This is a genomic window from Pontibacter russatus (genome assembly GCF_009931655.1).
Lineage (GTDB): Bacteria > Bacteroidota > Bacteroidia > Cytophagales > Hymenobacteraceae > Pontibacter > Pontibacter russatus.
The window spans coordinates 691,481-749,151 of the sequence record NZ_CP047984.1; the positions used below are offsets into that span (position 1 = coordinate 691,481).

Here is a 57,671-nt window from a genome sequence, read left to right on the forward strand (position 1 = left end):
GTGGCCAGGTGTTCTGCTGCCAGGCTCAGTGTTGACTTGTCTGCGTGCAGCAGGCTGGTATACACCACCCACTTTACGCCAGCCTGCTTCGCTGCTTCAATTACGTTTTTGTGCTGAGCAGCCCGCTTGCCGACTTCACTGCCGGAAATAAGCAACAGGGTGTCCACACCCTGTAAAGCGCGACCAAGTGTTTCAGGCTTTTCATAGTCAGCCTCGCGGGCTTCGACACCTAAGCCCGCAGCTTTTTGCGGTGTGCGAACTAAGGCAACAATGGTATCGGCAGATACTTTTTCTTTGAGCTTGCTTACTACCAAGCGTCCTAACTGTCCGGTTGCTCCTGTGATGGCTATCTTCATTTTATTTACTATAAGTTGATATATGATATACGCAGGATTTATTCCTGAAGCATTGTTCAAGATAAAATTGCGCTGGCTCAGACGAGGTATCTGCAAACGTGCCCATCGTGCACCAAAGCGCAGCGGCAATCAAAGCAGCCTTTATGCGTACTGGTATTGCAGTTGCCCACCTGATTCATACATGCTGTTCCAGAAGGGTGATATCCACTTTAAAAGCGAAATGTCATATGGCTTACGTGCCATGAGAAAAGTACCGGCATCTTCCTGCTTCACTTGTAAATTTTATTCGTTTGAGTATCCTCATAAACCCTAGTGGAAAAAACGAAAAGGCTTACTCAAATTTCCAGCAGCCTGTCTTGGTATAATATCGACCAGCCCATATAGCGTGCTTTGCGTAGGCTCGTTATTTATAGCGCTCATATATATAAGGCTTCGCACCCGGGCGGGTCGAACAAAAGCTAAGCATATGGCTGGGTCAATTTCATTCAGGCATTTCGGCAAGGTTGCCCTTCGCGCCCAGCTTCTTTAGGAACAGGAACCCCAATAAGCCGGAAAGCAGGGAGGCGATGAGAATGGCGAATTTGGCCTGGGTCTGAAAAGCAGGCTCGCTGAAGGAGAGCAGGGCGATGAAGATAGACATGGTAAACCCAATTCCCGCCAACAGGCCCAGCCCCAGGAACTGAACCCACCTGGTGCCTGTGGGCAGCGTGCTTATGCCTATCTTCACTGAGAGCCAGGAAAAGAAGAGGATGCCGATAGGTTTGCCCGCCATCAGGCCGAAGATGATGCCCAGGCCCAGGCTGCTCGTCAGCCCTTCCAGCATTTCAGACTCAAACCTGATGTTGGTGTTGGCCAGGGCAAAGATGGGCATGATCAGGAAGTTTACCGGCCTGGTCAGGGCGTGCTCCAGTTTCTCCAGCGGAGATTCCGTCTCATCAGGGGTGGTAGGCAACGTCAGGGCCGTGAGCACGCCGGCGATGGTGGCATGTATGCCTGAATGGTGGATGAAGTACCACATCACCACTCCCGGCAACAGGTATAGCCATATGTTCTTGACGCCAAAACGGTTAAAGCAAATCAGCAAGGCAAATACTACTCCGGCATACAACAGATAATTCAGGTGCATTTCCGTGGAGTAGAACAGGGCGATGACAAGGATGGCCCCCAAGTCATCGACAATGGCCAGTGCGGTCAGGAACACCTTTAAGGAGAGCGGCACCCTTTTGCCCAGCAGCGAAATAACGGCGATGGCAAAGGCAATGTCGGTCGCCATGGGGATACCCCAGCCACCCGCAGTTTCTGTGCCCTGGTTAAAGAGCATATAGACAACAGCGGGAACGAGCATTCCGCCGATGGCGGCGAACACCGGCAGCGCGGCCTGCTTCAAAGAGGACAACTCCCCTTCTACCAGTTCTCTCTTTATTTCCAGCCCCACCAGCAGGAAGAACACCGCCATCAGACCGTCGTTGATCCACAGTAAAATGGGGTATTCCAGTTGCAGCAATGCAGACGAGTAGCCTATTTCAAGTGCCAGAAAACGCTCGAACGCGGGTCCCAAAGGGGAGTTTGCCAGTAGCAAAGAGACCACCACACAGGCGATCAGGATCAGGCCACCCGCTGATCCGGTTTTGAGGAAATCTTTAAATGGGGCGAGGTTAAATTTTTGCATCATTCCCAAATATACAAAATTGATCCATATCCCGCCGCAAGACTACCCGTTCCAGAATGACTGGCGCAAGGCCCCGCCATTACTGAGAAGGAGCCTTATAGGATATATAGTTTCTCGGTGAGTAGTTAGCGCACGCAGGAAATCGGGCTTACCCGCTAATATGATGATGGGAAGCGATGCAATTATTTTACAGGAGGAGACCGGGTTCGGATAAATGCAAATAAAAAAAGCTACCTCTTACAGTAGCTCCGGTTCGCATTTCCCATCCCCGATTATTCCGCCTTGTTTCTTTTCTTATAGGCCCGTTTCGGTTTGCTCACTTCACCGGCTCCGGCATTCAGGGAAATATCCGGCGCATGGTTCAGTACGTCGTTCATTTTTTCGAAAGTGCCTAAAACAGACTTTATCTCGTCGATGTTGTTTAGTTGCTTCACAACAGTCATCTGCAGTCTGTCGATTTCTGTTCTTAAATATTGCTTTAATTCCGCCATAGTTTCAAAATATGTTAAATATATAAACAGTTTGGCGCAAATGTAAAGGTTTTTGCGGAAAGTAACAGGTTGAGGGTCTGTAATTTTTTTCCCCAGAGAGCCTGCCTATTTTTAATATAGCGGGGCTTCTTGAGATGGCAAGCGCTCGGAAAGCAGCTATCCATATATGGAAGCACACACCGCCCCCGCCGGACGATGGTCAGAAAGCCGGGCCATATATAGCTGCCTATCTCTTACTTTAAGTTAAACAACCGGAGTTCACCGTCGATGCGCTGGTTCCAGCTGGACTGGGCGGCTTCGTCCGTGCCGTGGCGGGTCTCGCTATCGTACTGCTCCTGCAGGCGGTTCATCTCCCGGAATGACTCGATGTATTCATACTGCATGATGCTGTTGTAATCCGCCAGCGTCAGGCGCTCCGGTGTCAGCTTCCGCTTGTACCGCTCCGCCACCAGCTTCACGATGTCGAAGTGCCGCTGCTCGTGGTTGAGGCTATAGGCGTTGCGGGCGGGGGCTTTCACCCACGAGGAGCCTTTCAGCACATATACCTTCATCACCAGGTTAAGGTGGATGACGCCGTCTTTTACCTCCGGCTGCCCCTCATAGGCGAAGCTCGGGAAAACGGAGGCGGCGAAACTGCTCGGCTTGGAGGGGCTCCCCTGGAAATCAGCCCAGGCGAGGGGGCGGTCGGGTGTGTAGAAAACGGTGTCGTCCCCTGCGTCCAGGGTGTGGTCCCGGAATGTCACCTTCAGCGCCTTCGCCAGTTTCTCGTTGCTTTCCGCCTCCCGGTCCATCCAGGTGTTCAGGTACAGCAGGGCGTCCGACAGCGAGCGCCGCAGCGCCGGCTCCACCACCTCGTGCTGGCTTGCGGGCCTGTCGTAGCGGGCGCCGCCCTTGTACTCCACCAGCGGGATTGTCTGGCCGTCGCGCTCGTACTCGAACGCCATCGCCACGGCCACATGCCCGTCCACGCGCCCTGCCCTGGCACCCGCCGTCTCGGTTACGCGGCACTCTTTCAGGCGAACCACCACCGGGCGCAGCTCCTTGTTGTGGGGCAGGCTCTGCTGCACAAACTGGCGGATGGCCACCAGGCCGCCGCCCTGCAGGTCTACGGGCTGTGCCTTGCCAAGCGGTGCGCCAGGCGCGGCCGGCAAAGGGATAAGCGAAGCCACTGTCCCGCGTTCCTGCCGCTCATCCACTACGCTGGCTATATAAAATTCTTTCGGGGTGAAAGGGAGCGGCTCGGCACGCAGCACAATGGGGGCCACCGTATCAGCAAGCGGCTTGCCCGCCGACCACAGCATGGCCAGCAGCAACGCGGCAACAGCACACAGGCTCAGCTGCCGGAGTAATTTGCGCAGACTCGTGGCGCTGGCCTCAGGCCTGGACGACGTGCGGGATATATAGCTTCTCATCTGGTACAAGGAAACGATAGGATTGATGTACAATGCTGCCATAACGCCTGCCACCCAAGGTTGGGCAACAGGACAGGGCATTGCTTTTTAGAGAAACAGGAGGCCGCCGCTTTGAGTTCGATGTGCTGAGGCGGAGTTTGGTAAAAGCGGCGCTTGCCCATATGGATTTTTATGATGAAACTCCGGATACCTACCCGTTACGCATGTACCTCAACTTTATTTCACGCCATACCATAATATTTTTAAAGCATAACTATGTTAAAATCAACATCTTATATATACTTAAAATAAAATTTATTATGCATCACTTCATAAATTAAAACCTATTTTATATAAGAATAGTATCGAATTTTACATATGTTACCTCTGGTTTTTTTCCATGTTTTTATGTATATATTATAAATCATTCCATAAATATAAGTGTATGGTTCCGGACAATAAGGCACAAAGGCAGGGCAGTATATGAAGCAGGACGAACTTTCGCCGGAGTTTTACCATTCGCTCGTGCGGCACAGCGCGGCGCTGCTTTCCATTGTGGACCGTGCCGGGATATATCAATACGTCAGCCAATCCGTGCAGCGCCTGACCGGCTACGGCCCCGAGGAACTGCTGGGCAAAACCGCACTGGAGTATATCCACAACGAGGACCTGCAGGACATGAAGGACGCTTTCGCATTGCTGCAAACACAGCGCGAGGTGGCGGTGCCCTCCTTCCGGCTCAGGACCAAAGCGGGAAGCTGGCGCTGGATGGAGGCTTTGATCACCGACGCGACTGACGATGAATTTGTGAACGGCTATGTCATAGACGCCCGCGACATCACGGCGAAAAAGGAGGCGCTCTCCTCTCTAGAGGCGAGCCACAATTTCTACACGTCCCTTTTCCAGGCGCATCCCGATGCCGTGTTTACTTTAACGCCCGGCGGCGTTTTCGACAAGGTAAACTCCAGCGTCTGCCGCATCCTCTCCTACGGCAAGTCTGAGATAGTGGGGCAGCACTTCTCCAGGTTTATCGCGCCCTCTTTCTCCTTCGAGGCCAACAAGGCCCTTAACAAAGCCCGGAACTGCGAAGCCGCTGCGCTGGAGGGCAAGGTGGTGAGCAAGCACGGCAAGACTAAAACACTTGATTTCACCATTATACCGGTATGCACAGACCAGGCGCTGGTGGCCATTCTGGGGATCGCCAGGGATGTCACAGCCGAGAGAAAAGCTTTGAAAGAGCTGGAGAAGCTGTCGCTGATAGCGAGCAAGGCCGTGAGCTGCGTGGTGATTACGGACGCCGCCGGGCGCGTGGAGTGGGTGAACAGCGAGTTCACCAAAGTGACGGGCTACAGCATGGTGGAGGCCATCGGTAAAAAGCCGGGTGAGCTGCTGCAGGGGCCGGAGACTGACCCGAACCATATTCTGGCGATGAAGCGCCTCTTCGAGGAAAACGAGCCCATTTCGCTCGAGATCCAGAATTACCGCAAGAGCGGCGAGAAGTTCTGGTTTTACATGGACATCTCCCCCATCTTCAACGACGAGGGCCGGGTGTCGCAGTACTTCGCCATCCAGTACGACGTGACGGAGCGCAAAGAGGCGGAGAAGAAGATGCGGCGGCTGTCGGAGGACCTGACACGGCACAACCGCGAGCTGCACCAGTTCAACTACATCGTGTCGCACAACTTGCGGGCGCCGGTGGCCAACATCGTGGGGCTGGTGTCGCTGCTGGAGCACATGGACGTCAAAAACGAAAGCTTCCTGAAGGTGCTGCAAAAGCTTCGGGAAACATCCCGGAACCTCGGCACGGTCATAAAGGACCTCGACGAGATCCTGTCGCTGCGCGACAGCAGCACGGGCGGGTTCGATGAGGAGGTCTGCATCAGTTCTATCTGCGGGGAGGTGGTGCGCAGCCTGCAGGACCGCATAGAGGAAGCGGCGGCCACCGTGCAGGCGGATGTTCCGGAGGAGGCGTGCCTGCGGGCCAACAGGGCGTACGTATACAGCATTTTCCACAACCTGTTCTCCAACTCCCTGAAGTACCGCGACCCTACAAGGCCGCTCCACATCAGCATCACGTACGCTGCCGAGGGCGGGCAGCACCTTATCCAGTTCCGCGACAACGGCAAAGGCATTGATCTGGCGAAGTTCGGGAACGACCTATTTAAGCTTTACGGCAAGATAGACAAGCGGGCAGAGGGTCGCGGCATCGGGCTATATATGGTGAAAGCACAGGTAGAGACCCTGGGCGGCACCATCGGCATAGACAGCACTCCCGGCGTCGGCACCACGTTTTACCTGCGCTTCGTCAGAGAAGAGGCCTGAGCAGCACCCCCGGACGCGGGCGGCCCTATATGGCCGATTGTAGCTATTTTAAGCGCAGCATCTCTCACACGTTGCGGAAAGCAGGCGTTCAAATCTTCCTGTGCCAGCAAGTAGAGCAGACAGAATCGGACAAAATTGTATAATGGCTGAATTTATATGTGCCCGATATTTGGTATATGAAATATAATTGTTACATTTAATCACTGCCCCATACCTGACCCACCCTTATCAGAAAATTCAACCGGCTATATATGGCTGTTCATAATCAACAGCTTAGGACATCCCCTTCTCAGGGCGCCTATATAGCGGCTTCAGGCGGTAGCTTTAAATAATAATATAAGTAAATATTTATTTTCTATATAAATAGTTTACCTAATTTAATTCGTCCCGTATAAGGAACATTAATAAGCAATATTTTCCAATTACACATCTTAGCAAAGGGAGGCCGCATGGGTACAGTCAGGCATATTCTACAGAAAAAAGGCAGCAGCGCCTTCTCTATAGATCCAAACGCCACCGTTTATCGCGCACTCGAACTGATGGTGGAAAGAGACGTCGGCTCTCTCCTGGTGATAGACAACGGGAGGTTCGTGGGCATCTTCACGGAAAGGGACTATGCACGCAAAGTGATGCTGAAAGGGAAGTCATCCAAAGACACCTTTATCCATGACATCATGAGCGAGCACCCGATTTCCGTAACACCGGATGCAACGGTGGAAGAATGCATGTCGCTCATGACCCAACGCTACATCCGTTACCTGCCTGTACTTGAAGAAAACGAACTTGTCGGACTTATCTCTATCGGGGACATTGTGAAGTACATCATCGAGGACCAGAAGTTTATCATCGAAAACCTCGAGCACTACATCACCGGCCACTGACAGGGCACACGCAGGAGTGCAGGTATAAGCACATATACCTGTTATCCCTATTTATCAACCAGCTATTCGCGGGGAGGCGAAAAGGCATATGTACGCGTCAGAGGAAAACACAACATTACTGTGGCCCATGGTGGTATATGGCGCCATTGTGCTCAGCCTGGTGGGCATCATTCTCGGCCTCTCCTATATACTGGGCCAGCGCCACCACCAGCGTGCCACCGGTGAGCCCTACGAAGGCGGCATCCTGAGCACAGGCTCTGCCCGCATCCGCTTCTCCTCGCAGTTTTACCTCGTGGCCATGCTGTTCGTGATTTTTGACGTGGAGACGGTTTTTATTCTGTCCTGGGCCATCGCCTTCCGGGAGCTGGGCTGGTACGGCTATGCGGGCGTGGCGGTGTTCATGCTGATGCTGGTGGTGGTGCTGGTATATGAGTGGCGCAACGGCGCCCTGGACTTCGGCCCCGACGGCAACAAGATACTGGCGGCCTACAAGCGCCTGACACAAAAGCCGCCTGCTTAATTTCAGCCGCAAGGCTTTTCCATACCTGAGCACGATTAACGGACTAAGACTTACGATTAACGCCTATGAAGTGGTGGCTGAGTAAACCCGATGACCCCGCACGCGCAACCAGCGGCACCAGTTCTTACGAGGAGACGGTGCAGCAAAGCATTGTGCTGAGCACCATGCAGGACCTGCTGGCCTGGGGCCGGAAGAACTCGATGTGGCCCTTCCACTTCGGCCTCTCCTGCTGCTTTGTGGAGATGGCCACCAGCATGACGCCCAAGTACGACCTGGCCCGCTTCGGGGCGGAGGTCATACGCGGCACCCCGCGCGAGGCCGATGTGATGATCATCGCCGGCACAGTTTTCATCAAGATGGCACCCATCATCAAACGGCTGCACGAGCAGATGATGGAGCCGCGCTGGGTGATCTCGATGGGCAGTTGCGCCAACTCCGGCGGCATGTTCGACATCTACAGCGTGGTGCAGGGGGTGGATAAATTTCTGCCGGTGGATGTGTATGTGCCTGGCTGCCCGCCCCGTCCCGACGCCTTCATGGAAGGCCTGCTGCTGCTGTCAGAGTCGGTGGGCAAAGAGAAAAGGCCGCTGAGCTGGACAATCGGGGAGCAGGGCGTCATCAGGCCTGCCAAAATAGACGTGCGGGAAAGAAGGCAGGAGGCACGGGCGAACATGACAGCATTCAGAACGCCGGATGAGGTGTAGGAAGTTAGAGAGTTAGAAAGTTTGGGAGTTAGAGAAGTTTATGGCCTCTGATGCTTTAGATGAAGGAATCCGCAGCAGCCATAAAACCTCGCAGCGTGCGCACCTGCCCCGAAGCATTTCGGGGGCTCTGCGAGTGTTTGAGACACAAGCCTGCAGCAACTTATATATATACAAGTAGCATAAGCAAAAAATACAACAGATGAGGTAGCATTTTCGGGCACACACTAATTCCATATATGGAAAACGGAAGCGGTACACTGGAGCAACTGCAGGCACGGTTCGGGGCAGACACCTTTACCCCACAAACAACCAGGGATGAAATCCTCACCCTTTGGATGCCCCATGACAAGATAAGGGAGGTGCTGGCATTCCTGAAAAAGGAAATCCCGCAGCCTTACCTCCTGCTCTACGACCTGACCGCCACCGACGAGCGCACCCGCAAACGGGACAACGGCCATATCCCCTACGCCTTCACCATCATCTACCACCTCTTTTCTTTCGACCGCAACAGCTTTATCCGGCTGAAGGTGGGCTACCGCGACGAGTTTCCGGTGGTGCCCAGCATCAGCAGCCTGTGGGCCAACGCCAACTGGTACGAGCGCGAGGTATATGACATGTTCGGCATCCGCTTCGAAGGGCACCCGCACCTGTACCGCATCCTGATGCCCCGCACCTGGGTTGGCCACCCGCTCCGCAAGGAACACCCGGCCCGCGCCACCGAGATGGGCCCTTTCGCGCTATATGACGACAAGATGGATTTGGAGCAGGCGGCGCTGCAGTTTAAGCCGGAAGAATGGGGCCTCCAACGCCAAAGCGAAGACAGCGACTTCATGTTCCTCAACATCGGCCCGCAGCACCCCGGCACGCACGGTGTGCTGCGCATTGTGCTGCAACTGGACGGTGAGGATATTGTGGATGCCATACCCGATATAGGCTTCCACCACCGGGGACAGGAGAAAATGGCCGAGCGCCAGTCGTGGCACACCTATCTCCCCTACACCGACCGCGTCGATTACCTGGGCGGCGTGATGAACAACCTTGCTTACCTGCTGGCCGTGGAGAAATTGGCTGGTATACAGGTACCGGAGCGGGTGAAAGTCATCAGAGTAATGCTGTGCGAATTGTTCCGCATTGCCAGCCACCTGGTGTGGTACGGCACCTTCGCGCAGGACGTGGGCCAGCTCTCTCCGGTGTTCTATATGTTCACCGACCGTGAAAAGGTTTTCGACATCGTGGAGGCCGTCACGGGCGGACGTATGCACCCCAACTGGTTCCGCATCGGCGGGGTGGCGCAGGACCTGCCCAAAGGCTGGGAAACGCTGGTGCAGCATTTCATTGATTACTTCCCGAAACGACTGAAGGAGTACGATGCCATGGTGATGAAGAACAGCCTGTTCAAGGCGCGCACCAAGGGCATCGGCATTTTCACCACAGAAGAAGCCATTGAATGGGGCGTGACCGGGCCAAACCTGCGCGCCTGTGGCTTTGAGTGGGACTTCCGCAAAAAGCAGCCTTACTCCGGCTACGAGCTATTCGATTTTGAAGTACCCACCGCCGCCAACGGCGATTGCTACGACCGCGCCGTGGTACGCGTGGCGGAAATGCGGCAGAGCCTGCGCATCATCGAGCAGTGCCTGAAAAACATGCCGGAAGGTCCGTACAAAGCCGACCACCCGCTCACCACGCCACCTATCAAGCAGCACACGATGCACGACATCGAAACGCTCATCACGCACTTTTTGGGGGTGAGTTGGGGGCCCGTGATGCCTGCCGGCGAGGCCATGAGCTGCATTGAAGCAACCAAGGGCGCCAACGGCTACTACGTCACCAGCGACGGCAACACCTCTCCCTACCGCCTGCGCATCCGCACCCCCTCGTTCCCGCACATGCAGATGCTGCCTTATATAACCAAGGGGTATACGGTGGCGGATTTGCTGTCGATCCTGGGTGCGATGGACTACGTGCTGGCGGATATTGATCGCTAAAGCGATAATTAGAAATTAGGAATTAGCAATGATGGGAAATACAAACTAATCATAATCTATGATACCCCGCTGGTGCGAGCTTGCAGCTCGTACCGATATACCATCAGCGTTATTTAATAAATAGGTACGAGCTGCAAGCTCGCATCAGCAGATGAGTCATCGATAAGCATAAAAATAAAGTCTCCGCTGGTTCGGGATGTAAGACCGGGCCAGCAGGAGCACAAATTAAATTCTTGTGTCTTACGTCTTGATACCAGAGTCTTATATATGCTGACCATAGAAGAAAAACACCAGATTGACCATGAAATCGGGCTGGTGCCCTCACCCAAGAACGCCTGCATCGAGGCGCTGAAGATTGTGCAGCAAAGCCATGGCTGGGTGTCGGATGAGAGCCTGCAGGACGTGGCGGAGTATGTGGGCATGTCCACGGCAGAGCTGGACAGCGTAGCGACATTCTACAACCTGATTTTCCGGAGACCGGTAGGGCGGCATGTGATACTGCTCTGCGACAGCATCAGCTGCTACGTGATGGGCTACGAAGGCATCCGTGAACAGCTTTACGAAAAACTCAATATACAATACGGCCAGACCACAGCAGACGGCCGCTTTACCCTGCTCCCCAACTGCTGCCTCGGCACCTGCGACCGTGCCCCCGCCCTGATGATTGACAACGATTTGTACCGCAACCTGACGGTGGAACAACTGGATGAGATACTGAGCAAGTATACCTAAAACCAAAGCGGGCCTATGGAGAAGCCGCTTACCCAACACATAGTACCGGGCCGCAAGCCGCTCAACCTGAAAGAATACGAGAAAGTGGGCGGCTATGAGTCGGTGCGCAAAGCACTCAAGATGACACCTGCTGAGGTGCAAACTCTGGTGAAAGACTCGAACCTGAAAGGACGCGGCGGCGCGGGTTTCAACACCGGCCTAAAGTGGAGCTTTGTGCCCATGGGGCCGGAAGCAGCCACCCCCAAATACCTGGTGGCCAACGCCGACGAGATGGAGCCCGGCACCTTCAAAGACCGGGTGCTGCTGGAAGGCAACCCGCACCAACTCATCGAAGGGATGATTGTAGCCGCTTACGCCATACAGGCCAGTATCAGCTATGTCTTCCTCCGCTGGGCATACAAGCTGGCTGCACAAGAAATCACGCAGGCTATATATGAAGCAAAGGAGGCAGGCTACCTGGGCAGGAACATCCTGGGCTCCGGCTTTGACCTGGAGATGCACCTGCACACCGGCGTGGGGCGCTATATGTGCGGCGAGGAAACTGCCCTGCTCAACGCCCTCGAAGGCAAGCGCGCCAACCCCAGAGCCAAACCTCCCTTCCCGCAGGTCAGCGGCCTGTTCGGAAAGCCAACCATTGTGAACAACGTGGAGACGCTCTGTAACCTGCCCCATATCGTGAACAACGGCGTGGGGTGGTTCAAAAGCCTGAGCAAAAGTCCGGATGCGGGCACCAAGCTATATGGCGTGAGCGGCCGCGTGAAAACACCCGGTTGCTGGGAATTGCCGATGGGCGTAACGATACGCGAGTTGCTGGAAGAACACGCCGGGGGTATGCAGGATGGCTATCTGTTCAAAGGCTTGTTACCCGGCGGCGCCTCCACCGACTTCCTGGTAGAGGAGCACCTGGATGTGCCGATGGACTTCGGCTCTATCCAGGCGGCGGGCAGCCGGATGGGCACCGGCACCATGATTATTATGGACGACCAGACCTGCCCCGTCGGCTTTACCCTGAACCTGCAGCATTTTTTCGCGCAGGAGTCCTGCGGTTTCTGTACCCCTTGCCGCGAAGGGCTGCCCTGGGTAGAAAAAATTCTGCTCGCCATTGACAAAGGCGAAGGCAAGCCCGAACACCTCCTCAGCCTCGACTTCCATACCAAATACCTTGGCCCCGGCAACACCTTCTGCGCCCTCGCGCCCGGTGCCATGGAACCCCTGCAGAGCGCTCTGAAATATTTCAGAGAGGATTTTGAACGGCACATTCACGAACACCACTGTCCCTGGAGCAAGAGCAAAGCATGGCAACCATCTATATAGAGAACAAACCCTACGAAGTGAAAGCAGGCAAGAACCTGCTGGAGGCCTGCCTCACCCTCGGCAAGGATTTGCCCTACTTCTGCTGGCACCCGGCCATGGGCTCTATCGGGGCCTGCCGCCAGTGCGCCGTGAAGGTATATAAAGACGAGAACGACACCAAAGGCAAGCTGTTCATGTCGTGCATGGAGCAGGTGCGGGACGGAATGCGGCTATCGATTGCCGATATGGAAGCGAAGGAATTCCGGGCGCACATCATCGGCTGGCTCATGACCAACCACCCCCACGATTGCGCCGTCTGCGACGAGGGCGGCGCCTGCCATCTGCAGGACATGACGGTGATGACCGGCCACAACTACCGGGAGTACCGTTTCGACAAGCGCACCTATATCAACCAGTACCTCGGCCCGTTCCTTAACCACGAAATGAACCGCTGCATCCAGTGCTACCGCTGTGTGCGCTTTTATAAAGACTATGCCGGTGGCAAAGACCTGGACGTGTTTGCCGCCCACAACCATTTATACTTTGGCCGCGCCGAAGACGGCGTGCTGGAAAGCGAGTTCAGCGGCAACCTGGCGGAGGTATGCCCTACGGGTGTGTTCACGGACAAAACACTGAAGCAGCATTATACCCGCAAATGGGATTTAACAATGGCTCCTTCGGTGTGCCACCACTGCAGCCTGGGTTGCAACATATCAGCCGGTGAGCGCTACGGCACCATCCGCAGTATCACCAACCGCTACAATGGCGAGGTGAACGGCTATTTCCTCTGCGACCGCGGCCGCTTCGGATATGAATTTGTGAACAGCGCGGGCCGCGTCCGAAAACCGCTGGTGCGCAGCCACCTGCCGGAAGCCACCGACAAGTACACCGCGCTCAAAGCCGCCGCCTCAGCCGTGAAAGCAGGTCGTGCCATTGGTATCGGCTCTCCCCGCGCTTCCCTCGAATCAAATTATGTGCTGAGAACTTTAGTTGGAGAAGAAAACTTCCATCATGGCGTATCCGACACAGACCATATACTGGTAGATATGGCGCTGGATATTCTGCGGAATGGCGCCGCGCGCACACCATCTTTAAGGGAAGTGGAGAAAGCGGATGCCGTCTTTATAATGGGGGAGGATTTGATAAACACTGCGCCCATGCTGGCGCTGGCAGTGCGGCAGTCGGTGCGGCAGCAGCCGCTGCAGGAGGCCGTCTCCACCGCCAACGTCCCGGTGTGGCAGGATGCGGCGGTACGGGAATTGGTGCAGACAGACAACGGCCCGCTATATATAGCGCACTATACCCCCACCAAGCTGGACGAACTGGCCACGCAAACGTTTTTCGATACACCGGATGCCATTTCGCGCCTGGGCTTCGCTGTTGCCAACCTTATTCATGCAGATTCTCCGGAAGTGAGCGATATGAGTGAGGCGGAACAGGCGCTGGCACGGCAGATTGCCGATAGCCTGCTGGCCGCTCAAAACCCGCTGATTATCTCCGGCACGTCTTCAGGCAGCGACCGCGTGTTGAAAGCCGCCGCCACTATCGCCAATGCGCTTTGCGCCCGGGAGAAAGCGGCAGGCATCAGCCTGGTGGTGCCGGAGTGCAACAGCTTGGGTCTGGCCATGCTCGGGGGCCACAAACTGGAGTCCGCTTTTGAGGCGGTGCTGAACGGCTATGCCGATACCGTCCTCATCCTTGAGAGCGATTTGTACCGATTGGCGGGCGCTTCAGCCGTGTCTCAGTTTCTGGATGGCTGCAGCCAGGTAATCGTACTGGACCACCTCCACAACGCCACCACCGAGCGGGCCCATATCCTTTTACCCGCCGCTCCCTTCTCCGAAGCCGACGGCACGCTCGTCAACAACGAGGGGCGGGCGCAGCGATTTTTCCAGGTGCACCCCACACCCGAGGAGATTCAGGAAAGTTGGCACTGGCTGGCGGAAATGGGCACCATTATGGGGGATGAGCGCATCAGCAACTGGCACGGCTACGACGATATTGTGAAGTCCATGGCCGAGGAAATTCCGCTGCTCAGGGGCGTGGAGAAAGCTGCGCCATCTTCCGAGTTCCGCATTGCCGGGCAAAAAATACCGCGCGCGCCGCACCGTTTCAGCGGCCGCACCTCCATGCTGGCCAATCAGGATGTGAGCGAGCCGAAGCCCCCGCTGGACCCGGATTCCGCCCTCTCCTATACCATGGAAGGCTACCGCGGACAGCCGCCCTCCTCCATGATTCCGTTTTTCTGGGCGCCGGGCTGGAACTCGGTGCAGGCCACGAACAAGTACCAGCAGGAAGTGGGCGGCCACCTGAAGGGCGGCGATCCGGGCGTGCGTCTGATAGCGCCAGCCGGAACTGCCTCGCTGTCCACGGTGGTGCCACAAAATTTTGTCCCGATAGAAGGCCACCTGTACGTGCTTCCGCTGCACCACACGTTCGGCTCCGAAGAGCTCAGCAGCCATTCGCCTTCTATCATGCAGCGCATCCCGGCCCCCTATATAGCCATCAACGCGGAAGATGCCGGACGGCTGAAACTGGAAGAGGGACAGGACCTGAGTTTCGCCCTGGAGGGCCACGTATATCAGTTGCCAGTGGATATAAACCCAACCATACCGAGCGGAACCGCTGGCTTGCCAGTTGGTTTGCCCGGCATCCCATTTGCCGATTTACCCGCCTGGGCCAACTTAAACAGAGACATCACATGGAAGAAGCAGCCCCAAACTACTTTCTGATTATCGGCGGCGTACTGTTCGTCATGCTGAACGTGGCGGCGGCGCTTATCTGGGTGGAGCGGCGCCTGCTGGCCCTGTTCCAGGACCGGTACGGCCCGAACCGCGCCGGTCCCTTTGGACTGCTCATCGTGGCCGCCGACTCCATCAAGCTGTTTTTCAAACAGGACTGGGTTCCGCCGTTTGCCGACAAACCCGTGTTTGTGCTGGCCCCTGCCATTGTGGTGGTCACGGTGCTGATGAGCTTTGTCGTGATTCCGTTCGCGCCGGGCGTGATTGTGGCGGACCTGAACATCGGCCTGCTTTTCTTTCTGGCCATGTCGTCGATGGGCGCCTACAGCATCATCCTGGGAGGCTGGTCCTCCAACAACAAGTACAGCCTGCTGGGTGCCATGCGCGGGGCGGCGCAGATGATTTCCTATGAGGTGTTCATGGGCCTGTCGCTGATGGGCGTTGTGCTGTTGAGCGGTTCGTTCAGCCTGCGCGAGATTGTGGAGGCGCAGCGGGGGCTTTGGTTTTTCATCCCGCAGTTCCTTGGCTTCGTCATCTTCTTCATCGCGGGCATCGCCGAAACGCACCGCCTGCCCTTTGATATCCCGGAGGCGGAAAGTGAGCTGATTGCAGGCTTCCACTCGGAGTACTCAGGTATGAAGTTCGGCATGTTCTTCATAGGCGAGTATATGGGCATCACGCTTATATCCTGCATGCTGGTTACGCTGTACTTCGGTGGCTGGCTCGGCCCTGAGTTCCTGCCGCCCATCGTGTGGTTCATCCTGAAGACGCTCTTTTTCCTGTGTGTTTTCATCCTGCTGCGCGCCTCCATGCCACGCCCTCGGTACGACCAGTTGATGGAATATGGCTGGAAGGTGCTTTTGCCCCTCACGCTCCTGAACCTGATGGTAACGGCCGCTGTGGTGCTGTGGCGGGAGGGGTGATTGAGGAGTTTTGAATGAGTGATTGAGTGAATAAATAGGGGGAGAAAAAATCCAACCACCCCTACCCCTCCTTGTCTAAGGAGGGGAGTCGGAATTGGTGCTATATAAGTTATTCAGAATAGCGAATGGCATTTAAGTTATTAAACCATATATAAACCATTTATAAAAATGTAAATCCCGGTGCAATAGAACGATGCAGGAGAAGGAGTAAGTAGTACTCCCCGCCTTGGACAAGGAGGGGCAGGGGTGGTTTGACCCGGAACAGCATAAGTAAAAAAGGAATTATAAAAAACGAAAGGAGCAGCTATGTTTAGTTTGTTGCGCAGTATGTGGCTCACGTTTCTGCATGCGTTCCATAAGCGCGAAACGATACAATACCCCGAGGAGAAGGTAAAGCTGGCGGCGCGGTGGCGGGGCCGCATTGTGCTGACGCGCGACCCGGACGGCGGCGAACGCTGCGTGGCCTGCAACCTCTGCGCCGCCGCCTGCCCCGTCGACTGCATCTCTTTGCAGGCCACCGAGGACGAGACCGGCCGCCGTTACCCCGACTTTTTCCGCATCAACTTCTCGCGCTGCATCTTCTGCGGCTACTGCGAGGAGGCCTGCCCCACCTACGCCATCCAGCTCATCCCCGACTTCGAGATGGGCGAGTACAACCGGCAGAACCTGGTATATGAGAAAAAGGACCTGCTCATCAACAGCGAGGGCAAGTACCCCGGCTACAACTATTACAAGGTGGCCGGCATGGCCATCGGCGGAAAAGGCAAGGGCGAGGCCGAAAACGAAGCCCCGCCGGTAGACATCAAAAGCTTAATCCCCTAAAACCATGGAACTGACTTTCTATATAGCCGCAGCGGTTGCCATTCTCTCCACCATCATGGTCATCACGCGCTTCAACCTGATTCATGCCCTGCTCTATTTGGTGGTGTCTTTTCTGGCTGTGGCCGTCGTTCTCTTTACCCTTGGCGCTCCCTTTATAGCGGCGCTGGAGGTGATTGTATATGCCGGGGCCATTGTGGTGCTCATCATTTTCGTGATAATGATGCTGAACCTGACGCGGGAGGATGTGCAGCGGGAAAAGGAATGGCTGCAGCCTTCGGTCTGGGTCGGTCCGGCGATTCTTTCGGCGGTGCTGCTGGCCGAGCTTATATATATATTTATGGCCGGTAACACGGTGCAGGCCGGTGCCGTGGTGGCCGTTGACGCCAAGGTGGTGGGGCTGGCGCTTTTCGGCCCCTATATACTGGGGGTGCAGTTGAGCGGCATCCTGCTGATGGCCGGAATAGTGGGAGCTTACCATCTGGGCAGGCAGAAGAAGAAAGTTGTTCACCGGTTTTTACAGGAAAGGAGCGCCGCCTCATGAGTACCTCCTATATGGAAGCCGCCCTGCTGCTGGCAGGCATCCTCTTCATGCTCGGCCTCATCAGCGTGCTGATTCGCCGTAACATCCTCTTCATGCTCATTTCGGTGGAGATTATGCTGAACGCTGCCGGACTGGCCTTCATCGTGGCAGGCACGCGCTGGGTGCAGCCCGACGGGCAGATCATGTTCATCTTCATACTCACCATGGCCGCCGCCGAGGTATCCGTTGGGCTGGCGCTGATTCTCCAGATATACCACCAGCTCAAGACGCTCAACAGCGATGCCGCCAACTTTATGAAAGGATAAGACTATGGAAAATTTACTCTGGTTGATTCCCGCTTTGCCGTTTTTAGGGGCGCTGCTGCTGATACTGTTTGGCAACCGATTGTCGCGCATGTTGGTGGCGGTGCTGGGCGTGGGCAGTGTGGGAGTCTCCGCGCTCGTCACCATCTTTTTAGGGATTGAGTTTCTAACCGAACGCCCGGCTTTCTACCATCAGGACGTATGGCAGTGGTTCAGCGTGGCGGGCTTTACTCCTTCCATCGCCTTTCACCTCGATGCACTGTCGATGGTGTTTATTTTCGTCATCACCTTCGTCGGCTTTCTCATCCATATATACTCCACCGCCTATATGGCTGAGGATGCGGATTACTCCCGCTTCTTCGCCTGCATGAACCTGTTTGTAGGCTCCATGCTGATGCTCGTGATGGCCGATAACCTGCTGCTGTTGTATCTCGGCTGGGAGGGCGTGGGCCTGTGCAGTTACCTGCTCATCGGCTTTTGGTACAAGGAGCCTGCCAACGGCTATGCCGCCCGGAAAGCCTTTATCATCACGCGCGTCGGGGATACTGCCATGGCGATTGCGCTCTTCATGCTGTTCCAGGCGTTCGGCACGCTCCATATCCAAACCATCCTTTCCGAAGCGCCGGAAGCCTGGGCCGTTGGCTCTGAGATGACCTTGATTGTGGCGCTGCTGCTGTTAGGCGGAGCCGTCGGAAAGTCGGGCCAGTTGCCGCTGCAGACCTGGCTGCCCGATGCGATGGCCGGTCCAACCCCGGTTTCGGCGCTCATCCACGCCGCCACCATGGTGACGGCCGGGGTATATCTCATTGCCCGCATGTTCGTCATTTTTGAGCTGTCTCCGCTGGCGCAGTTGCTGGTGGCTGTTGTGGGGGCTGCCACCCTGCTGCTTGCCGGTTTCTCCGCCCTCACGCAATATGATTTGAAGCGGGTGCTCGCCTACTCCACCATCAGCCAGATTGGCTATATGTTCCTGGCCCTGGGCGTGGGCGCCTGGTCGGCGGGCATCTTCCATTTCATGATTCACGCGTTTTTCAAGGCGCTGCTTTTCCTGTGTGCCGGGGCCATTATCCTGGCGCTGCACCACGAGCAGGACATGCGCCGAATGGGGGGCCTGCGCCAGCAGATGCCGGTCGTGTTCTGGACCTTTCTGATTGGCGCAGCCTCGCTGGCGGCCCTGCCTCTCGTCACCGCCGGTTTCTACAGCAAAGACCAGATTCTGTGGTATGCGCTGGCCGGTGAGAACGGCAACATTTGGCTCTATATAGCCGGGCTGGCCGGAGCGTTCATCACCTCCATCTATACCTTCCGGATGGTGTTTATGACCTTTTACGGCGAGAGCAAAACGCATGTGGGACACCTACCGGGCAAGGCCATCACCATTCCGCTACTCATCCTCGCCATACTATCCGTGGTGGGCGGGTTCATTGAGTTGCCGCACAACTTCGGGCATGTGGTGCTGTTTTCGGATTTGCTGGCACCGGTGCTGCCCGCCATCACGGCCAACGAAACGCTGGCAGCGAACGAGTGGCTGTTCCAGCTTTTAGCTGCGGTGGTATCATTGGGCGGGGTATATATAGCCTACCTCTTTTACCTGAAAAGCCCGTCGCTGCTGCGAATTCTGGAAAGTTCCGGCACGGCCATGGCGCTGCACCGCTTCTGGCACTCCGGATGGGGATTTGATGCCCTCTATAACACCCTGTTCGTGCGGCCTTACGTGTTCCTCTCCACCCTGAACAAGCGCGATATCGTCGACAGTTTTTATACTGGGGTTTCCCGCATGGCGGAGGGCTTCCATGTGATGCTTTCTGCCACCCAGAACGGCGTGCTGCGCAGTTATGTGATGGGCATTGTGGTCGGTGCTCTCATGATTCTCACTATAAGCCTGCTGCTATGATCCTTCTCTGGCTAATCGTAATTCTGATGGCTGGCGGACTGCTGGCCTGGCTCTCCAAGAAGTGGCACCCGGTGCTGCCCCGCTGGATTTCCCTTTTCGCCGTGCTCCTTGATTTTGTACTGGTGTTTTATATATGGCTGACCGTACCGGCGGCTACTTTAGGCGCTTCGCCCTGGCTCCTCCGGCTCCATATCCCCTGGATTCCGCAGTGGGGCGTGAATTTCATACTGGCGCTGGATGGCCTGAGCCTGCTGATGCTGCTGCTCACATTTTTCCTGGGCCTGCTGGCGGTGCTGGTGTCGTGGCGGGAGATTCAGACCAAATCCGGCTTCTTTCACTTTAATCTGCTGTGGGTGCTGGCGGGTATCACGGGTGTGTTCCTCACACTTGATATGTTCCTGTTCTACTTTTTCTGGGAAGTGATGCTTATCCCGATGTACTTCCTCATCGGCATCTGGGGCCACGAAAACCGCAACTACGCCGCTTATAAATTCTTCATCTTCACGCAAGCCAGCGGCCTGCTCATGCTCCTGGCCATCCTCGCTTTCTACTTCATACACGGCAGCCAGACGGGCACCTATACCTTCAACTACTTCGAGCTGCTCAACACGCCGCTGGCAATGGGTACCGGGCGTTTGCTGATGTTCGGCTTCCTGGCGGCTTTCCTGGTGAAGTTGCCAGCCGTGCCGTTCCACTCCTGGCTCCCCGACGCCCACTCGCAGGCACCTACGGCGGGCAGTATCATTCTGGCGGGCCTGCTCCTGAAAACAGGGGCTTACGGTTTGCTGCGCTTCGTGCTGCCGTTCTTCCCTGATGCTGCCGTAGAGTTTGCTCCCTGGGCCATGCTGCTGGGCGTGGTTGGCATTTTATATGGCGCTATACTCGCCTACTCCCAAACCGACCTGAAAAGGCTGGCGGCCTATACCAGCGTCAGCCATATGGGCTTCGTGCTGCTGGGCGTGTTTGCCTTTAACGAGTTGGCGCTGCAGGGCGTGGTGATGCAAATGCTTGCCCATGGCCTGAGCACCGGCGCGCTGTTCATCGTGGCGGGTTTGCTGTACGAGCGCCTGCACACCCGCGACATGAATGTGATGGGCGGCTTCTGGTCGAAGGCGCCGAAACTGGGCGTGTTTGCGATGGTTTTCGTGATGGCGTCGCTGGGGCTGCCAGGCCTGGGCAACTTTATCGCGGAGTTCCTGACGCTGGTAGGTGCCTGGCAGGCCAACAAATGGCTGACTGTGTTTGCGACTATCGGGCTGGTGCTGGCCACGGCCTACTCGCTGCGCATCATGCAAAAGGTGTTTTTTGAACCCGCCCCGGCAGAGCACCTGCTGCCTGACCTGAACCCGCGCGAGATGCTGATTGCCGTTCCGATGGTGGTGGTGATTCTATGGCTCGGCCTCTACCCGCAGCCTGTTTTGGATACGGCCCAGCCAAGCATACAGGCGCAACTGCAGGCCTATAAAATGCCCCCGGCAGTGGAGAAAAGCGTGTCCACTGTTGCCGCCTTACAAACCGAAAAGCCGGACAATGTATACCATCAGATTCTGATACGGATTGAAAAGTGAAAATTCTCACCTGATGGGAACTCCATCGGGTAATGGCGCAAGTTTTTAAACTTATGTCCTACCATAATGTCGGGTTTGTAACCCGACAGGGCTGGCCTGTCCCGTGCGACGTCCCGGGGAGGCCCAGCAATAGCAGAAACAAGCGGGGAAGCTCGCGCCATAAGAAGTAAGTTATATATAAAGCCACAAGCCCATGAGCCAGAACGATTTTCTCCACCTGATGCCGCTGCTCATCCTGATCTTTGCCGTGCTCATCATCATGCTGGTGATTTCGGCGTGGCGCAACCATAAAATCATATATGTCATCACGGCGGTTTCCTTTGTCGCCGCGTTCCTGTCGCTGTTCGATATACGGGCTGCAGCGCCCTATCAAATCGAGCCGCTGCTGGTGATTGACGGATTTGGCGTGTTTTATATAGGTTTAATATTGGCGACGGCGCTGCTCATCAGCATGCTGTCTTACGCGTATTTCGAGCAGCGCGAAGAACAGAAGGAAGAGTACTATATCCTGCTGATACTCTCTACCCTCGGGGCCTGCACGCTTGTCATCAGCACGCACTTTGCCTCGCTTTTTCTGGGGCTGGAGGTGCTGAGCGTGGCGCTCTACGCGCTTATCTCGTACCTGCGCACCCGCGAGCGCTCCGACGAAGCCGGCATCAAGTACCTCATCCTGGCTGCCTTCTCCTCCGCTTTCCTGCTGTTCGGGATGGCGCTGGTGTACTTCAGCACCGGCAGTATGACCTTTCAGGGAATAGCCGTGGCCATGGCGGCCTTTGAGGAATTACCGCTCCTGCTGCTCACCGGCTTCGGCCTGATGATTATCGGCATCGGGTTCAAGCTGAGCCTCGTGCCGTTCCATATGTGGACGCCGGATGTGTATGAAGGCGCGCCTGCCCCGGTTTCCGCTTTTATTGCCACCGTGTCGAAAGGCGGTATGCTGGGCCTGCTGATTCGCTTTTTCATGGAGGTGGATGGCTTCCGGTACCCAACACTGATGCTCATCTTCACCATTGTAGCCATCGCTTCGATGTTTGCGGGCAACCTGCTGGCGCTGTTCCAGAACAACGTGAAGCGCATCCTCGCCTACTCCTCCATCTCGCACCTGGGCTATCTGATGGTGGCTTTTCTGGCAGGCAACCAGATGGGGGTGGAAGCGGTGACGTTTTACCTCGTCGCCTATTTCGTGACCACCGTCGGGGCGTTCGGCACTGTGGCGATGCTGTCGGGGAAAGAGCGTGATGCGGAGCTGCTGATTGACTACCGGGGCCTGCTCTGGCGGCGTCCCTGGGCGGCCACCGTGCTGACGGCCATGTTGCTTTCGCTGGCGGGCATTCCGCTCACGGCCGGTTTCGTGGGCAAGTTTTATATACTGGCGGCAGGCGTGAACACGCAACTGTGGCTGCTCGTGGTGGTGCTGGCCATTAACAGCGCCATCGGCTTGTATTATTACATCAAAATCGTCGCCGTCATGTTTCAGCAGACGGAGGAAGGCATGGAGCCACGGCAGCGCCTGCGTCCCTCTATTTACTTGGCCAGCGTAGGCACGCTGGCGGTGCTGCTTTTCCTGCTCATCGGCATCGGCATCTACCCCGCTTATCTGCTCAACATCATCACCACCATGCTCAACAGCTTTCACACGCTGAGCCTTCAGTGATATGAATGCTTCGGCAGTAACTCCTCATATTTTGCAGGCTTCATTGATGCCGACAGGAGTCTTGTAGCTACTGCGCCGGATATATACCGCAGTACTGATTCCGGTAGAAGTGTCAGGTTCTACCGGTGCTGGTTGTGTATATAGGATATGTATATATAATTCGCTTTCTTAGGAGGTATAGTTGGAGGTTTAAATCTAAGCTGGATAAGCAAGGATGGATATACTTCCTGTTTTTGAAAAGCATGTAAGGCTAATCATAGGTAAAACCACCTCCGCATAAATGCAGATAACCGTAGGTTTACGTATATCCAGACGTTAGTGGCAACCTTAAAAACAACAAAAATGACAATACCATTTGGCCGAGCATTATACTATCCGCATATTAACTTCCACGACCATAATTGGTTAAAATTTGCAGCGTTGTATTATGACGGTATTGACAGAATTGTTCCGAGTGACGACCTAATTGAAGAAGTTGACTTAATTGAAAGAATCAATGATACAGCCACGAATGAAGAGACTTTATTTGTTAGAAGTGTAAGACCAAGCCATTACGCTGACCAAATCGCACACGAATTCATAAAATATGCAAAATCGGAACTCTCAGATAAAGAGAAACGAAATGAAATTTTTCAGCGTGTTTCAAGATTTGTAAAACCAACAGATACTTATCCAATTCATGTAATGAAAATGGGTAGAGAGCTTTTAGAAGAATTGCCAAGGCTTAATTTACCCATAAAGAAATTCTCGTATGAATTTGAAGATTGGGTAGAGTTTGATTCGGTAACTGGTGCCTTGTATATGTCCAGACTGGCAAACTGTATAGCAACGAACAAATCTTTACCTATAGTTTCTGACCACCCAAACTTTCAAGCGATTGTTCGAGAAGCACAAAGAGAGAGAGGAAAGAAGGATATAAGCGAAACATTAGCCTCAATGGTTATTCACTCTGTTATTCCCAAGAATTTAGAAAGCATTAAAACGAAACAGATTATTGAATTCAGGAACAATTATAAAGACGAAAGACAACAGTTCTATCTAAACATAAATGAACTGGTCAAAGACCTATATAAAATTGAAGATGAACAATCTCTAAAAGACGCTTTGAACTTCAGAAAAGACCAAATAGAAAGGTCAACAAAAGACATCGAGGGAGTATTTAAATCATTGAAGATTGACACAGGACTAACTTTAATGGCTTTGTCAGTTCCTTCATTTGCCTCTGGACTTGGCTGGGTAGTTGCAGGTGCTGGACTTGTGGCAATTGCCGCAGGCAAACTGACATTAAAGGGAATAGAGTATCATAAGACAAAAAGAAATAGCCCTTATTCATACGTTCTGACAATGAAGAATCAATTAGGTAAAGAAGAATTTGCAGAATCTTTATTAAAAGGAAATTTGATACTATGAAAAGAAAGGCAGCCACCAACAGCAGCTACCCAAAAGTGGCGGTTCAGTGATTAAACCAAGCTTTGTGCTTTTATCAAAGTTTCTACTTGTTTAAAAGTGAAGTGCTCCGAAATCGCCACCTTCGAATAGCTGCAACACGTTGAGTGGCTTGTAAATAATATTCAGAATTTTGAGGGCGTGTAAATTTACTATATTGACAATTGAATAAAACCAACGAAAATGGGACTTGAGGCTATAAAACTGGAATTAATAGAATGGTTAGCTCAATTAGATAATGAGGACACTCTTGAATATCTGAAGGTTGTAAAAGACTCTAAAACAGGCGGAGATTGGTGGGAGGATTTATCACCGGAACAAAGAAGAGGGATTGGAAGAGGCCTGAAAGATATTGATGAAGGAAAGATTACTCCACATGAAGAAGTCAAAAAAAGGTTCGGATTATAAATCACTCCGTTTTATGGACCGATAAAGCCATAGAAAACTTAGAAAATATACTCAGCTATATCTCCACGAACTGGACAGAAAGGGAAGTCAACAAGTTTAAGGCAAGACTATCAGCGCAAATAGAAATCATTTCTAAATTCCCCATGTTTTTCCTGCCTCGCCCACAACGCCACGATTAAGAAAAGCTGTGCTGACCAGGCAAACAATAATTTTCTATGAAGTTAAAGAGCAGATAATTTACATCACATACCTTTTTGATAGCAGGCAGGACCCCAAAGAGGTAAAAGAAGAATCAGATACAGTGGAATTTCTTAAATTGTAGGTAAACACGAACGCCGACGAACATGGACGAAATCAAAAGAGAAGACATCAAACAAGAAGTGCTTGACCTGTACGATGACTATGCCCACAACCGGGTCAACAGGCGCGAGTTTATGCAAAAGCTGTCCCTATATGCCGTGGGCGGTCTTACCGTGGCGTCGCTGATGAGTTTTCTGATGCCCGATTACAAGGGCGCCATCCAGGTGAAGGCAGATGACCCGCGCCTAAAATCAGAATACATCCATTATCCCTCCCCGAAAGGTGGCGGAACGATGAAAGCGCTGCTGTCGATGCCGGCGGGTGCGACAAAGAAACTCGGCGGCATTGTGGTGGTGCATGAAAACCGGGGTCTGAATCCGCACATAGAGGACGTGGCGCGCAGGGCCGCGCTGGCAGGGTTCGTTTCCATCGCCCCGGATGCTTTAACGCCGCTCGGTGGCTATCCGGGCAACGATGACGACGGCCGTGAGATGCAGAGCAAACGCAACAGAGACGAGATGCTGGAGGATTTTATAGCAGCCCATGATTATCTGAAAAACCACGAGAGCTGCAATGGTAAGGTGGGAGTGGTCGGCTTCTGCTTCGGTGGCTGGATTTCGAACATGATGGCGGTGCGTATTCCGGAACTGGCGGCAGCCGTACCGTTTTACGGAGGCCAGCCAGCAAGCGAAGACGTTCCCCAAATAAAGGCTCCCCTCCTGCTGCACTATGCCGAGTTGGATACCCGCGTGAACGAAGGCTGGCCCGCGTATGAAGCGGCACTGAAAGCGAACAAGAAGGACTATACCGCTTATATGTACGCGAACGCTAATCACGGCTTTCACAACGACACCACGCCGCGTTACGACAAAGCGGCGGCAGAACTCGCCTGGAAGCGCACCATCGATTTCTTCAATGAGAAGCTGTCGTAGCGAGGGCCGCCCTGCGGTTTGTAGTTGAAGAGTACTTCTATTCTGCCTGCTATACCTTTGTTAGGTCTTTATCGTATCATGCCTGTCTATATGGGAGCAGCCATATCTGCTTCTTATATAGACAGGCGTACCTTTCATTTGTTCACATGGGCTGTAGCCATCTCTGCTTTTTCACCTGGGAGCGGCCGGAGCAATGATAGCTGACCGTCTCCCCCAAACTCCGATACGTAGATATTCCCAGTCTTAATGTCCTCTGTCAGGTCTATCGGAACGATGAACCCCCAAAAACCGGGAACGGCGATTCCCTGAGACTCTCTTATGATGTCATTTTCGCTCCCTCCGGGTTCCAGTACCACAATGTCCCTGTTGTTAATGTACCGGACCACCAATATTTTTCCCTTCAACGCTCCGCTAAAAGCGTCTCCCCGGTACTCGATGATGCCGTTTGGGGAAGTATGAACCGGGAACTTGTAAGCATAGCCCCTCCAGTTTGCATCGGGCAGTGTGCCTACAGGGTATGCCTCGAGTTCGGCCGGATCCTCGCCAAAGCCCGGGTTTCCCCCGTTCATCACAAACTCGCCTCTTTCGGGGTTTGGGTGCCCGTAATACCCCCCTCTCTCTACCCTCAACAGAAAGTCGTTCTGCGCCTGCTCCACATTCGTCAGCGCGGGCACATCGGGGCCGGTATATAGGCTGCCGTCCATGCGGCGTGCGCCGGCCACAGAGGCGGGGGTGCTGCCGCCCGAACTGGACCCGTTGACAGGCACATATAACTCGCCGTTGCTGTGCCACAGCAAGTCGTAGGCGTTGCGTATGCCTGAGGCATATATAGTGAGCGGTGCGTTTCCGGCGTAGGGATCGTAGGTGCCTCCCTCCGAGGTTTTCGCATCGAGTGGCAGTTCCTGTAATTTAGCCAAATCCAGGCGCAGGACCGAACCCGACAGCAGGTGCTCTTTCCGGTTCCCCCATGTTTCATCTTCCCTGCCCATTGCCGTGTTGCTGCCCTGGGTAAAATAAAGCGCTGCGTCCGGTCCGAAGGCGATACTGTTGGTGAGGTGGTCTTTGGCCGAGCGCGGCAGATGTACCACCACATCCTGCACGTTTTCCAGGGCAGGGCCGGAAAGCCGGGTCAGTTTGCCGTCCCAGTCCGGCCCTTCGGTGAAGGTGAACGTGCTATGGGTCACCCACGCCACCAGGCTGTCGGCAGTGGCGGCTGGGTCAAACGCAAGTCCGATGGCGAGCCGGGGAATCCGCTGGCCGGAGGCGTCCTGCAGCGAATAAATCACCTCTGGATCGGCAAGCGTTCCGTCGGCTTGCACGGCAAAGCGTTTTATCCGTCCGTCGATTGTGCAGGCATATAACTTGCCATCGGGGCCCATGGTAAGGCTTGAGTGCCGGTCGGTGGTGTTTGGCAGCGCCACCTTCTCGAACTGCACATCGCCTGTTATCGCGCTCTCTAGCCGGTCCACAGCAGTTCCGTTCACCTGCCGGGTGAGCTCTTTCACGATGATTTTAAGTTTTTCACGGCTCTGCTTTTCCAGGGTGAAGTTCGAAAAGAAAAGAGGTGTAAGTAAACTGGAGGTGTAAGTAAACTGGAGAACAAAAGCGAGGAGGTAAAGGCGCTTTTGAGCGTTTTTACGGTGGGCTTCCACATCAGCGTATCGACACTTAATGACCAAACAATGATTTATTGATCAAAAATATATATAATATATATTATATATAATGATCTATGTCACTATTTAAGTTGATTTATATCACTATTTAGATAATAAACATAACTCATGCGGCACAGGATAAGTTACAGGCAGGAATGAACACAGGAAGCTGACTTTTTAAATTATGGCCTGTGTATGCATGTGAAGCATTCGGACATAATGAAAAGAACCCAAATTTTAAGACACAGATTTGTATATAGTTGATTTACAGGTGAATTATATATGCGGTGGTTTTATGGATAGTGCAAGTTGATTTTGTCCGCGCACTGAACTAAATCACGGTGTTTCTTCCCGTTGTCCTCCTGAAAAAACCTGATTGAAGGGAGCTTGCGTTTGTATCGCTTGCCCACATCACCGAAGGATGGCTTTCGCAGGTAGAATTTCCGTATCTGTCATATCAATTTCTTTAGAAAATTTTCTATCAGAGGCAAGGCAACCATCCGGAATTTTCTTCCGTGATGGGAGCGAAATCCTGGAAAAGTGAGCGAACCGGAGACCACAGCAGAGACGGCCCTGCTCCGCGGATGTCTGACAGAGGACCGCGAAGCGCAGCGAAAGCTATACCAGCTTTACTATGGCTATGCCATGAGCATCTGCGTGCGCTACTCAAAAGACGCAGAAGAGGCGCGGGAGGTGCTGAATGACGGGTTTCTGAAGGTGTTTACGCGGCTGAACCAGTACGACAGCAACAAACCGTTTAAAGGGTGGTTGCGACGCATCATGATAAACACCGCGCTGGACAATTACCGGCACAACCTGAAGCACTACCACCTGCACGATATAGAGGAGGCCGCACCCGCTGCTGAAAGCTACAGCGTAGAGCAGCAGCTGAACTACGAGGAACTGATTGGGCTGGTGCAGCGCCTGTCGCCTGCTTACCGGGCGGTGTTTAACCTGTATGTGGTAGACGGCTACACCCACGAGGAAATAGCGGAGACACTCGGCATCGCGGTGGGCACGTCCAAATCGAACCTGGCAAAAGCCAGGGCAAACTTACGGGAGGCTTTAAAAAGAGCGGAGATAGATGAGTACAAACAAAATGTCTGACGAGGAACTCGACAACCTGTTCAGGAAATCTGCCGAGCACCTGGACCCTCCTTTCGACCCGGAAGCCTGGAAGGCGATGGAACGGAAGCTGGATCAGGCAACGGTGCGCGCCCCCTGGTACAGGCGGTACTGGCCGCTCGGGCTGCTGTTACTCCTGCTGGCGCCGCTTCTGGTATTACAACTGAAAGATGATTCCGTTACGCCTGCCCAAAACGAAACCGCTGCTGTGGCCCCCGAAACGCCACAGGCTGCAGCCATCGCCCCGCAAGAGCAACCGGCGCATGTGGCTGAAAATCCGGAAGTGGCAGGTGCTGGTACGGAGCAACCAAGAGCAGAGGCTGAAAAGTTAACAACGGCCGCTTCTGCTCCGGCAGTAAAAGCAAAGGCTGCAGTTGCGCCAGCTATATATGGCAGGCCACCGGCAGTATATCCGGTAGTATATGAGGAAACAGCCGTGATGCAGCCAGCAGAAAAGGAAGCAAAGCAACCGGCATATGCCTTACCGGCTACAGCAGGATATATAGCTGACACGGCTTATGCAGCAGCCTTGGAGGCTGGCAGCATAGCCGACACAGCAGCCGGGCCCTATATAGCGCAGCAGTCGCTTGCTGAGGCAATGGATAGTGCTGTATGGGAGAAGTCGACGCCCGCTGTAGCGGCAGACAGCAGTAAAGAAAAAAAAGCTTCACCCTTTTTCAGAAGCATCCGGGTTGCCCTGCTGGCTGCCCCCGACTTCACCACTGTCAGGTTTAAGAACCCGGATGCCGTGAGCGCGAATGCCGGGGTGGTGGTGGGCGTGCCGCTGACGGAGCGGCTGAGCCTGGTGACCGGCGTGGTATGGGCGAACAAGGTATATGGCGCCTCGCCCCAGGACTACAACCCGCGCCCTGATTACTGGCAGGGACGGAAGCTGCCGGACGCCATTGACGCCCGCTGCCAGGTGCTGGACATCCCCCTGAACCTGGAGTACCGGCTGCTGCAGCGCAACAAAAGCACCCTGGCGGTGCAGGCGGGCCTGTCGAGCTATATCATGCTGGATGAAAAGTACACTTATATATATGGCAGTGGCTACGGCAAATACGAAAAGGTATGGGAGGTACGGAACCAGAACCGGCACTGGTTTAAAGTGCAGAACATCAGCCTGAGCTACACGCACCACCTCACGCCCTCCCTGTTTGTCGGGGCGGAGCCCTTTGTGAAAATACCCTTGGCCGACATCGGGGCCGGACATGTGAAACTGACGAGCGCCGGCGTCTTCTTCACCGCAGGCTATACCCTGCCTCTGAGAAAGTAACCCTACACATAGATACTTTACACTTGGTAACACAGCCTGCACTGTGCTAGAAGGCTTCTTTTTGCTGATTTTTTTGAAAACCTAACCTCTATAACCATGAAAAATCTACTGAAACACCACAACCTTTGGGTGGCCCTGCTGTTCGGGCTGCTCCTGCCGATCAGCAGCTGCGACGACGATGACGACAAAGACATGGACCCGATGCTCAACGTGGTTGAGTTTGATGACATCGCTATCACCGGCGACCAGGAGGTGCCGGCGAACGAGTCAGAAGCGACGGGCACCTTCTCCGGCACTTACAACAAGGAAACCAACATCCTTTCTTATACCATCACCTATCAGGACATCACCCCAACCAACATGCACTTTCACAAGGGTGCGCCGGGCGTGAGCGGCGGCGTAGAAGTTCCCATCGGCGCTTCACCGTACTCAAGCCCCATCCAGGGGGAAACACCTGCACTCACAGAAGCCCAGGAGGCTGACCTGCTGGCTGGCCTGTGGTACGTGAACATACACAGCGCTGCCCTACCAGGCGGAGAAATCAGGGGGCAGGTAGAGTAACCCCGCTTGCCTCACACAATTGATATATCCTATTTAGCCTACAGCCATGAAAAGTGTACATATATATTCCTTCGTGATGGCAATTTTCCTGCTGTCGCTGGCGGCGGCCTGCACCAGCGACAGCGACGAGGAGGTGACTCCCCAGCCGCAACCGCAGCAATGCAACACCGGGAATGTTGCCTTCGCCAGTACCGTGAAGCCCATCCTGTCGGCCAACTGCTACAGTTGCCACAGCACGGCCGTAGCCACCAACGGTATAATATTAGACACCTACGCCGGTGTGAAAAAGCAGGCCGACAACGGATCGCTGGTCGGGGCGATTTCGCACGCGGCTGGCTTTAAGCCCATGCCGCAGGGCGGAGCCAAACTGTCTGACTGCAACATCGCTAAGATTAAAAAATGGGTGGATGACGGCGCGAAAGACAACTAACCCTAAACCGGCATGCATATGAAACCCTACCTGCTTCTGGCCCTGCTGTACCTGGCGCTGCTGCCTGGTGAAGTGGCGGCGCAAAACCGCTACTTCACCAAGACTGGCTATATCTGGTTCTTCTCCAGTGCCCCGATGGAGGACATTGAGGCCCATAACAAAAAGGTGGTTTCTTTCATAGACTTTGCCACCGGCGAGATGGCTTTCTCGGTTCCCATGAGAGAGTTTTCATTCCGTAAATCACTGATGCAGCAGCACTTCAACGAGAATTTCGTGGAGTCAGACAAATACCCGAAAGCCACCTTCAGCGGTAAATTCAACAACCCGCAGCAAGTGGACCTGACAAAAGACGCGCTATATAAGGTGCAGGTGGAGGGCGAGTTGACGATACACGGCGTGGAGAAAAAAGTGAGCGCCCCCGGCACGCTGGAAGTCAAAAACGGAAAGGTGCTGGGCAAGTCGGAGTTTGTGGTGGCACCAGCCGATTTCGACATCACCATACCCCTGCTGGTGCGCGAGCACATTGCCAAGAAGGTGACTGTATATGTGGACCTGCTGTATCAACCTTATCCCGGAGACAACCCATGACAAAGCATCTAAAGTACCTGCTCTTCAGTTTATATATGGTGTTGCTGCCCCCCGCACTGCAGGCGCAGGACGACCTGCTGTCGCTAGCCGAGGCCGCTGACAGCTCGGACACCGGTAAGGTAACGGGCGCATTCAAAGCAACCCGGCTCGTGAACGGACACAGCGTGGAGACGAACGGGCAACAGGAGTTGCTGTTCCTTATATCGCACCGCTTCGGCACCCTCAACAGCGGCGCCTACAACCTCTTCGGCCTCGACCAGGCCACCATCCGGCTGGCGTTGGAATATGGCATCACCGACAGGCTGACGGCGGGTATCGGGCGCAGCTCGCTTGAAAAAACATACGACGGATTTCTGAAGTACAAGCTGCTACAGCAGCGCCAGGGAGCAGTGCCTGTTACCCTCACGTTGTTCTCCAGCGCGGCCATCAACACCCTCCGCAACGAGAACCCGGAGCGGGATGTCCCTTTCTCCTCGCGGCTTGCCTACACCAGCCAGCTGCTGGTGGCCCGGAAATTCAATGAGCGCCTGTCGCTGCAGCTGGCACCCTCCTGGGTACACCGGAACAGAGTCGCTACCCGTCAGGACGAAAACGAAGTGTTCGCGGTTGGGGCCGGGGGGCGGTTCAAGCTCACCAAACGCGTTTCTTTCAATGCGGAGTATTATTATGTGCTGCCCGGAGAAACGGCCGACGACTATATAAATTCCCTTTCCCTCGGCTTCGACATCGAAACCGGAGGCCATGTTTTCCAGCTCATCTTCACCAACGCGCAGGGCATGGTCGAGAAATTCTTCATTCCGCAGAACACGGGCGTCTGGTCTGATGGCGACATCTACTTCGGCTTCAACATCTCCCGCGTCTTCAGCCTGAAAAAAGAGAAGGACCTGAAAAACGAGAAGGCTTGGTAAAGCAGGGCAGAAATGAAAAAGCCACTTCTATATATAAAAGTGGCTTTGCATAGCTTTAACATATCGGATGTATATATTAGGTGAGCAAGGCGCAGCCGCAGCTTTGCTTACCCGCTATTCACTAATTTTTCCTTCATGGTCTAAGTCAAGTTTTCCAATGTTATCTTTGATAATTGGTTCTTTGTCAAAGGTCACGGGAATATTATATGGCTTACCCAATAAATTTGTCCCTTTGTGAAATTTATTATTGCTGATTGTTACTTCGTTTTCATACCAACAGTCAAAGAAGTTTACAAAGTCTTTGAAGTCGTTGTTGGTTATGATTACAGGATTTCCTGTCTTGTTATGTCCGCCTGCTTGAAAGTCCAAGTTATTGTCAAAAGTGCAATTGTCAACTGTCAGTCCGCCTGAAAAGTAAGTGAAAACGAATTGGCATTTTTTGAAATGACAGTTTATAAGTCTTACAGGTTGGTCAAACTGCGTTACACTACCTGAAAAGTATTCAATAATACAGTTCTCAAAAACAACTTCTTTGTCCCAAGTGTCTGACGTTTCAATTTTTAGTTCACCGTCAACATAAAAATCAGTCAGAGGTCGTCCGTCTTTTAGCAAGTCAGTCGCTCTTTCTGTCGTTATGTTAAGTTTCGGTTGTGTCGTCATATTATTACCGCTAACTCATATATAGAAGTGGCTTTTCTGTAGCAGATATATACAGATATATGAATTTGTGCCTCGGTGCCTTCATATATACCCGCCACAACCTTCATTACTTCTTTTTCTTCCGAATCGCCCCGTACAGCACCGGGCTGAAGAAGCGCAGGTTTTCAAGAATACTGGTCATGCTGTAAAACTTCTCCGGGTCTATCTCCGGGTTCTCGGCCATGGCTTCTACCAGGGCATCGAGGGTGCCTGTGAATTTGTCGTCAAACTCTGCTTTTGTCATTTCCATATATCGTGAGGCACATCGCCAATCAGCTAACCAATGCTGCAAAAATAAAATTTCATATCAGGCAGCAGTTGCCGGAATGTTACTTAAAAACTGTGGGAGCTGTCAGATTAAAGGGCAACCGGGACAGCGTGCCATCCCACCGCAGGAATAGCTAAATTGCGGGCTGAATAAATAAAACGGCATGAAAGACGAACAGCACACCCGGGACAAGGACGCCATCCAACACCTGTACGACAACATACTGCCGATGCTGGCAACCCGCATCCACGGCAACCTCACCGAAATCACGCCCCTCTTCCACGACTTCGGGCTGGAGCGCGTGGTGGATGTCTGGACGAAGTCTCCGGATGCGGATGAGGACACGCCCATCGGCATCGAGAACGGGAACGTGCAGCTCATGGGCCTGAAGCTGCGGCTCGAGGGGTTCCAAAGCGCTGCCGCCCCTCCTTTTAACATCACCAAAGACCTCCTTTTTATATTAGGCCACAGCACCTACGAAGTAGGTCCTGACAAGAATACTATATGGGTTGAGAAGCGCTATTTTGAGAAATGGGCGGAGACCGAAACAGCAGAATCCGCGCAACGGTGGTGTGATGACCTGGTGGAGGAAATCACCCGGCGCCTCGAGAGCCTTACCTAAAATTCATCAGGCGACCAGGCTGACCGTGCGGTTATACTTGTTGCGGTACTGCAGCGGAGACAAACCCGTGATGCGTTTAAAGGTCGTCCGGAAAGCCTTGGTGTCGGTGTAGCCGATGTTGTACATCACCTCGTTCACGTTATCGGAGGATGATTCCAGGCGCTGCTTGGCCGCCTCGATTTTCACCCGCTGTATGTATTCCGCCACCGTGTTGGAGGTTGCCTTCTTGAACCGACGCTCCAGGTTCCTTCGTCCCAGGGCGAGCATGTCTGCCAGCTCATCGACGGTGATTTTATCCTGAAAATTGCGCTCGATGAACTCCTGTGCCTTTTTTATCGCCTCATCCCCGTGCGACTTCTGCCCTGTGAATATTACGAACGGCGACTGGCTGCGGCGCTCCATCTCAATCTGGAATGCCTTCGACATGAACACGGCCACATCGCGCCCGGCGTATTTCTCGATGAGGTATAGAATCAGGTTGAGGTAAGAGAAGGCGCCGCCACTGGAGTAGATTCCCTGCTCGTCCGTGATGATTTTGTCCTCCATCAGGTTTACTTCCGGAAACATGCGCCGGAAGTCGTTGGCGGCCATCCAGTGCGTGGCGCACTTCTTTCCGTTTATCAGCCCGGTGGAAGCCAGCAAAAACGCGCCCACGCACAGGCTGGCTACCTCCGCCCCAGCCTCATGCTGCCTTAAAATCCAGGGAACAAAGGCTTTGTTATCCGCCAGCACCCGCGCCATATCCCCATCCAGGGCGGGGATGACAACCAGGTCTGTTTTCTGAATGTCTTTGGTTTGCGCCTCGGTGTAAACCGTATACCTCCCGCCGCACACCGCCACCTCTTCCGTCAGGCCCACCAGCTGCACCTGGAACATAGCCGGCCTGCCGATGCTGCCCATAAACTTGTTTACCTCCGTAAAAACCTGGCGCGGCCCCTCCACGCTCCCTAAAATAGCGCCTTTGGGTACCAGAATCGAGATATGTTTCATATGCCTTGATGTTTATGTTACCGCATTCAATTCCTGTAAAAGACTCCACCATACTCCCTATATATACCTGGCCCCCCTCCCACACCTCCAACCCGCTGGCTTCGCAGGAATTTTATTTTGAGAATACAAGATACGTTTTTGTCGCAACCAGCCCTATATATTGCCGGGATAAACCCGCTCTGTTTCGTATGAATACCCTAAGTTTGCAACATCAGCCGCTACGGAAAATAAGACCGGAAGCGCAGCGCAGGAGCTCGTCATCACCCATGTAAACGATGCGCCACGGGAACTTGTATTCAAGGTATGAACCGAGGCTGACCGGCTGGCGCAGTGATGGGTCCGCCTCGGTTCATGTCTCCAGTTGATAATGATGGCAGCGGACGCACTGGACTCGGTGGGGCAGCAGCAGCCTGTTGGCAACAATTTCTCATTACCCGTAAATGCGGAGAGTAAAGAAGAAGCCGACAGGTGCTACAGCGGTCGTGCAGGAAGCGGAGGTAGCTGATGTGCTATAAAAGTTTAACCTGTCCATCCATAAATCCTGCAAATCCTGATTCTGATGATGTCGGTAACGATTGGACAGATCGCGGCGCCGAATCCCTTATTACCCAGACTGGCAACAGGCTTTGTTAAAAGATTACATACAGCTTGCGCATATATGATTCGCATCAAAGACTTCCTCCGCCTCATATCGCTTGCCGTTAAAGGCAGGGAAGAGGATTACACCACCCTCAGTATCCGGAAGAGCATTGTGCTGCTGGCCATTCCCATGATTCTGGAGATGTTGATGGAGTCTTTGTTCGCCGTGGTCGATATCTTTTTTGTCGGGAGGCTTGGCCCGAGCGCCATCGCAACGGTCGGGCTCACCGAGTCGGTGCTGATGATTATATATGCCGTGGGCATGGGCATCAGCATCGCAGGCACCGCCCTTGTGTCGCGCAGGTTCGGCGAGAAAAACTATCAGAAAGCGGGAAGCATCACTTATCAACTGATGGTGACGGGCCTGGTGCTGGCCCTGCTGACCGGCGGCGTTGCCACATACTTTGCGGGTGAGATACTGGCCCTGATGGGCGCCGCCCCTGACGTGGTTGCCGGTGGCATCGGCTACGCCAGGGTAATTTTTGTGGGGAGCGTTGCCATTATCATGCTTTTTCTCATCAACGGTGCCTTTCGGGGTGCCGGGCAGCCGCACCTGGCCATGCGCGCCCTTTGGATAGCCAATGGGGCAAACATCATCCTCGACCCTGTCCTGATTTTCGGTATAGGTTTTATACCCGCTTTGGGGCTGGAGGGCGCCGCCTGGGCCACTACGGCCGGGCGCAGCCTGGGGGTGGTGTACCAACTCTACCACCTGTTCAATGGCAAACACCTGCTAAAGATTTCGCGCGAGAACATGGTGGTAAGCTTCGCCGTTATCGCGCGGATTCTGAAAGTGTCTTCAGGGGGCATGGGGCAGTACCTGATCGACTCAGCCAGCTGGATTTTCCTGACGCGGATCATCGCTGAGTTTGGGAGCAACGCCCTCGCGGGATACACCATCGCATTCCGCATCATTGTGTTCACGCTGCTGCCAGCCTGGGGATTGTCTTCGGCGGCAGCCACCCTGGTAGGGCAAAACCTGGGGGCGCAAAAGGCCAGGCGGGCAGAGCTGGCCGTGTGGCTGACGGCGCGCTACAATGTTATTTTCATGGCCGCCGTCACGCTCAGTTTCCTGCTTTTCGGAGAGCACCTCTCCGCCATTTTCACCTCAGAGCCAGAAGTTATCCGCATCGCCTCCGAAGCGCTCGGCATCATCACGCTGGGCTATATCTTCTTCGGGCTGGGCATGGTGATGGTGCAGGCCTTCAACGGCGCCGGGGACACCCGCACACCCGCCATCATCAACGTGGTGGTGCTGTGGCTCATCGAGATTCCGCTTGCCTACCTGCTGGCTGTCTCGCTCGGCTTTGCCGCCACGGGCATTTTCATCGCCATTGCCATCTGTCACTCCCTGCACGCGCTTGTCAGCTGGTGGCTGTTCCGAAAGGGAAAGTGGAAAAAAGTAAAGGTCTGATTTTATATCCGGTTTTATATATGTTTAATGGCACGGAGTGAGAACTCTTCCAGTTTTCCCTTGAAGCGTCTCGAGAGTTACCGGCGCCGCGGGAGCGGCAGCCGTCTTGACAAGGGGCCCCAACCCCTGGCAGGAAACGAAATAGAGGGCCCCTACCCCCAGCAGCGCTTCAAGGGAAAACGAGGCCTCTCGGCCTGAGAGCACATATCCAGCTATGGAACTTAGAGGAAGTTGGTCCTGTGGGATAAACAGCAACAGGAAGTATAAGCAGAATAAGGCAAGAGTTTACTTAAGCCTTAATTTATATAGGCAAAAGCATAAGCCCCCTCTCCTCACACATCAGAATTACTTCAGATTTGCCATATATCTTGCGGCTTCGTATCTGGATATATGAAAGTACTGGTAATTGAGGATGAGCAGGCGCTGAAAGAATCGATTGTGGCTTACCTGCGGCAGGAAGGCTATATATGCGAGTCGGCGGAGAGCTTTAAAGAGGCGCACCTGAAAGCGGCCGACTTCAGCTACGCCTGCGTGCTGGTAGACATCACCCTGCCCGGCGGCAGCGGCCTGGAGATTGTGCGGCAGCTGAAGGAGAACAGCCCCGACACCGGCATCATCATCATCTCGGCCAAAAACGCGCTGGACGACAAGATAACCGGACTGGAGCTGGGCGCAGACGATTACCTGACCAAGCCCTTTCACCTCTCGGAGCTGAACGCGCGCCTGAAATCCGTTATCCGGAGAAGGAATTTCAACGGGCAGAAGGTGGTGCAGGCGGGCGCCATAAAAGTGTACCCGGACGCGGCGGAGGCCACCGTGGATGACAGAAAACTGAACCTGACGAAGAAGGAATATGACCTGCTGCTGTACTTTATCTCCAACAAAAGGCGCGTGCTCACCAAAGACTCCATTGCGGAGCACCTGTGGGGCGACCACGCCGAGGCGCTCGACTCCCTCGATTTCGTGTACACCCACATCAAGAACCTGCGCCGCAAGATAATGGACGCCGGCGGCCAGGATTATATCCAAACGGTCTACGGCCTGGGCTACAAGTTCAGCTTCTGATGCGCCTGCTCACCAAAACAAGCCTCTACTACCTGCTGGTGTCGCTCTTCGTCTTTCTGGTGGGTGGCCTCAGCTTTTACAAAATCATGCAGAGCGAGATATACGACGAGGTGGACGACCAGTTATATACCGACAAGGAGAACATCTTCGAGTACATCCGGGAGCACAACCGCCTGCCAAACGTGACTTCCGGTATATCAGAGGCCATTATTGTGCGGGAGGCCGACACGGTGAACCCCACCATCGAGGACCTCGGCGACACGCTCATCTTCAGCACCTACGACCAGGAGTACGTGCCCTTCCGCCGCCTGACCTTCACCGCTTACCAGGACGGCCAGCCCTATGAGTACACCATCCTCAAATCCCTCATCGATTTTCAGGATTTGTTTGAGAGCACGATGCTGGCCATGGGCTGGATTTTGCTGTTGCTGCTGGTGGGCCTCGGGCTCGTCAACTATGTCATCAACCAGTATATATGGCGCCCCTTTTACGAGACGCTCAACACCGTGAAGCGCTACAGCCTCTCGCAGTACAGCCCCCTGCAGCTGGTGCGCAGCAGCACCACCGAGTTTCAGGAGCTGAACGAGGTGCTGCGGGGCATGACGGACAAGATCCACAGCGACTACTTTAACCTGAAGGAGTTCACTGAGAACGCCTCGCACGAGATACAGACCCCGCTGGCCATCATGAACAGCAAGCTGGAGCTCTTCATGCAGTCGGAGGACCTGACGCAGCAGCAGGCCAAGATGCTCGAGGACATGTACGCCTCCACCAGCCGGCTGTCGCGCCTGAACAAGTCGCTCATCCTGCTCACCCGCATCGAGAACCGGGAGTTCAGGGAACAGGAGCAGGTGCCTTTGCATGAACTGGTGCAGGAGCAGTTGGAGCAGTTGCAGGAGATGGTCGACATGCGGGGGCTTGCGCTGCTGCCACCGGAGCTGGAGCCGGTATATATAAGCATGAACCGGGGCCTGGCTGAGGTGCTGGTCTCCAACCTGCTGGTAAACGCCATCCGCCACAACCACGAAGGCGGCCATATACAGGTGCTGCTGCAGCAGGAAAAGCTCTGCGTGAGCAACACCGGCGAGGCGCTGCAGGGCCCGGCAGACAAGCTGTTCGGGCGCTTCATGAGCGGCGACAACGCCTCCGGCTCGCTGGGCATCGGGCTGGCGCTCGTCAAAAAGATCTGCGACCTCTACGGCCTGGCCCCCTCCTACCGCTACACCGACGGCACCCACCGCCTCTGCATTGCCTTCCCTCAAACGCAAGTGTAAACCAGCCGCTTCAGATTCTCTTCAAATTGCGAGTTTAAACTTGTACTGTATTTTAATAAACACGACAATGAAGAAGCTGATAACATATAATCTGATCATCGCGGCTACGCTGGGGATGAGCGGCTGTGAGAGCATGTGGACCGAAATGAACCTGCCGGAGGCAGTGAAATCGCGCTTCGCGGAGATGTACCCGGCGGCGGCGCAAGTGGAGTGGGACAAAGAGCAGGAGCACTACGAGGCGGAGTTTGAGATGGGCGATCGCGAGCGCTCCGCGCTGTTCAGCGAAGCCGGTAAGCTGATCAGGTACACAGAAACAATAGAGGAGCGCTATCTGCCTGGCCCGGCGCTGGAGGCCCTGCAGCAATACGCTGATTTTAAGCTCGACGAAGCGCAGCGCGTGCATCAGAACAGGAAAATACATTATGAAGTGGAGCTGGAGCGCGGAGACGAGGAGACGCTGCTGCTTTTTGATGAAGCAGGCCAGCTGCTGAGGCAGCAGACAGACGCCGAGCCGCAGACCCCTGTAAAAGTGGAGGCCTCGCTTGCCAGCCTCCCGGGCGCTGCTCCGGCCACTGCAGATCCGCTTCCGGCGCCGGAAGTCACCTGGAAACTACCGGCTGAATTGCGGGAGGTCTCCGGCATCGCCTGGCTCCGGGACGGCGTGATTGCCAGTGTGCAGGACGAAGACGGCATCATATACCTGTATGACCTGAAACAGGAAGCGGTGACAGCGGAAATAAAGTTCGCCGGGCCCGGCGACTACGAAGGCATCTCGCTGGTTGGCAACACCGCCTTCGTGCTGCGCAGCGACGGCGCTATATATGAGGTGCGCGACTTCCAGGAAGGCAAGCCAGAAGTGACCCTGTACGAGTCGGAACTGGCCTCCACGCTGGACACCGAAGGCCTGGCCTACGACAAGCAGAACGACCGCCTGCTGCTGGCCGGCAAGGGATATGACGAGAAACTTGGCGACAGCAAAGGCATCTATGCTTTTACGCTGGCTGACAAAAAGATGAACCCCAGCCCGGTTATCACCATACCGCTCGCGCAGGATAAAATCGGAAAGCCAGGCAAGAAAAAGAAATCGGATTATGATGTGCTGCAGCCCTCCTCGCTCGAAATCAGCCCGGCTACAGGGGAGATATACCTGCTGGACGCGGAGAACCACCGCCTGCTGACGATAAACCCGCAGGGGCATGTGCTCAAAACATCTGCCTTAGACAAAGACCGGCTGCGCCAGCCGGAGGGGCTCACCTTCGGAGCGGGCGGCGAGCTGTATATCTCCAGCGAAGGCAGCAAAAAAGGCAACGGTATTATCGTGAAGTTTCCGGCTGGGATATAAGGTCGCTTTTACATATAAATCCTGCGGATGCCTCCGGGCATATAATAAAGAGCGCCCCGGGATGGCCGCGCAAACCTTTTCGGAGGAGTAACACGTAGAGCATATATATAAAAATTATTACCCGGAGGAACCATCCAAACGGTATAGAACTGTATAACCTAAACACGTAAAACATGAAAAAGCTATTATTTGCAGGTGCTGTTGTTCTGAGTTCGCTTAGCCTTTACTCCTGCGGCGGCGAAAACGCAGCCACCACAGAAGATGACGGTACCGTAATAGACCGTGACACTACTGTGTCGGAGGTCGAGGTCGAGGAAACTGTAATGGATGTTGATACAACCGTAGAAACGGAAACCGACCAGATTGATGTGAATGAGTAATACTTGATATCTCTGAAGCAAACAGAGCGGGTTTTTTGTATAAGCCCGGTTCAGCATGCAGCGGGCCAGTCAAAGCTTAGAAAGCTTTCTCTGGCCCGCTGCTTTTTTAAGCCCGCCCACAGAAAAGCAAGGATTCCGGCAAGCGAAAAAAGGCTTTCACAGCTTCATTCTGTCCCGCTGTTTTATGGAAGGCTTGTGCCCGTTGCTGCGCCGCCAGGGTGCCCACAAGGCCTGATTCACTACAGGCGGCCCCCATGAGGATGGCATCTGGTTGCGTAGCGCCGTCCGCGTTAATAGTCATTTTATATGGTATTGTAAACTTATTTTCGTACATTGTAAAAATAATGAACGTATATCGCTTTTTAAATGTAGTAGGTATATAATAAAAATACAATATGAATAACGGAACAGTAAAATTTTTCAACGACCTGAAAGGGTTCGGCTTTATTAAAGAAACAGATTCAGATCAGGAGTACTTTGTACACGCATCTGGCCTGGTACACGAAATCCAGGAAAACGACAAGGTAACCTTTGATCTCCAGGAAGGAAAAAAAGGACTGAACGCGGTGAACGTAATGCGCGCTTAGTTTCGGCATAGACTATTATCAAAAAGCCTTACGTTCTGTAAGGCTTTTTTAGTTTTTTCCGGGAGAGCATAATCCCATCTCCCTGAGCATACCTACCGAGTTTTAAGTGTAACAATTTAAAAATCAAAAAGATGAACAGAAAGTATTTAGTAGACACAACAACACGGGAGTACCTCTGTGTAGCGCTGCAAAAAGGACAAGAGTGGACACCAAACAACCAGGACTCGCTGCAGAGCTTTATGGGCTCCCGCCCCAACAGGAACAGCAAAGACTTTGAGCTGCTCTCTGGCGAGTATAACGACAATTCCTTTTTTGAGAAGTGGATTCGCAACGGCACCAACTTCCTGTTCCGCTACTAAGCCAGCGCCAGGACAAGTAAAAGAACACAAGTACCAGCACTCGGGACCTTTTATATTGCCTCTAACTTGTTGCCAATAATCTGGGAGGCAGGCTGCTTCTTCGGAAAGCGCAGGTTAGCCCTGCCTGGTACTTCATCATATTAAAATTGCACCAAGACGAGGTCATTTATAGGACCGAGAAACAAAGGTGTACGTATATAATCATAACTAAACAATATAACGAACAGAGCTAAAGCTGAATATGGGTAGATCACAGGCAACTTTTGGTAAAAAAGAAAACGAAAAGAAAAGACTGCAGAAAAGAAAGGACAAAGAACAGAAGAAAGAAGAGCGCAAGGCCAATTCTGACAAAGGAAAGAGCGTAGACGAAATGCTCGCCTATGTGGATGAAAACGGAAATATCACCTCTACCCCTCCGGACCCAACGAAGAAGAAGAAGGTGATAAACCAGGAGGACATCCAGATTGGGGTTCCGAAGCAGGAGACACTGGAACCGGAAGACCCTATCAGAAACGGCACCGTGGCTTTCTTCAACGAGTCGAAAGGCTATGGCTTTATCAAAGACCACGTGACGCAGGAAAGCGTCTTCGCGCACGTGAACGGGTTGGTAGACAAAATCAAGGAGAACGACAAAGTGACCTTTGAGGTGGAGATGGGGCCAAAAGGGCCGAATGCCGTTAACGTGAGGCTGGCGAAATAAGGAGGCCATGCCTGCAGCCTTACTTTTTCGTCCTGCATTTGTCGCAGTGCTGGCACAGCTTGGTGCGTAACTTCAGCAGGCCTTTACCTGGCCCGCCTTGTTAGCCATGCAACAGGAAGTTTCCACATTGCTGCTATGGTGCAGATAAACTTAAGGCTGTACTTCAACATCTTCTTTTTGGCTGAAAGTCATGAGTGCCTTTTTCATCCTAAGAAAAACAAAGCAGCCGCCCCGAAACCGGGGCGGCTGCTTTGTTTTGGTCTTGTGGCTACATATAGCTCACCCGGCCCAACATGTCATGAGCCGGATTGCCCATATAGCCCGCCGGACTACTTTAAGAGCCGGACGCCATATATGCTGCCTGCCATGGAGCCTTCATGCGCCACAAACTTCACCTGGAGCGGCTTGTCGCTAACCCCTTTCACCAGCTCCTCCGGAAGATTGTAATCCACATCGAAGAAGGCATCCCCCTCTGAACCGTCCAGCTTCACTGTCTCAAGCAACCTGCCGTTCACATATATGTCGAAGCGGCGGTCTTTGTCGAGGCCGTAGTAGGTGATGCGGAGTTTGCGCGCCTCTTTTTTCACATCCCGCAGGTCGTAACTGAACCAGCCGCTGGCGTGGCGCCAGTGGCGGTCGCGGTGTACGCCCGACTCTGTTTTTTCTCCCTTGTAATTATGGTCCGACTCGGGTTGCTGCTCGCCCGGCGCCACCTGGTCGATGGTGTTGGCCTCCAGGGCTCGTTTTGCCTCCTCCTCTTTCGCAAGCGCTTTTTTACGGTCCTCCAGCTCACCTGGGCTTGCCACCGGCCAGTACAGCATATAGCGCGCGTCGTGTATCTTGAAGAAAGGCACCAGTTCCACATCATCGTAAACATCCGAAGCGATAAGGTCGGAGGCAGTAAAGGTCATCGGTTTGCCCGCCACGGGCTGCAACCCGGCCACCAGGTTGCTGTCGGCAGACACCAGCACAGGGGCTTCCTCTATTGGGTATAGCGGGCCGCTGGCAATGTGGCCCATGCGGCTACCGTCCGCCTGCAGCCCCTGCAGATTGGTAGTGTCCGTAACGGCGGCCAGCACGATGGGCCCGCGCACGAACGACACCCACGATGAGCCGTCCGGCAGGTACTCCGCCTTCGTCTCCATCGGCAGCGAAACGGACACCACATCGCCCGGCTTCCACTTCCGGTCTATGGTGATATAGTCGTCTGAAGCGGCTATCACTTTAACTTCCTTGTTGTTCACCAGCACCTTCAACCCTTCCTTTTTCACCCATTCCGGGCGGCGGATGTGCAGGGCGAACCGCTGGGGTTTCTTCAGGCTCAGCTTTATATCAGATGCTTCCTCAAAAGGGAACCTGGTGCGCTGCGTTACTTTAATACCTCGTTCTTTCCAGTCGAGGGTGGAGGGAATGAACAGGTTCACGATCAGGTCTTCGCCGGTGTGGGCATATATAAGTTCCCCGTACTTGCCGTGGTTTTCCAGCCCCGAGCCCACGCAGCACCAGAACCCCTCCTGCGGCTGCGAATACACCCGGTAGTGGCGCGGTCGCATCGGCGTGAAGTACACGAAGCCTCCCCGCGTGGGGTGCTGCGAAGAGAGGATATGGTTGTAGAGGCCCCGCTCGTAGTAGTCGATGTAACCGGCGCTGCCGCTCGTGAGGTAAAGCTGCTTCGAGAGCTTCAGCATGTTATACGTGTTGCAGGTCTCTGGCCCCTCCTTCGACTCCACCATCGAGGAGAAGTCGTTGGCCGGGTGAAAATGCTCCCGCACGCTGTTGCCGCCAATGGAGACGGTTCTTTCATTCACCACATTGTCCCAGAAAAGAGCGGCAGCATCAGCCCAGGCTTTGTCGCCACTCACCTCGGCCACACGCTTGTAGCCAATCACCTTCGGAATCTGCGTGTTTGCGTGTAGGCCATTCAGCGCGTCCTGCCCCGCGAGCAGCGGCTCCAGGATGGCGCGGTGCGAGAACCGGCGGGCCAGCTCGAGGTACTTCTTATCGCCGGTGATGGCGGCCACGTCGGCAAACACCTCATTCATACCGCCGTGCTCACTGCGCAGCATGTCCTGTAGTTGGGTATCAGACAGGTTGGCGGTCAGTTGCAGGCACCAATCAGAGAGTTTCACCAGCATGTCCTTCGCTTTTTCATTCCCGGCGATAAGGTAGGCATCGCGCAGACCGGCGTAGGTCTTGTGCAGGTTGTACCAGGGCACCCACTTGTCGTTCAGCGAGAAGCTTTCGGCGTCGATGTTTCCCTTGGCTATTTCCTGCCACATGGCCTCGCCACCCGGCACCCCGCCTATATAGCCGTTGCCGTTTTTCCGCTGGCAGGCCTCCAGTTGGTCCACCATATAGGTAAGCCGCCGCTGCAGCTCCCCGTTGCCGGTGGAGGCGTACATCAACGCCAGCGCCGTGAGATAGTGGCCGCCGATATGGCCGTCCAGGCCGGTGTTTTCCCAGTTGCCGTAGCTCTCTGACTTGGGCGGCAGGCCCGCCTCGCGCAGGTAGGGCGCCAGCAGCCGGTCCGGGTCCAGGGCGAGGATATACTGCATGTCCACCTGCTGGGCCTGCCGGAAAGGGCTCTCCAGCAACGTAACCGACGAAAGCGGGAAACTCTCCACTGGGCCTGCCTGGGGGAAACCAATGGCCGGAAGGAGCAACAAAAGAACAGCACTTATATAGTTTTTTCTCATCACTGTCAGACTGGATATAGTAGACGATTCTCAAAATTTCAAGGCTAAAAGATACATAATCCATTTTAAAGAAGCATCCCGCGCCAACCTGGAAATGATGCACGCGCCGCTTTGCAGGCCATCCTATATACCTCCAGAGTTTGCGTATCTTTGTCCTGTATAAGTTTTTTCCTTCCCGTTTGATTCCATCCGAAGCGAAGCGGCTTATATATGGGTTTGTTCAGAAACAGCAGGGGTTCCCCAAATGCACGATGCCGGAAGCCGCGAGGCAGGCGCTTTAATCTTATGAGTTTACTACAAGTTTCCGGTATCAGTTTGCAGGAAGAAGGCGATTTCATCCTGAAAGATATCAGCTTTACCCAGCAGGCGTTCCAGAAAATCGCTATTGCCGGGGAGACGGGTTCGGGCAAGAGTTCGCTTCTGAAAATTATTGCCGGCTATATACAGCCCAGTGCGGGGGATGTGTTTTTTGAAGGGATAAGGGTAAAAGGCCCGGCCGAGAAGCTGGTGCCGGGCCACCCCGGCATCGCGTACCTGTCGCAGCAGTTTGAGCTGCCCAAATCGTTGCGGGTAGAGCAGGTGCTCCGGTATGCGAACACCTTATCGGAAGAGGAGGCGGAGACACTGTATGACGTGTGCCGGATCAGCCATTTGCTGCCGCGGCGGACAGACCACCTCTCCGGTGGGGAGCGGCAGCGGATTGCGCTGGCCCGGCTCCTCACCGCCTCGCCCCGGCTGCTGTTGCTCGATGAGCCCTACTCCAACCTCGACATGGGCCACAAGGCGATCCTCAAATCTGTTATCCGCGACATCGGCGAGGAGCTGAACATCACCTGCACCCTTGTCTCCCACGACCCGCTGGACACGCTCTCGTGGGCCGATGAAATACTGGTGATGAAAGCCGGGCAGGTGCTGCAGCAGGGAACATCCGTGCAGATTTACCAGCAGCCCGCCAACGCCTATATAGCCGGTCTGTTTGGGAACTACAACCTGCTGAGCCCCTCTCAAGGACAGGCTTTCTCCCGCTTGCCGGGCATTGTCCTCAACGGAAAAAACATGCTTCTCCGGCCGGAGCACATCCGGCTGGTGACAGAAGAAAACCAGGGTGTTGCGGGAAAGGTGCGGCAGGTGAACTTCTTCGGCAGCTATTACGAGCTGGAAGTACTGCTCCCGGAAGCCACTATCAAGGTGAAAGCAGCCGAAAGCAAAGCCGCCAAAGGCGATACCGTTTATATAGCCGTGGCCCCTGAGAACGTGTGGTATATATAAAGTGCCCAAAAATACCTGACAACGGCGCTGCTTTCTGCTATATATCCCCAAATGTACCGGAGCATCGGGAAAGAGTGGAGTTCCTGGCTTAAGCAGCAACGCAGTAACGGCATTGCTTCGTGGGACGGGAGCCCCAGGGCTTCCTTTGCTTTTGATGCGAAGCAGGAGGACACGAAGCAGTTCTGCGTTATATATACTTTTATGGATCTGATTAGGAGCCTTGGCCGATGCTCTTTATCTTGATCAGGAGAAACCCGTATTGCGCCAAATGGTTCTAACGTAAGGGAAGCGCATCAGAATAACCAAAGAATAGGCAGTACCATGTCCACATATAATGCATATAGCAGGAGCAGTGCTCCTACTATACAAAAGTTAAACGTCACCATCTCAAGACAACTAAATGACAACATATATAATCATAAACACAATAGCGATACTTGGACTTAGTCTGACATGTTGTTATTTGCTCTACAAGCAGAAAAATTTGGGACAAAAGACCGAAGCAACAGTGACGAATGATACCTTATCAAAAATTACAAATCTTGACTGGAAAGTCAAAGCTCTCTTGGTTCTTGCATTTATACTTATGCTGATTTCATTTGTTTCTCCTTTCCTGTTTACAAGAGTAGCAGTAAATGGTGACTACGACTATACGCAAACAGGACAAATAGGAGACACCATAGGTGGACTTATGAACCCATTTATTACACTTGCTGGAGTAATCGTCACTGGACTTGCATTTTATATTCAATATAAAGCCAATCTCCAACAACGAGAATTATTTCTATTGGAGCAAGCGGAGAATAAGAACCAATTACAAGAGCAAATTAATAGTCAGAACAGACAGATACAATTACAACAATTTGAATCGCAGTTCTATGAGATGTTGAAACTGCATCGAGAAAATATAATTGAAATGAAGATTAATGGCTATGATTTTGAAGAAACCCCTACGCAATTAAAGCGATTTGAAAAGACAACAGATGGAAGAAAGCTTTTTGTTGTAATGCAGACGGAATTTGAGTGTATTCTTAGCCTTTATACAAAAGACAATAAACTGGATAAAGTGGGATTTCAGAAATGTTACCAATTATTCTTTTCCGGCTTGGATAGATATGAGAAAGCATATCCCACAGAAACTACATTTGTAGAGCTGCTTAAAATAGCAAGACGAAGGCACGAAAATCCAATCAAAGATTCTGTAACTAAAAATCAGGAAAGAAAAGAGTTTTTGCCTTACGTAAAACTGTACTTTAATTACAAGCCGTTTTCGGGTCATGCTCAAAGACTTGGTCATTATTTCAGACATTTATATTTGACTGTAAAATCCGTTGCCAACAGCTCTATTGTGACAGACTATGATGAGAGAATGAGGTATTTAAGAATACTAAGAGCACAGTTATCTAATCACGAGCAAATTTTATTGTTCTATAATTGGCTAAGTGAATATGGAAATGACTGGGAAAATGATAAACATTCTTTTTTCACAGAGTATTGCATGATTCATAATCTATGGTATGACAACTTGTTCGATGACAAATTTATTTCGGATAATGTAAACTACTTGAGGACAAAAGAAGTTGAGCTAAGGAAAGGGCTAATGTTTGAGATTGACGGATAAGATAAATGGCAAACGCATAACACGGGTTTTGCGTCAGGTGGGCTGAAGTGCGAACTTAGAGTTTTATACTTTTAACAACCTTGATAACAGTTTGAAACTTTACGCTCCGAAACCGTTACACCCAGCTTAAAAAAATTAAGCGCAATTAATAGGTAATGAACATTTTTAAGTTCTTGTTTAGAGTTAATCCTTTGCACTGCAAACTGCTCTTAAAGGAAATATGGCTAAAGTTTTTTTTGAGCAGTATTCGCTCATAAAAGCGATTATAAAAAGCTTCATTTTTGAGCCATATATCCCATAAACAGCAAAGCCGCCTGATATAGGCGGCTTTGCTGTTTTGATGGTAGCGGCTTACCCGTTCTGGCTGCGCTGCTCCTCCACGTGCTTCATCAGCTCTTCGCAGAGGTCACGCATCTTTTTGGCCATCACCTGGTCGCTGGTGGCGGTGGCGATGCTTTGGGCCATGGCACCCATGGTGTCTATGTAGAAATACTTCATTTCATCCACAGGCATGTCCTTCGTCCACAGGTCAATTTTCATGGTACCGGCCTCGTCCCGGTCCCAGAGCGAGATGTTGATGGCCTTGGCAAAATGGATTTTCTCGCCCGCGTCAGTGGCCCGCCAACTGATGGCCTCCGGCACCCGGTTATCGTCTAAGGCGATGCTCACGTATATTTCAGACTTCTTCATTTAATCAATTTTTAAACTTTATAGAATAGGAATCTCGTAATATGCGTATTCAGATATATGCGTACAAAGTTAAACGATGCAACACGGAATTAAAACCCTCTTCCTGCTTTTTACCCTGAGCACCCTGCTGGCCTGCTCTAGATTACCCACCATCTCAAGCAAAGGGCGGCTTCAAACCATCGCCTTCTACAACACCGGAAATTTTTTCGACACCACGAATGACCCGCAGACCAACGATGATGCCTACACGCCCACCGGTGCCCGGGCCTGGACAGCGGAGCGCTACCAGACCAAACTAAAGCATATAGCCCGCGTCATAAGCGGCATAGGCGGCAGCGACGGCCCTGCTGTCATTGGCCTGGGCGAGATAGAGAGCCGGCAGGTGCTGGAGGACCTCGTGAATGCTGCTCCCCTCCGCAGGGCCGGCTACGGCATCATCCACCAAGACATGCCCGACGCGCAGGGCCTGGATGTTGCGCTGCTGTACCAGCCAAAACTGTTCAAGCCTACCCAAACCGAGACATTCCGCATTGATTTTGGGGAGAAGGGTTTTGCCTCCCGCGATGTGCTGCAGGTAAAGGGCGAACTGCGGGGCGAGCCCGTCACCATTTATGTGGTCCACTGGCCCGAACCGGCAGGCAGCAAGGCAAAGAAGGCCGAGGAAAACCGGCTCCGAAAGGCAGCCACCGTGCTCCGCCAACAGATAGACAAACAACAAACTGCTGACGAAAATGTTAAAATAGTTGTGCTGGGCGATTTCGGGACAGAACCACGGACGCCGGTGATGCAGGAGGTGCTGAAAGCCACCGGCAGGCCGAACCCTTCTTACAAGGAGGAGCTCTTTAACACGCACTTCCTGCCTTACGTGAACGGGCTGGGCAGCTACGCCAACCGCAACGATTTGCAGATGCCGGACCAGATACTCATCTCCAAGGCGCTGCTGAACGGGGAGGCAGGGCTGCAGTATGTGCGGGGCTCGGCCGCCGTACACGATCCGGAGGAGATAAAGTTCCTCTTCGGCAAGTACAAAGACACCCCCATCCGCACGTACTCAGGCGACATCTATATAGGCGGCTACAGCGACCATTTCCCGGTATATATACAGGTGCGGAAGGAGCGGTAAGGGGAGCGTTAATTTGCTTCCTCCCTGTGTAAATACAGGGAGGATAGGATTACTGCTGGTCGAGGCATTAAACCTAATATACCCTCTTTCTCCTAAAAAGAAACAATGGCTTTACGTTGCAGTCATCTTGGATAGATCTTGTGTGAAGGGAGGTTAAGCAGATGCTACTTGCTCACAAGACCCCCCTAAATAAGTGCGGGATGTACCACCTTCAGGATGGCAGGGGAATGTGAAATTGTCAGAAGAACTGCAATGCCCAAAGCAATGGTAGCTGCACAAGGGATGTTATAAAGCAGATATCCCTATATAAAACAGGAGCAGCGGTCCATATAGACCGCTGCTCCTGTTTTATATAGGGTTCACAAGTATCTGGTATTTCACAATGAAAGAGGGACATGTTTATATATATGTCCCGCTCCGGCTCAGCCGTACTTAAACGTAGTTGTTCAGCATCACCGGCATCACCAGCATCAGCACGTTTTCGCTGTCCTCGCTATCGATTGGCATCAGCAGCCCGGCGCGGTTCGGGGTCGACAGCTCAAAGGTAATTTCGTCAGAGTCGATGTTGTTGAGCATTTCCATCAGGAATTTGGCGTTGAAACCAATCTCCATGTCCTCCCCCTCATACTGGCAGGTCAGGCGCTCGTTTGCCTCGTTCGAGAAATCAAGGTCCTCGGCAGACACCTGCAGCTCGGATCCGCTCAGCTTCAGGCGTATCTGGTGCGTCGTTTTATTGGAGTAAATGGCAATACGCTTCACAGAGCTCAACAGGTCCTGGCGGTCAATTACGAGCTTGTTCGGGTTCTGCACCGGTATCACATTCTCATAATCCGGGTAGCGCTCGTCAATCAGGCGGCAGATCATGCGGATGTTATCGAAGCTGAAAAAGGCATTGGACTGGTTAAACTCCATCCGCACTGTGGTCGCCTCGGAAGGAAGCGTAGACTTCAGCAGCATAAAGGCCTTGCGCGGAATAATCAGCGAGGCCTCCTGCGCGGTGCCCACGTCGGTGCGGCGGTAGCGCAGCAGGCGGTGGCCGTCCGTGGCCACAAAGGTCACGTTGTTGTTGCGCAGCTGCACGAAAATCCCCGTCATGGCCGGGCGAAGCTCATCGTTGCTCACGGCAAAAATCGTCTTGTTGATAGCCCTGCCCAGCACGTTGGAAGGAATCTCAATGGCATTGGCCCCTTGCACCACCGGCACACGCGGGAAATCGGTGGCGTTCTCGCCGGACAGCTTGTAGCGGCCGTTCGAGGAGCTGATCTCGATGGTGTAGGTCTCCTCGTCTATCGTGAAGGTCACCGGCTGGTCCGGCAGATTCTTCAGTGTCTCCAGCAGGATGCGGGCAGGCGCGGCGATGCGGCCATTCTCCTTCGCCTCCACCGGCAGCTCGGTTATCATGGATGTCTCCAGGTCGCTGGCTGTGATGGTGAGGGTGCTGTTTTTGATCTCAAACAGGAAGTTCTCGAGGATGGGCACCACCGGGTTGTTGGTGACCACGCCGTTTATGCTGGACAGCTGCTTCAGGAGAGCTGAGGAAGAGACGATGAATTTCATTATGCTACCTATAAGGTTATGCTGACAAAGTTATAAATATTTCGCATTTCTCCTACGCCTTTCGCCGCTCCTTTTTGCTGCCGGGCTGTAGCACAGGAAGATAAAGTTAAAACCGTTCGTATTTGCGCTTGCGCACATAATACCGTGCCACCCCGAACAAACCAAGCAGCACAATGGGCGCAACCAGGTTCAGGAGTTGCCAGTAGGTTTTCTCTTCCTGCACCCGCACTTTATCCAGCGGCCGCAGTTGTATCTCCTTGCTGCGCACGTTTATCAGCCCCTCCGCGTCGAGCAAGTAATGAATGGTGTTTAGGGCCAGTTCCTTGTTAGAGAACGTGATGTTGTTGTAGCGGTCGAAGCCGAGTTCGTAGGCCTGCCCCGTCCGCGGGTTCACCTCGTTCCGCACCAGGTCCCCGTCTGAGAAAACAGCGATTTTGGACTCTACGCCCTGCTCCTTCACCTGCTGGTCTTGCACGCCCTGCGGTGGCCGCCGGTTCCGGAAAAGGGAAGTGAATTTCCCCTCCAGCAGGTAGCCCACCGCCTGCGGACCCGCCTGAAACTGCTCCGGCTTCACCTCCATGCGCGCCTCCTCCAGGGTAACGGGCACGGGCGGCTCCAATATCCTGGAGTAGGGCGAGGTATATATAAGCGGCGTTTTACGGACGCCCTCCGCCTTCACAGTGTCGATGGTGCCTACAAACCTGGCGTAAACGGCGTCGAGGTTGCGGGTGATGGGGTGCTCGCTGAAATTGTTCAGGAGCGGGTAAAAGCGCCAGTTAATCATCTCCGTCTGGGGCTGGTCGCCCAGGTAGCCAGTCACCATGGGTATAAAACCGGAGTTCAGGTCCATGATGAGCGTCGGGTTCAGGCGCAGGCCGTAGCGGAAAAACAGGTCGTCGAGGTTCAGGTTGTAAGGCATCGCAAACATCCCGCCCCCACCCACGCTGTCCATGTTCACGTTCAGGGCATCCACAAAAAACACGGCCTTGCCCCCGTTCATGATAAACTGGTCGATTTTATATTTATCAGCCTCCGTAAACTGTTCGGTAGGCTTGGCCACTATGATCAGGTCGAGCCCCTCCAGCGTCGGGATTTCGGAAAGCTCGCCTCTGGCCACGCGGTAAAACTCCTGCAGCGAGCCGAGCAGGTCCGTCACCTGCTGCATCTCCAGTTCCCCCTGCCCTGTTATATAGCCTATCACCTTATCGGCCGGAAAGGCTACTTTTCGGATGGCCGTGGCCAGTTCATACTCCAGCCCCTCCACTGACTGGTTCAGGCGCTCGTCCGGCGGTGCGGCGAGGTTGCCCTTCAGCAAGTTTACGGCGGTCTCTTTGCCATTGTATTTCACCACCGCCCCCGGAAACACCAGGCGCTCCACCTGCTTGCCGTCTTCCGTCGCCTTAAGGTTGGTGGGGATGATGCCCTTCTGGGCCAGCGAGGTATAGAACTCATTGCGCTGCTTCTCGTCCGCAATCTCGTTCGGGTTGATGAAGTTGTAGCGCAGGTTGCCGCCGGAGTAGATGCGAAACTCGTCCAGCGTTTCACGCACCGACTGCTGCAGCCGCTTGAAGCCCGCCGGAAAATCTCCTGCCAGGTACACGTCCACCACCACCTCGTTCTGCAGGTTGCCCAGCAGTTGCTTGGTCACCGGGGCAATGGTATAGCGCTTATCCTCCGTCAGGTCGAGGCGGAAGAAGAAACCGGCGGCCAGCACATTCAGCAGGACAATGACCGCCACCCAAATTGTAAATTTCAGGATGTCGCTGCTGCGCTTGCTCTTGTTTTTCGCTGTTACCATTTTCTGCTCTTCAGGACAAGTTTGGTGGCCAGCACCATGATCGCGATCACGCTCAGGAAGTATAGCACATCCCGGGAATCGACAAGGCCTTTGCTGATGGCGGTATAATGGTAGGAGATGCCCAACTGACTGATCAGGTACCCGTAGCTGCCCCATATAGGAATGGAGGCAATCAGATCGAAGCCGGTATAGATAATGTAGCACAGGAACACCGCCACCACGAAGGAGATAATCTGGTTGTCGGAGATGGAAGAGGCAAACACGCCGATGGCCGCAAACACGCCGGCCAGAAATACCAGACCTATATAAGAACCTACCACGGCCGCCGAGTCGATGTTGCCCTGCGGGCTGCCCAGATCATATACGGAGTAATAGTAGAGCAGCGTGGGCACCAGCGCGAACAGCGCCAGCAGCAGTGCCGCGAAGTATTTCCCCAGTATAAGCTCTATGTCTGTCAGCGGTTTGGTCAGGAGCAGTTCGATGGTTCCTTCCCGCTTTTCCTCGGCAAAGGTGCGCATGGTGATGGCCGGAATCAGGAACAGGAACAGCCAGGGCGCCATGTTGAACAGCGTCTGCAAATCGGCAAAGCCGTATTCCAGCACGCTGCTCTCCGGAAACACCCACATGAACATGCCGATCGCCACCAGAAAAACGGTGATGACGATATAGGCAATCAGCGAATTGAGGAAACCGTTGAATTCTTTTTTTAAAATGGAGAGCATTTATTTCAAATTAAAAATTATGAATTAGAAATTAGAAATTGTCTCCATATACCCAGCCCGAATAAGAGGCGAAATCATGATTAACTTCATCCATTTCTAATTTCTAATTTTGAATTTCTAATTATTTCGTGAGTTCCTGAAATATCTTCTCGAGGGAGTTTTCCTCCTGCCGCAGCCCCACCAGCGGCCAGTTGCGCTCCGCCGCGATCCTGAAAACGTTGGAGCGGATGTCGGCCTCCTGCTCGGAGGTGACCCGGTAGGTATGGCCATGCGCCAGCGCCACGCGCAACACGCCCGGTATATGCTGCAACGCCTCCGCCTCCACCGGCTGCTCAAACTCCACCAGCGTCACTTTCTCGTGCCGGTTACCCACCTGCAGCCCCGACACATCGCTGTCGGCCACCAGTTTGCCCCGGTTGATGATCACCACGCGGTCGCAGATGGCGGCTACCTCCTGCATGATGTGGGTGGAGAAAATAACGGTTTTGTTTTGCCCGACGCGCTTGATGAGGGAGCGGATCTCCACAATCTGGTTGGGGTCGAGCCCCGTGGTAGGCTCGTCGAGGATGAGCACCGGCGGGTCGTGTACCAGCGCCTGCGCCAGCCCCACCCGCTGCCGGTAGCCTTTGGAAAGGGCGCCGATCTTCTTGCCCTGCTCCAGCGTGAGGCCGCACAACTCCACCATCTCCTGCACCCTTGCCTTTGCCTGTTTCCCCTTCAGGCCATATATGGCCGCCACAAACTGCAGGTACTCATGCACATACATATCCAGGTAAAGGGGATTGTGCTCGGGCAGGTAGCCCACGCTGCGGCGCACCGCCATCGGGTCCTGCACCACGTCGTGGCCGTTCACCAGAATAGTGCCGGCGCTTGGCGGGAGGTAGCAGGTGGCGATTTTCATGGTAGTGGACTTACCGGCGCCATTCGGGCCCAGGAAACCCAGTATCTGCCCCTGCTCCACTGAGAACGACACATCGTCCACGGCGTGCTGGGCGCCATATATCTTGGAAAGGTTCTTTACTTCAACAGCCAACGTATATATAAATTAAAATAAAGCGGCTCTTCCTATATTAATTAGCGGCATGGTTGCGGCAACCAGGCTCCCCCGGCCACGGCACCAACTTTGCGGCACTATTGCACCAAGGCCTATATACCGCTGCGATTGCTCCAACGCAAGGTAAAAAGCATTTATGTATAGAGCGGCCATGCTCCGGTGAAGATGCTGGACTCGCAAAGCTACAAAAGCCGGACCACTCTTACAGCATGGCCGAGGCTTCCTGTTTGACCTCAAAAACTGTTGGGCTTATATATACCGCCATGTTTTTTATTCCCCTACACGCCCGCCTGCATCCCTGGAGGAAGCCTACAGGTCGCCCAGCTGTGGACGGATGAGCAACTCCTCCACCACACTGTTCTCTGACAGCGCATAAGCGTTGAACATGGCCCTGGCCACATCCTCCGGCTTGATGAATCGCTCCGGCGGCAGGTCCACCCCTTCCCAGCTGGCCGTGAGGGTAGCGCCGGGCAGTATGGCCGTCACGCGCACGCCGTGCTCCTTCAGCTCCTCGCGCAGCACCTTCGTCATGCCATATAGCGCAAACTTGGAGATGCAGTAAGACCCGCCGTTTATATAGGGCGTGATGCTGGCTGTGGAGCAAAGCGTGAATATATGGCCGGAGCGCCGTTTGATCATGCCGGGAACAAGTCCCTTGGTGAGGTAGTAAGCGCTGTACAGGTTCGTCTGGATCATGAACGGCAGGGTCTCGTCGTCCTCCTCCGTTATCTTGCCCGGCACGAAAAGGCCGCTGTTATTCACCAGCACCTCCACCTCCACCCCCAGTTCCTTCACGTACTTCAGGAACAACTGCAGCGACTTCCTGTCGCTCAGGTCGGCCTCCCGGTAAAATACTTTGGAGAAGGTGTAGGACTGCTCAATCTCCAGCTTCAACTTTTGCAGGTCCTTTTCGTTTCGGGAGCAGGTGATGATGTGGAATCCCTCTTTGGCGAAGAGCTCGATGACGGCCCTGCCGATTCCTTTCGTTCCGCCTGTCACCAGAATGTATCGTTGCATAAATATGTGCCGTCGTGTATGTTTTGCGATTTTCAACGTAATAAGCGTAATATAGGCATTAAACCTTATTTTTGCTCATCATCCTGCACTTTAGCATGATTAAACGGCTACTGAACCCCCTATGCTTGAACAATTCGGAAAGTATCTACTTTTTATGTCGAGCCTTTTCACGCGCAGTGAATCGCCCCGCATCATATTCAACAGAACCATCGACGAGGCCATTCTTATTGGCATCAACTCCATCGCCATCGTAGCCATCGTCAGCACGTTCATCGGTGCGGTAACGTGTGTGCAGGTGGCTTACAACCTCAACAACGCCCTCATCCCCCGCTCCACCATTGGGTTTATGGTGCGCGAGATGACGATACTGGAGCTGGCCCCCACCATCACCTCCATTGTATTGGCGGGCAAGGTAGGCTCGAGCATTGCCGGTGGCCTGGGCACCATGCAGATAACCGAGCAGGTGGACGCGCTGGAGGTAATGGGTATCAACTCAGCCTCCTACCTGGTGCTTCCTAAATTAATTGCTTCGCTGTTTATGTTCCCGCTGCTTGTGATTCTGTCCATGTTTCTTTCCATTGCGGGCGGCTATGTGGCAGGCACGCTGTCGGGGGCGCTCACGGCACAGGAGTACGTCACGGGCATCCGCGAGGACTTTATCCCTTACAACATCGTGTTCGCCCTGATTAAGTCGGTGGTGTTTGCTTTCCTGATATCCTCCATCTCCTCGTTCAGAGGCTACTACACGTCGGGCGGGGCGCTGGAGGTGGGCGCCGCCAGCACCTCAGCCGTGACCAACGGTGTGATAGCGGTGCTGATCGCAGACTTTATATGCGCGCAGCTGCTGCTCTGAGCTTTTCCCTTGACTTATGATAGAGATCCACAACATACATAAAACCTTTGGCGACGTAAAGGTGCTGGACGGCATCAGCGGGGTGTTTGAGACAGGCAAAACCAACCTGCTGCTGGGCGCCAGCGGCACAGGCAAGAGCGTGCTCCTGAAGTGCATCGTGGGCCTAGTGAAGCCGGACATCGGCAGCGTCACCTTCGACGGCACCTACTTCACCAACAACAAACTGGATATCCGGCAGGAGATTCGCCGCAAGATTGGCATGCTCTTCCAAAGCTCCGCCCTCTTTGACTCCATGACGGTGGAGGAGAATGTGGCGTTCCCGCTGAAGATGCTGACGCCGGACATGCCGAAGAGCGAGCGCATGGACCGGGTGAATTTTTGCCTGAAGCGCGTGGGGCTCGAAGACGCGAACAAAAAGATGCCCTCCGAGATCAGTGGGGGCATGAAGAAGCGCGTGGGCATTGCACGGGCCATTGCCCCGGACTGCACCTACCTCTTCTGCGACGAGCCC

General features: G+C 53.8%; 53 protein-coding genes (2 of these 53 running past the window's edge). 38 read left to right on the top strand and 15 right to left on the bottom strand.

All coding sequences use genetic code 11. From position 1 onward, the window contains the following. The 4 genes from GSQ62_RS02820 to GSQ62_RS02835 all read right to left on the bottom strand — a co-directional run. A protein-coding gene (locus GSQ62_RS02820) for an SDR family oxidoreductase (protein WP_161888101.1) crosses the window boundary here: on the bottom strand, window positions 1-356 show its 5' end (the start). Its footprint begins 499 nt before the window's first position; 356 of the gene's 855 nt are visible here — the first part of the coding sequence; its start codon is at window positions 354-356; its stop codon lies beyond the left edge, outside the window. Between the two features lie 481 nt (window positions 357-837). Continuing rightward, the gene (nhaA, locus tag GSQ62_RS02825) at window positions 838-2,028 is read right to left on the bottom strand and encodes a Na+/H+ antiporter NhaA (RefSeq protein ID WP_317164388.1); all 1,191 of its coding nucleotides are present in this window, start codon (window positions 2,026-2,028) and stop codon (window positions 838-840) included. Between the two features lie 269 nt (window positions 2,029-2,297). Beyond that, window positions 2,298-2,516 (bottom strand): hypothetical protein, encoded by a 219-nt coding sequence (locus GSQ62_RS02830; RefSeq protein WP_161888102.1) that lies wholly within the window; start codon window positions 2,514-2,516, stop codon window positions 2,298-2,300. Window positions 2,517-2,749: 233 nt separating this feature from the next. Then, window positions 2,750-3,970, bottom strand: a complete 1,221-nt coding sequence (locus GSQ62_RS02835; RefSeq protein WP_237586932.1) for a hypothetical protein — start codon at window positions 3,968-3,970, stop codon at window positions 2,750-2,752. Window positions 3,971-4,390: 420 nt separating this feature from the next. On the opposite strand from GSQ62_RS02835, the gene GSQ62_RS02840 reads away from it, so the two are divergent. From GSQ62_RS02840 to GSQ62_RS02925, 18 genes are all read left to right on the top strand, one after another. Next, window positions 4,391-6,229 (top strand): PAS domain-containing sensor histidine kinase, encoded by a 1,839-nt coding sequence (locus tag GSQ62_RS02840; RefSeq protein ID WP_161888103.1) that lies wholly within the window; start codon window positions 4,391-4,393, stop codon window positions 6,227-6,229. Window positions 6,230-6,678: 449 nt separating this feature from the next. Continuing rightward, window positions 6,679-7,110: a CBS domain-containing protein gene (locus tag GSQ62_RS02845; protein ID WP_161888104.1), complete on the top strand. Its 432-nt coding sequence runs from the start codon at window positions 6,679-6,681 to the stop codon at window positions 7,108-7,110. Window positions 7,111-7,198: 88 nt separating this feature from the next. Next, window positions 7,199-7,630 carry an NADH-quinone oxidoreductase subunit A gene (locus GSQ62_RS02850; protein WP_202621830.1) on the top strand — a complete coding sequence of 144 codons (432 nt, stop codon included), beginning with the start codon at window positions 7,199-7,201 and terminating at the stop codon, window positions 7,628-7,630. A gap of 65 nt (window positions 7,631-7,695) precedes the next feature. Further along, window positions 7,696-8,334: an NADH-quinone oxidoreductase subunit B gene (locus GSQ62_RS02855; RefSeq protein WP_161888105.1), complete on the top strand. Its 639-nt coding sequence runs from the start codon at window positions 7,696-7,698 to the stop codon at window positions 8,332-8,334. Between the two features lie 236 nt (window positions 8,335-8,570). After that, window positions 8,571-10,319, top strand: a complete 1,749-nt coding sequence (nuoC, locus tag GSQ62_RS02860; RefSeq protein WP_161888106.1) for an NADH-quinone oxidoreductase subunit C/D — start codon at window positions 8,571-8,573, stop codon at window positions 10,317-10,319. 267 nt (window positions 10,320-10,586) lie between these two features. Continuing rightward, window positions 10,587-11,051, top strand: a complete 465-nt coding sequence (gene nuoE / locus GSQ62_RS02865; RefSeq protein WP_161888107.1) for an NADH-quinone oxidoreductase subunit NuoE — start codon at window positions 10,587-10,589, stop codon at window positions 11,049-11,051. A gap of 15 nt (window positions 11,052-11,066) precedes the next feature. Further along, a complete protein-coding gene (nuoF, locus tag GSQ62_RS02870; protein ID WP_161888108.1) occupies window positions 11,067-12,365 on the top strand; it encodes an NADH-quinone oxidoreductase subunit NuoF in 1,299 nt (432 codons plus the stop codon). Next, entirely contained in the window at window positions 12,347-15,076 is a 2,730-nt protein-coding gene (gene nuoG / locus GSQ62_RS02875; RefSeq protein WP_161888109.1) for an NADH-quinone oxidoreductase subunit NuoG, read from the top strand. Before nuoF ends, nuoG begins: the two co-directional genes overlap by 19 nt. Further along, the gene (gene nuoH, locus GSQ62_RS02880; RefSeq protein ID WP_161888110.1) at window positions 15,046-16,008 is read left to right on the top strand and encodes an NADH-quinone oxidoreductase subunit NuoH; all 963 of its coding nucleotides are present in this window, start codon (window positions 15,046-15,048) and stop codon (window positions 16,006-16,008) included. The genes nuoG and nuoH overlap by 31 nt, the downstream gene beginning before the upstream one ends. Before the next feature lie 306 nt (window positions 16,009-16,314). Further along, the gene (nuoI, locus tag GSQ62_RS02885; protein WP_161888111.1) at window positions 16,315-16,830 is read left to right on the top strand and encodes an NADH-quinone oxidoreductase subunit NuoI; all 516 of its coding nucleotides are present in this window, start codon (window positions 16,315-16,317) and stop codon (window positions 16,828-16,830) included. Between the two features lie 4 nt (window positions 16,831-16,834). Continuing rightward, entirely contained in the window at window positions 16,835-17,371 is a 537-nt protein-coding gene (nuoJ, locus tag GSQ62_RS02890; protein WP_161888112.1) for an NADH-quinone oxidoreductase subunit J, read from the top strand. Beyond that, window positions 17,368-17,676, top strand: a complete 309-nt coding sequence (gene nuoK / locus GSQ62_RS02895; protein WP_161888113.1) for an NADH-quinone oxidoreductase subunit NuoK — start codon at window positions 17,368-17,370, stop codon at window positions 17,674-17,676. Before nuoJ ends, nuoK begins: the two co-directional genes overlap by 4 nt. 4 nt (window positions 17,677-17,680) lie before the next feature. Then, the gene (gene nuoL, locus GSQ62_RS02900; protein WP_161888114.1) at window positions 17,681-19,567 is read left to right on the top strand and encodes an NADH-quinone oxidoreductase subunit L; all 1,887 of its coding nucleotides are present in this window, start codon (window positions 17,681-17,683) and stop codon (window positions 19,565-19,567) included. Continuing rightward, entirely contained in the window at window positions 19,564-21,135 is a 1,572-nt protein-coding gene (gene nuoM, locus GSQ62_RS02905) for an NADH-quinone oxidoreductase subunit M (RefSeq protein ID WP_161888115.1), read from the top strand. Before nuoL ends, nuoM begins: the two co-directional genes overlap by 4 nt. 193 nt (window positions 21,136-21,328) lie before the next feature. Further along, a complete protein-coding gene (locus GSQ62_RS02910; RefSeq protein WP_161888116.1) occupies window positions 21,329-22,789 on the top strand; it encodes an NADH-quinone oxidoreductase subunit N in 1,461 nt (486 codons plus the stop codon). A gap of 342 nt (window positions 22,790-23,131) precedes the next feature. Further along, a complete protein-coding gene (locus tag GSQ62_RS02915) occupies window positions 23,132-24,199 on the top strand; it encodes a DUF6236 family protein (protein WP_161888117.1) in 1,068 nt (355 codons plus the stop codon). A gap of 219 nt (window positions 24,200-24,418) precedes the next feature. Next, entirely contained in the window at window positions 24,419-24,643 is a 225-nt protein-coding gene (locus GSQ62_RS02920) for a hypothetical protein (RefSeq protein WP_161888118.1), read from the top strand. A gap of 344 nt (window positions 24,644-24,987) precedes the next feature. Continuing rightward, entirely contained in the window at window positions 24,988-25,875 is an 888-nt protein-coding gene (locus GSQ62_RS02925; RefSeq protein WP_161888119.1) for a dienelactone hydrolase family protein, read from the top strand. Between the two features lie 134 nt (window positions 25,876-26,009). Here the strand turns inward: GSQ62_RS02925 and GSQ62_RS02930 are convergent, their stop codons facing one another. Continuing rightward, window positions 26,010-27,380, bottom strand: coding sequence for a PQQ-dependent sugar dehydrogenase (locus GSQ62_RS02930; RefSeq protein WP_202621831.1), 1,371 nt, complete (start codon window positions 27,378-27,380; stop codon window positions 26,010-26,012). Between the two features lie 693 nt (window positions 27,381-28,073). Between GSQ62_RS02930 and GSQ62_RS02935 the strand changes: the two genes are divergently transcribed. The 6 genes from GSQ62_RS02935 to GSQ62_RS02960 all read left to right on the top strand — a co-directional run bounded on the left by GSQ62_RS02935 (window position 28,074) and on the right by GSQ62_RS02960 (window position 32,421). Next, window positions 28,074-28,640 carry an RNA polymerase sigma factor gene (locus tag GSQ62_RS02935; RefSeq protein ID WP_161888120.1) on the top strand — a complete coding sequence of 189 codons (567 nt, stop codon included), beginning with the start codon at window positions 28,074-28,076 and terminating at the stop codon, window positions 28,638-28,640. After that, window positions 28,618-29,934 (top strand): PorT family protein, encoded by a 1,317-nt coding sequence (locus GSQ62_RS02940; protein ID WP_161888121.1) that lies wholly within the window; start codon window positions 28,618-28,620, stop codon window positions 29,932-29,934. Before GSQ62_RS02935 ends, GSQ62_RS02940 begins: the two co-directional genes overlap by 23 nt. A gap of 96 nt (window positions 29,935-30,030) precedes the next feature. After that, window positions 30,031-30,495: a CHRD domain-containing protein gene (locus GSQ62_RS02945; protein WP_161888122.1), complete on the top strand. Its 465-nt coding sequence runs from the start codon at window positions 30,031-30,033 to the stop codon at window positions 30,493-30,495. Window positions 30,496-30,541: 46 nt separating this feature from the next. After that, window positions 30,542-30,925 (top strand): hypothetical protein, encoded by a 384-nt coding sequence (locus tag GSQ62_RS02950; protein WP_161888123.1) that lies wholly within the window; start codon window positions 30,542-30,544, stop codon window positions 30,923-30,925. An 18-nt stretch (window positions 30,926-30,943) separates the two neighbouring features. Further along, window positions 30,944-31,513 carry a YceI family protein gene (locus GSQ62_RS02955; RefSeq protein ID WP_161888124.1) on the top strand — a complete coding sequence of 190 codons (570 nt, stop codon included), beginning with the start codon at window positions 30,944-30,946 and terminating at the stop codon, window positions 31,511-31,513. Further along, window positions 31,510-32,421 (top strand): DUF5777 family beta-barrel protein, encoded by a 912-nt coding sequence (locus GSQ62_RS02960; protein WP_237586934.1) that lies wholly within the window; start codon window positions 31,510-31,512, stop codon window positions 32,419-32,421. The genes GSQ62_RS02955 and GSQ62_RS02960 overlap by 4 nt, the downstream gene beginning before the upstream one ends. 114 nt (window positions 32,422-32,535) lie before the next feature. Here GSQ62_RS02960 and GSQ62_RS02965 read toward each other — a convergent pair whose 3' ends face one another. Together GSQ62_RS02965 and GSQ62_RS02970 are read right to left on the bottom strand one after the other, a co-directional pair. Then, on the bottom strand, window positions 32,536-33,081 hold the full coding sequence (locus tag GSQ62_RS02965) for a right-handed parallel beta-helix repeat-containing protein (protein ID WP_161888125.1): 546 nt from the start codon (window positions 33,079-33,081) through the stop codon (window positions 32,536-32,538). A 106-nt stretch (window positions 33,082-33,187) separates the two neighbouring features. After that, the gene (locus GSQ62_RS02970) at window positions 33,188-33,364 is read right to left on the bottom strand and encodes a hypothetical protein (protein WP_237586939.1); all 177 of its coding nucleotides are present in this window, start codon (window positions 33,362-33,364) and stop codon (window positions 33,188-33,190) included. 187 nt (window positions 33,365-33,551) lie between these two features. Here GSQ62_RS02970 and GSQ62_RS02975 point away from each other — a divergent pair, with 187 nt between their 5' ends. Beyond that, complete coding sequence (locus GSQ62_RS02975) at window positions 33,552-34,010, top strand: hypothetical protein (RefSeq protein ID WP_161888127.1); 459 nt, start codon at window positions 33,552-33,554, stop codon at window positions 34,008-34,010. A 6-nt stretch (window positions 34,011-34,016) separates the two neighbouring features. On the opposite strand, the gene GSQ62_RS02980 is transcribed toward GSQ62_RS02975, so the two are convergent. Then, window positions 34,017-35,000 carry a GlxA family transcriptional regulator gene (locus tag GSQ62_RS02980; protein WP_161888128.1) on the bottom strand — a complete coding sequence of 328 codons (984 nt, stop codon included), beginning with the start codon at window positions 34,998-35,000 and terminating at the stop codon, window positions 34,017-34,019. Between the two features lie 658 nt (window positions 35,001-35,658). Between GSQ62_RS02980 and GSQ62_RS02985 the strand changes: the two genes are divergently transcribed. The 8 genes from GSQ62_RS02985 (at window position 35,659) to GSQ62_RS03020 (ending at window position 42,760) form a co-directional block, all read left to right on the top strand. Then, on the top strand, window positions 35,659-37,053 hold the full coding sequence (locus GSQ62_RS02985; RefSeq protein WP_161888129.1) for an MATE family efflux transporter: 1,395 nt from the start codon (window positions 35,659-35,661) through the stop codon (window positions 37,051-37,053). 390 nt (window positions 37,054-37,443) lie between these two features. After that, window positions 37,444-38,118 carry a response regulator transcription factor gene (locus tag GSQ62_RS02990; protein WP_161888130.1) on the top strand — a complete coding sequence of 225 codons (675 nt, stop codon included), beginning with the start codon at window positions 37,444-37,446 and terminating at the stop codon, window positions 38,116-38,118. Continuing rightward, window positions 38,118-39,392: a sensor histidine kinase gene (locus GSQ62_RS02995; RefSeq protein WP_161888131.1), complete on the top strand. Its 1,275-nt coding sequence runs from the start codon at window positions 38,118-38,120 to the stop codon at window positions 39,390-39,392. The genes GSQ62_RS02990 and GSQ62_RS02995 overlap by 1 nt, the downstream gene beginning before the upstream one ends. 67 nt (window positions 39,393-39,459) lie before the next feature. After that, window positions 39,460-40,734, top strand: a complete 1,275-nt coding sequence (locus tag GSQ62_RS03000; protein ID WP_161888132.1) for an SdiA-regulated domain-containing protein — start codon at window positions 39,460-39,462, stop codon at window positions 40,732-40,734. Window positions 40,735-40,907: 173 nt separating this feature from the next. Continuing rightward, a complete protein-coding gene (locus tag GSQ62_RS03005) occupies window positions 40,908-41,114 on the top strand; it encodes a hypothetical protein (protein WP_161888133.1) in 207 nt (68 codons plus the stop codon). A gap of 395 nt (window positions 41,115-41,509) precedes the next feature. Further along, the gene (locus tag GSQ62_RS03010; RefSeq protein WP_161888134.1) at window positions 41,510-41,701 is read left to right on the top strand and encodes a cold-shock protein; all 192 of its coding nucleotides are present in this window, start codon (window positions 41,510-41,512) and stop codon (window positions 41,699-41,701) included. 131 nt (window positions 41,702-41,832) lie between these two features. After that, window positions 41,833-42,060: a hypothetical protein gene (locus tag GSQ62_RS03015; protein ID WP_161888135.1), complete on the top strand. Its 228-nt coding sequence runs from the start codon at window positions 41,833-41,835 to the stop codon at window positions 42,058-42,060. Between the two features lie 241 nt (window positions 42,061-42,301). Next, on the top strand, window positions 42,302-42,760 hold the full coding sequence (locus GSQ62_RS03020; protein ID WP_161888136.1) for a cold-shock protein: 459 nt from the start codon (window positions 42,302-42,304) through the stop codon (window positions 42,758-42,760). 329 nt (window positions 42,761-43,089) lie between these two features. On the opposite strand, the gene GSQ62_RS03025 is transcribed toward GSQ62_RS03020, so the two are convergent. Continuing rightward, window positions 43,090-45,456, bottom strand: coding sequence for a glycoside hydrolase family 127 protein (locus GSQ62_RS03025; RefSeq protein ID WP_161888137.1), 2,367 nt, complete (start codon window positions 45,454-45,456; stop codon window positions 43,090-43,092). Window positions 45,457-45,741: 285 nt separating this feature from the next. Between GSQ62_RS03025 and GSQ62_RS03030 the strand changes: the two genes are divergently transcribed. Further along, entirely contained in the window at window positions 45,742-46,725 is a 984-nt protein-coding gene (locus tag GSQ62_RS03030) for an ABC transporter ATP-binding protein (RefSeq protein ID WP_161888138.1), read from the top strand. Window positions 46,726-47,209: 484 nt separating this feature from the next. Beyond that, window positions 47,210-48,346 carry a putative phage abortive infection protein gene (locus tag GSQ62_RS03035; RefSeq protein WP_161888139.1) on the top strand — a complete coding sequence of 379 codons (1,137 nt, stop codon included), beginning with the start codon at window positions 47,210-47,212 and terminating at the stop codon, window positions 48,344-48,346. Window positions 48,347-48,697: 351 nt separating this feature from the next. Here the strand turns inward: GSQ62_RS03035 and gldC are convergent, their stop codons facing one another. Continuing rightward, window positions 48,698-49,036: a gliding motility protein GldC gene (gldC, locus tag GSQ62_RS03040; protein WP_161888140.1), complete on the bottom strand. Its 339-nt coding sequence runs from the start codon at window positions 49,034-49,036 to the stop codon at window positions 48,698-48,700. Window positions 49,037-49,112: 76 nt separating this feature from the next. Here gldC and GSQ62_RS03045 point away from each other — a divergent pair, with 76 nt between their 5' ends. Next, on the top strand, window positions 49,113-50,159 hold the full coding sequence (locus tag GSQ62_RS03045; RefSeq protein WP_161888141.1) for an endonuclease/exonuclease/phosphatase family protein: 1,047 nt from the start codon (window positions 49,113-49,115) through the stop codon (window positions 50,157-50,159). Between the two features lie 432 nt (window positions 50,160-50,591). On the opposite strand, the gene dnaN is transcribed toward GSQ62_RS03045, so the two are convergent. From dnaN to GSQ62_RS03070, 5 genes are all read right to left on the bottom strand, one after another. Further along, entirely contained in the window at window positions 50,592-51,716 is a 1,125-nt protein-coding gene (gene dnaN, locus GSQ62_RS03050; protein WP_161888142.1) for a DNA polymerase III subunit beta, read from the bottom strand. A gap of 106 nt (window positions 51,717-51,822) precedes the next feature. After that, a complete protein-coding gene (gldG, locus tag GSQ62_RS03055; protein ID WP_161888143.1) occupies window positions 51,823-53,514 on the bottom strand; it encodes a gliding motility-associated ABC transporter substrate-binding protein GldG in 1,692 nt (563 codons plus the stop codon). After that, window positions 53,508-54,236 (bottom strand): gliding motility-associated ABC transporter permease subunit GldF, encoded by a 729-nt coding sequence (gene gldF / locus GSQ62_RS03060; protein ID WP_161888144.1) that lies wholly within the window; start codon window positions 54,234-54,236, stop codon window positions 53,508-53,510. Before gldF ends, gldG begins: the two co-directional genes overlap by 7 nt. Before the next feature lie 121 nt (window positions 54,237-54,357). Further along, complete coding sequence (gene gldA / locus GSQ62_RS03065; RefSeq protein ID WP_161888145.1) at window positions 54,358-55,269, bottom strand: gliding motility-associated ABC transporter ATP-binding subunit GldA; 912 nt, start codon at window positions 55,267-55,269, stop codon at window positions 54,358-54,360. A 330-nt stretch (window positions 55,270-55,599) separates the two neighbouring features. Further along, window positions 55,600-56,307 (bottom strand): SDR family oxidoreductase, encoded by a 708-nt coding sequence (locus tag GSQ62_RS03070; protein ID WP_161888146.1) that lies wholly within the window; start codon window positions 56,305-56,307, stop codon window positions 55,600-55,602. Between the two features lie 121 nt (window positions 56,308-56,428). Here GSQ62_RS03070 and GSQ62_RS03075 point away from each other — a divergent pair, with 121 nt between their 5' ends. Together GSQ62_RS03075 and GSQ62_RS03080 are read left to right on the top strand one after the other, a co-directional pair. Beyond that, on the top strand, window positions 56,429-57,160 hold the full coding sequence (locus GSQ62_RS03075; protein WP_161888147.1) for an MlaE family ABC transporter permease: 732 nt from the start codon (window positions 56,429-56,431) through the stop codon (window positions 57,158-57,160). Between the two features lie 16 nt (window positions 57,161-57,176). After that, window positions 57,177-57,671 carry the 5' portion of an ABC transporter ATP-binding protein gene (locus tag GSQ62_RS03080; protein ID WP_161888148.1) on the top strand. 291 nt of this gene lie beyond the right edge of the window, so only the first 495 of its 786 coding nucleotides appear in the window; it begins with the start codon at window positions 57,177-57,179; the stop codon falls past the right edge of the window.

Excerpts from the sequence above, each read along its gene's own strand:
- GSQ62_RS02840 (WP_161888103.1), top strand. The coding sequence starts at position 4,391 with ATGAAGCAGGACGAACTTTCGCCGGAGTTTTACCATTCGCTCGTGCGG.
- GSQ62_RS02960 (WP_237586934.1), top strand. The coding sequence starts at position 31,510 with ATGACAAAGCATCTAAAGTACCTGCTCTTCAGTTTATATATGGTGTTG.
- nuoL (WP_161888114.1), top strand. The coding sequence starts at position 17,681 with ATGGAAAATTTACTCTGGTTGATTCCCGCTTTGCCGTTTTTAGGGGCG.
- GSQ62_RS03010 (WP_161888134.1), top strand. The coding sequence starts at position 41,510 with ATGAATAACGGAACAGTAAAATTTTTCAACGACCTGAAAGGGTTCGGC.
- GSQ62_RS02850 (WP_202621830.1), top strand. The coding sequence starts at position 7,199 with ATGTACGCGTCAGAGGAAAACACAACATTACTGTGGCCCATGGTGGTA.
- nuoE (WP_161888107.1), top strand. The coding sequence starts at position 10,587 with ATGCTGACCATAGAAGAAAAACACCAGATTGACCATGAAATCGGGCTG.
- GSQ62_RS02915 (WP_161888117.1), top strand. The coding sequence starts at position 23,132 with ATGACAATACCATTTGGCCGAGCATTATACTATCCGCATATTAACTTC.
- nhaA (WP_317164388.1), bottom strand. The coding sequence starts at position 2,028 with ATGATGCAAAAATTTAACCTCGCCCCATTTAAAGATTTCCTCAAAACC.
- GSQ62_RS03030 (WP_161888138.1), top strand. The coding sequence starts at position 45,742 with ATGAGTTTACTACAAGTTTCCGGTATCAGTTTGCAGGAAGAAGGCGAT.
- nuoH (WP_161888110.1), top strand. The coding sequence starts at position 15,046 with ATGGAAGAAGCAGCCCCAAACTACTTTCTGATTATCGGCGGCGTACTG.
- GSQ62_RS03000 (WP_161888132.1), top strand. The coding sequence starts at position 39,460 with ATGAAGAAGCTGATAACATATAATCTGATCATCGCGGCTACGCTGGGG.
- gldF (WP_161888144.1), bottom strand. The coding sequence starts at position 54,236 with ATGCTCTCCATTTTAAAAAAAGAATTCAACGGTTTCCTCAATTCGCTG.
- GSQ62_RS02990 (WP_161888130.1), top strand. The coding sequence starts at position 37,444 with ATGAAAGTACTGGTAATTGAGGATGAGCAGGCGCTGAAAGAATCGATT.
- dnaN (WP_161888142.1), bottom strand. The coding sequence starts at position 51,716 with ATGAAATTCATCGTCTCTTCCTCAGCTCTCCTGAAGCAGCTGTCCAGC.
- nuoC (WP_161888106.1), top strand. The coding sequence starts at position 8,571 with ATGGAAAACGGAAGCGGTACACTGGAGCAACTGCAGGCACGGTTCGGG.
- nuoF (WP_161888108.1), top strand. The coding sequence starts at position 11,067 with ATGGAGAAGCCGCTTACCCAACACATAGTACCGGGCCGCAAGCCGCTC.
- gldC (WP_161888140.1), bottom strand. The coding sequence starts at position 49,036 with ATGAAGAAGTCTGAAATATACGTGAGCATCGCCTTAGACGATAACCGG.
- GSQ62_RS03015 (WP_161888135.1), top strand. The coding sequence starts at position 41,833 with ATGAACAGAAAGTATTTAGTAGACACAACAACACGGGAGTACCTCTGT.
- GSQ62_RS02995 (WP_161888131.1), top strand. The coding sequence starts at position 38,118 with ATGCGCCTGCTCACCAAAACAAGCCTCTACTACCTGCTGGTGTCGCTC.
- nuoK (WP_161888113.1), top strand. The coding sequence starts at position 17,368 with ATGAGTACCTCCTATATGGAAGCCGCCCTGCTGCTGGCAGGCATCCTC.
- GSQ62_RS03075 (WP_161888147.1), top strand. The coding sequence starts at position 56,429 with ATGCTTGAACAATTCGGAAAGTATCTACTTTTTATGTCGAGCCTTTTC.
- GSQ62_RS03020 (WP_161888136.1), top strand. The coding sequence starts at position 42,302 with ATGGGTAGATCACAGGCAACTTTTGGTAAAAAAGAAAACGAAAAGAAA.
- GSQ62_RS02965 (WP_161888125.1), bottom strand. The coding sequence starts at position 33,081 with ATGACGACACAACCGAAACTTAACATAACGACAGAAAGAGCGACTGAC.
- nuoM (WP_161888115.1), top strand. The coding sequence starts at position 19,564 with ATGATCCTTCTCTGGCTAATCGTAATTCTGATGGCTGGCGGACTGCTG.
- GSQ62_RS03045 (WP_161888141.1), top strand. The coding sequence starts at position 49,113 with ATGCAACACGGAATTAAAACCCTCTTCCTGCTTTTTACCCTGAGCACC.
- nuoJ (WP_161888112.1), top strand. The coding sequence starts at position 16,835 with ATGGAACTGACTTTCTATATAGCCGCAGCGGTTGCCATTCTCTCCACC.
- GSQ62_RS02975 (WP_161888127.1), top strand. The coding sequence starts at position 33,552 with ATGAAAGACGAACAGCACACCCGGGACAAGGACGCCATCCAACACCTG.
- GSQ62_RS02955 (WP_161888124.1), top strand. The coding sequence starts at position 30,944 with ATGAAACCCTACCTGCTTCTGGCCCTGCTGTACCTGGCGCTGCTGCCT.
- nuoI (WP_161888111.1), top strand. The coding sequence starts at position 16,315 with ATGTTTAGTTTGTTGCGCAGTATGTGGCTCACGTTTCTGCATGCGTTC.
- GSQ62_RS02835 (WP_237586932.1), bottom strand. The coding sequence starts at position 3,970 with ATGGCAGCATTGTACATCAATCCTATCGTTTCCTTGTACCAGATGAGA.
- GSQ62_RS02845 (WP_161888104.1), top strand. The coding sequence starts at position 6,679 with ATGGGTACAGTCAGGCATATTCTACAGAAAAAAGGCAGCAGCGCCTTC.
- GSQ62_RS02940 (WP_161888121.1), top strand. The coding sequence starts at position 28,618 with ATGAGTACAAACAAAATGTCTGACGAGGAACTCGACAACCTGTTCAGG.
- GSQ62_RS02910 (WP_161888116.1), top strand. The coding sequence starts at position 21,329 with ATGAGCCAGAACGATTTTCTCCACCTGATGCCGCTGCTCATCCTGATC.
- GSQ62_RS02950 (WP_161888123.1), top strand. The coding sequence starts at position 30,542 with ATGAAAAGTGTACATATATATTCCTTCGTGATGGCAATTTTCCTGCTG.
- GSQ62_RS02985 (WP_161888129.1), top strand. The coding sequence starts at position 35,659 with ATGATTCGCATCAAAGACTTCCTCCGCCTCATATCGCTTGCCGTTAAA.
- GSQ62_RS02945 (WP_161888122.1), top strand. The coding sequence starts at position 30,031 with ATGAAAAATCTACTGAAACACCACAACCTTTGGGTGGCCCTGCTGTTC.
- nuoG (WP_161888109.1), top strand. The coding sequence starts at position 12,347 with ATGGCAACCATCTATATAGAGAACAAACCCTACGAAGTGAAAGCAGGC.
- GSQ62_RS03005 (WP_161888133.1), top strand. The coding sequence starts at position 40,908 with ATGAAAAAGCTATTATTTGCAGGTGCTGTTGTTCTGAGTTCGCTTAGC.
- GSQ62_RS03070 (WP_161888146.1), bottom strand. The coding sequence starts at position 56,307 with ATGCAACGATACATTCTGGTGACAGGCGGAACGAAAGGAATCGGCAGG.
- GSQ62_RS02970 (WP_237586939.1), bottom strand. The coding sequence starts at position 33,364 with ATGACAAAAGCAGAGTTTGACGACAAATTCACAGGCACCCTCGATGCC.
- GSQ62_RS02925 (WP_161888119.1), top strand. The coding sequence starts at position 24,988 with ATGGACGAAATCAAAAGAGAAGACATCAAACAAGAAGTGCTTGACCTG.
- GSQ62_RS02920 (WP_161888118.1), top strand. The coding sequence starts at position 24,419 with ATGGGACTTGAGGCTATAAAACTGGAATTAATAGAATGGTTAGCTCAA.
- GSQ62_RS02830 (WP_161888102.1), bottom strand. The coding sequence starts at position 2,516 with ATGGCGGAATTAAAGCAATATTTAAGAACAGAAATCGACAGACTGCAG.
- GSQ62_RS02980 (WP_161888128.1), bottom strand. The coding sequence starts at position 35,000 with ATGAAACATATCTCGATTCTGGTACCCAAAGGCGCTATTTTAGGGAGC.
- GSQ62_RS03025 (WP_161888137.1), bottom strand. The coding sequence starts at position 45,456 with ATGAGAAAAAACTATATAAGTGCTGTTCTTTTGTTGCTCCTTCCGGCC.
- gldG (WP_161888143.1), bottom strand. The coding sequence starts at position 53,514 with ATGGTAACAGCGAAAAACAAGAGCAAGCGCAGCAGCGACATCCTGAAA.
- GSQ62_RS02855 (WP_161888105.1), top strand. The coding sequence starts at position 7,696 with ATGAAGTGGTGGCTGAGTAAACCCGATGACCCCGCACGCGCAACCAGC.